Below are 57,671 nucleotides of genomic sequence, written 5' to 3' on the forward strand. Positions count from 1 at the left end.
GATCGTTCCGCCATTGACAATGCGGCATTTGATTTCAGTGCCTGATACTTCAATAACGGTGAGTCCGATCAGACCATCGTCGATCAGAATGGTGGAGCCGGGCTCCACGTCCGAGGGAAGATCCTTGTACGTAATGGAGATACGATCTTGCGTACCGAGAATTTCTTCCGTTGTCAGCGTAATGAACTCGTCCTGAACAAGCTCAATAGGTTCAACTTCGAGCTTTCCTGTCCGGATTTCCGGCCCCTTCGTATCGAGCAAAATAGCAACATTTTTGTTAAGCTCCTTACAAGCTTGACGGATGTTTTTAATCCGGTTGCCATGCTCCTCGAAATCACCGTGAGAGAAATTCAGGCGGGCTACGTTCATACCAGCCATAATCAGTTTCTTCACATTTTCCAATGATTCACTGGAAGGACCGATGGTACATACAATCTTAGTTTTGCGCATTTGGGTTTTTCCTCCGTTTTCAAAGGTGCTACTCTTTATATCTTTTTCCAACAATTAAATCTACTACACTTTTTCCTATTTGTATAGGAAGTTCGTCATATTTATTGTTACCCGTTTCCAGCGTATTACAACATAGGTTCAGATTCCGAAGGTTTTAAGAAAGTATATTGTCCTATTTTCCGGAATTTTTGATACCTGTCTTCTCTCAATTCATCGCAGCTCATATTCGTAAGGTCTGCCAAATGACGTTCTAATAACTCCTTGATTGCGGCAGCAGTCACTTCATAGTTACGATGTGCGCCCCCTTTCGGCTCTGGCACGATATCCTCGATAATCTCCATGCGCAGGAGGTCATTAGCGGTGATCTTCATCGCTTCAGCTGCCTGATCTGCCTTAGAAGCATCTTTCCATAGAATCGAGGCTGCGCCGTTCGGAGAAATGGCCGAATAAATGGCGTGTTCCAGCATCAGCACACGGTTACCCACTGCAAACGCAAGCGCACCGCCGCTTCCACCCTCGCCGATGACCACACAAATAACAGGCACCGAAAGCTTTGCCATCTCCCGCAAATTGCGGGCAATCGCTTCCGATTGACCTCTCTCCTCTGCTGTATTACCCGGATAAGCGCCCTTCGTATCAATAAATGTAATAATAGGACGCTTAAATTTTTCAGCCTGCTGCATCAGCCGCAAGCCTTTACGGAATCCTTCCGGATGAGCACTACCAAAAAAGCGTGCAATGTTATCTTTCGTATCCTTACCACGTTGCTGACCAATGACGGTCACCGGAATACCATTTAGCTTGGCAATCCCGCCCACAACCGCCAGATCGTCTCCGAACAAGCGGTCGCCATGCAATTCAATAAAATCTGTAAACACCTGCTCGATCAAATCAAGGGACGTTGGTCTTTGATGATGACGAGCCAGATGCATCTTTTGCGATGCTGTAATGTTCGTGTATATTTCTTCTTCCATCTGGAGATAACGTTCTTCCAGACGGTTAATTTCATCTGTAAAATCAATTTGCTTGTCCTGTCCGAATTGCTTAAGTTCTTCGATCTTCTGTCGCATCTCGACCAGGGGCTTTTCATAAGGCAATTCGCCAGCCATTTATTCCTCCCCTTTCACACTGTGCAGATCAAGCAATTGCCCAAGGGTATCACGCAGTTCCTTGCGATGTACAACCATATCCAATTGTCCGTGCTGCAAATTAAATTCGGAAGTTTGGAAATCATCCGGCAGCTTCTGTCTGATCGTTTGCTCAATTACAATACGACCTGCAAAACCAAATACAGCACCTGGCTCTGCAATAATAATATCTCCAAGCATAGCAAAGCTGGCGGAGACTCCACCTGTAGTCGGATCAGTGATCACAGAAATATAGAGCAATCCCTGCTCGTCCAGACGAGCGAGAGCAGCGCTTGTTTTGGCCATCTGCATCAGACTCAGAATACTTTCCTGCATACGTGCCCCACCGGATGTGGAGAAGATGATAAGCGGCAAGCGCTTGTCAATCGCCTGCTCAATGGCACGCGTAATTTTCTCTCCTACGACCGAGCCCATACTGCCTGTAAAAAAGTCAAAGCTCATCACCGCTACGACAACAGGATGCCCATGAATAAGGCCGTCGCCCGTAACGACAGCCTCGCGCAGGCCAGATTTCAGGGTCTGTTGCTCCAACTTACTTGCATATCCCGGAAAGTCCAGCGGATCAACCGAAATCATATCGGCATCATATTCCGTAAACGTGTCTTCGTCGAGCACCATGCGAATGCGATCCATTGCATTCAAACGCATATGGTATCCGCACACCGGACACACTTTCAAATTTTTCTCCAACTCTTTGCTGTATTGAATACTTCCACACTTGCCACATTTGGTCATAAGACCTTCGGGAATTTCCCGTTTGGGACGATCCGGCATGTCCGCTTGATCGCCGCTCAGCGCCCGTTCCGAAGGGATGGTCGCGTATTTACGCTTCTTTTGGAATAAATCTTTAAACACAACTACACCTCTCCAGCCGTTTATTTGTCAGCCGTAACCGATACAAGGTCCTCTGCCGTCGATGCGGCACCTCTAAGCATTATGTTCATACACACGTCAACGCCTGTTAATACAACATTACCGCCGATCGTGCATCCTTTGTTCCATTCATGCTGCTGTATCACTTCCGCCGTTCCGGACTCAAGGGCGCAAAATCGAATTAAGCACTTCCTGTATTTCTTCGACTTCACCCGAAGGCACAAGTATCTCAAACTGTTGCTTGGATGCACTGATGGCCCGGGTCTGCACCATAAAACCTTCTTCAGACAGTTTGAGCTTAATCATGTCAGCCAGTCTGGCCGTCGGTGCAATATATATCACCGTCCACATGCCTTGTTTCTACCCCCTAAGCCTCAAGTTTTGAGCCCATATAATAGACTCATGATAACATACCTTACTTTTTTCCCGCAACAAAAGCCCTCCTGATCATTCAAGTTCCGTCGGAGGGCCTAGATAATCATTAATTCTGTTTATTCAAGCCAATTAAACATCCAATGATGCAGGATAATGCTTGGCATGAAGGCTCCGATGGGCAATACGCGAAGAAGCGGCGGCAGCCAATCCGGCGACAAGATCGTCTAAAAACACATGAATACCACTGCCTTTTTGGTTCAGCTTATCGATAATTCCAATCTTTTCTTTATCCAGATAGCCAAAACTGGTCAAGCCAATCATGCCGTACACGCTCGTAATGCCAAGAGCCATTGTCTCGTCCACTCCATACAGCGGTTCGTCTGCCTCCATAATGGCTTGAAGTGGCTGGGGAAGAAGTTTTTTTTCGGCCAGCTCATCGAGTGCAATGCCTGTCAGCAGTGTATATTGTACCTCTCGCTTTTGCAAAACCGCTTTGACACTTTCTACACATTCTTCCATAGTCAAATGAGGATAATATTTTAGCTGAAGCTGAAAAACAATGTCCGCAATGGACTCGATCCGAATGCCTCTGCGATTTAACAAGGTTTCTGCATATTCATAGGACATAATTTCCCTCCCGCTTTCACCATGCAGTTCTAATTCTTCCACCGTGCGGGACCTAATGGTGCAGGACACGTGTTGAATCTCCTGTTCCGCCAGTTTTCCAAGTGTATGCGAAAGGGAAGGAAAATGTTCATTAAACCGTTACAATAAGGGCGGGTTGCTGTGTGTCTGTCATTTGACTTTCACGGTGCCTTCACCCAGCATCGACTCCATTCGATCAAAAAGCTGAGGAGAAGGCTTAATGCTGTAAGCATCACTCAACGCCAGCAGACGCTGGTTGCTCTCGTAAAAGAGTACGGTAGGCACAGCACCGGGATGCTCCTGTAGCAATGCCTTGAGGCTGACCAGCAAGCTGGCGTCCTCCTCGGCCTGGCGGGTGATTTTGACAAACACCCGCTGACGGGCGGACGCTTCCGAGCCGCGCGGGGAAGGCACCTGCTCACCGTGAGCCGCTTCGCCTCCGCGTTGTGAGGGGGCCGCTACGGGACGAGCCGCCTTCTGCTGCGGCGAAGCTGATGGAGCGGCTGCTGAAGGCAAGGGCGACATACGCGGCGCTCTCCCGGCCGGACTGCCAGCAGCTGGCACGGATGTTGCAGTTGCTGCGGACGAACGTGCGCCGGTACGCCGGCGCTGAAGAAGCCTTGCCAACGCATCTTCCGCCAGCGGGGCTGCCTCATCTGCAAGGAGCTTGAAGTGCTCGTCCTGCTGCTGCATCTTGGCACGTAGTGCAAGCAAGGCACCCTTTTCAATCCACTGCTGGCTTCGCTTCCATACCTCAGGAAACAGCACAACCTCACAGCGCTCAATCTGATCCTCCAGCTCAATGAAGGCCATGGCCTTTCCCTGCTTGGTCGTAATCGTCTTGAGTGACACCACCATGCCTGCGGTTACAATAACTGTTTCATCTGGCACTTCGCTCAGCTCCATCAGACGATCCGCTTGGCTGCTTTCCAGCAGCGACTCAAAATCATCTAGCGGATGCCCAGACAAATACAGTCCCAGCAGTTCGCGTTCCAGCTCTAATTGCTGGCTGGTACTAAATGGAGGTACATTGGGGTATTCAATATCCCAATTAGGCATTTCCACAAAGCCAAACATATCAATTTGCAAATCGTCACGTTCCTTGCGCCATTTGGCAGCTGCATCCACCGTTTCATCCAGCATGGCAAGCAACTGTGCCCGATGGCCTGTCAATGAATCAAATGCCCCTGCCTGAATGAGCGATTCAATCACTCTCTTATTACACACCCTCAAATCAACGCGTCGACAAAAATCGAGCAAGCTGTCGAAAGGGCGTTCCTTACGAACAGCAAGAATGCTTTCCATTGCTTGTGTGCCGACATTTTTAATGGCAGCCAGTCCAAAGCGGATATCACCCTGCTGTAATGGGGTAAACAGCACCCCACTCTCATTCACATCAGGCGGCAACACTGCGATATCCATACGACGGCATTCGACGACATATTCAGCCACTTTTCGATGACTTCCCATGACGGCCGTCAGCATGGAAGCCATGAATTGTACTGGATAATGGGCCTTAAGATAAGCCGTCTGGAATGCTAGCACACCATAAGCAGCTGCATGGGCACGCGGAAAACCGTAGTCAGCAAAACGGACAATCATATCGTAAACCCTGCCGGCTTCCTCCTCTGTGTACCCCTGTTTAATACTGCCTTCGACAAAATGACCACGCTCCAGATCCAGCACCTCGCGTTTTTTCTTAGACACCGCGCGGCGCAGCAGATCGGCCTCTCCCAAGGAAAAGCCAGCCATGCGCGATGCAATCTGCATGATTTGTTCCTGATACACAATAATACCGTACGTATCCTTTAAGATCGGTTCAAGATCAGGATGCGGATAAGAAACCTCAATCTGTCCGTGCTTAGCCTGTATGAAGTTGGGAATAAAACCCATCGGGCCCGGACGATACAAAGCCAGGACAGAAATGATATCCTCGAAAACACTCGGTTTCAAATCCTTGAGTACCCGGCGTATACCGGCCGACTCCAGCTGGAACACGCCTCCTGTATCCCCTTTGCCCAGCAAGTCATAGGTATGCGGGTCATCGTCGGGAACACGGCTAAAGTCAGGTGTTTCTCCATGCTGCTCCGCAACCCAGCGCATGCACCGTTCAATAATGGAGAGCGTACGTAGTCCAAGAAAATCCATTTTCAACAAACCGATGCGCTCCAGATTTTCCATTGAGTACTGCGTTAAAGGAACCCCTTCGCTCCCCTCTTGCAGCGGAACCGCATCGGTCAATGGAGTCCGCGAGATGACAACACCCGCCGCATGTGTCGAAGCATGGCGAGGCATTCCTTCTACTTTGATCGCCATATCCAGCAGTTCACGTGTCTTGGGCTTCGTTTCATACAGAGCCTTCAGCTCGGGAGTGATCTCCAGCGCATGCCGGATATTAATGCCGAGCTGCGCCGGGATCAACTTGGCCGCCTTGTCCACCTCGCCATACGGCACGTTCAATACACGTCCGACGTCACGGACTGCGGCTCTTGCCGCTAATGTCCCAAAGGTAATAATTTGCGCAACATGCTCATTTCCGTACTTCTGTACTACATAGTCGATAACCTCGTCACGGCGTTCATCGCTAAAATCAATATCTATATCTGGCATGCTGATCCGTTCAGGGTTCAGAAACCGTTCAAAGAGCAGATTGTATTTGATCGGATCGACATTCGTGATACTAAGCACATAGGCGACCAAACTACCGGCGGAGGAACCCCGTCCCGGACCGGTTGCAATCTTATGCTTATGAGCAAAAGCAATAAAATCCCATACAATCAAGAAATAATCGCTGAAACCCATACTGTCGATCGTATTTAATTCGTAGTTTAGCCGCTGGTCCAGTCTTTCCCGCTCCTCCGGCTGCTCCCATACAGGATCGCCTCCGTAGCGACGCTCTAGCCCTTGCATACACAGACTACGCAAATAGGACGAAGATGTCATGTCCTCTGGCAGCGGGCGATATTCAGGCAAAATCGATTGGCCGAATTCCAGCTCCAGCTCGCATTTTTCAGCAATACGCACCGTATTAGCAATGGCTTCTGCTACATGTGGAAATAAACGAGCCATGTCCTCTTGACTTTTCAGATACAACTGACGTGTTGGTATACGCAAGCGCTCCTCATCGTCAACTGTCTTCCCTGTTCCGATACAAATCAGAACGTCCTGGACATCAGCATCCGGCTCGGTTAAGTAATGCACGTCATTCGTCGCCACTAGCGGAATATCCAGTTCCTTCGCCAATGCGATCAATTGAGGATTTACGCGTTTTTGCTCCGACAGACCATGATCCTGAAGCTCCAGATAAAAATCTTCGCCAAAAATGCTACGGTATCGTTCGGCCGCACGTCGTGCTTCGGCTTCCCGACCATGCAGCAAATGCTGCGGCACTTCACCGCCCAAGCAAGCGCTCAAGCATATGATGCCTTCATGATGGGCAGCCAAAGCATCCATATCGATGCGCGGCTTATAGTGAAAACCCTCCAAATGGCCAATGGAGCACAACTTCATCAAATTTTGATAGCCTGTTTTATTTTTGGCGAGCAAAATTAAATGATATATGGGCTGATCCTTCCGGCTGCCACGCTCCTTGCGCGAGCCTGCCGTCATATAAGCCTCACACCCGATAATCGGCTTAATGCCGTTCTCTACACATGCTCTATAAAAAGGAATGGCACCGTACATGACCCCATGATCTGTAAGAGCCAGCGCCTTCATTCCATAAGCTGATGCCTGTTTGACCAATTCCGCGGTACGAGCCGCGCCGTCCAGCAGGCTGTACTCGCTGTGAACATGCAAATGCACAAATGAACTCATGCGCTTCTCTTCCCTTCACCGCTTGATTTTCTTCAAACTATTTTATCATATCCACGTTAGTAGCGCCCATAGAATAAAAGTACAGACCCGGGCGGACAAGCGCGGTCCTGATTCGTATACCCAAGGAGGAAAAGAGCATGAGCACTTTTATATCCAAAGCGATTCTCGACTTCTTCATTGCCTTCGGCATCGTGCTCGGAGGAGCCATGCTCGGCGGAATGGGAGCTGTAGTATCGCTTCAGCCGCCTACCCAGACGATGCTGGAGGTTGCAGGAAGGATTAAAATATGGGCGCTTGCCGCCGCTGTGGGAGGAACGATGGACCCGATCCGGGTCATTGAGAGCAATATGTTGGATGGTAATTTGTCACCTGCCATTAAGCAGATATTGTATTTGATTTTCGCCTTTTTAGGCGCTCATATGGGTGCAGAGCTGGTCAAGTGGGTATGCGGCAACGGACGGCCGTGAGGTGAAACGACTATGAGAGTCCCCCCCTTTGAGCGCCTGCGCCCTTTTATGCAATTATCCTCCGTTTTTGTACTCGGTATGATTACGGGAGGATTGATCTACAATGCCATCTGGCATGCGAGTTTCAATCAGCTGTGGATGAACAACCAGGACCTTCAATTCCAGCTCCAGCAAGCTGAAGAGGACAACAAAACATTACGTAAATACAGCAAGCGCCAAACCGTCATCAAAGAAATCAAGCTGATTGCGGAGGAAGCCACGGCTGAAAAAATTGACTCTATTAATCTGAAAGAGCTCCTTCGCCGCGTCAGTCGTGACCTGGAGGTGCTGCGCGGCAGAGATATGTTCGAGATTGACTCTGACAGCAAGCTGGTACGTATGTTGCTGCACCAAAAAAAATACACCGTTCGTGACAAGGAGTATACAATCCAGGTCAAAACGATGCTTGTAATGGAAGGTGTGCTGCAAATCTGGCTGGAGGCCAAAGAAAGACTGCCTCAAAGCCACTAAGTCGATCTATTTAACTCCATCTTCTGTTCCAATCCAAAGGTGGATTAACCATGTTCAATGGATTGAAGCGTCATCACTGCCTTGCACACCAAATGATTTTCCCGAGAAATCGCAATTTCTAGCTTGCAGGTGCGGCGACTCATCTCAAGCAGTAAAGGACGAAGAACGACAGCATCCTCAATCTGTACTGGTCGAATAAAATAAGTTGTCAAATTATCCAGCACATAATCCTTGCCGCTCATATCTCTAGCTGCCCGGTAGCCCGCTTGTGTCATCACGTTGACCAGTACGCCTTCCGAGATCGTCCCTAAATTGGTAGCCATCTGTGGAATGATAAAGCCGCGAAAAAATAATGATCCGTCCTCATTACGCTCCTCAGCAAAACCGTTCCAGATCAGCTGGTCGAACGTCTCGCCAAGTTGTGGCTGCTTTTGGGCGTTACGCAGCGCCTCCAGCACCTCACGCCGTGTAACGGACCCGAGCAGCTTACGGTTGCGGTCCACGACCGGCAAGTAATCTACACCTTCCCATGCCATCATTTGAGCAGCAGAAGCCAGCGAGGTCTGGTAAGTGACCGTAATTGGGTTACGGATCATACATTTATCCATCGTATGCTCAGGTTGAAGTCCTTCCACATCTTTACGGCTGACGATACCAATTAAACGATTCCATTCATCCACTATGGCAAAATGATGATATCCCGTGGTCGCTGATAGCTCTTCAAATTCGATCAGCGTGCTGTTGATTTTCAAGGTCAGCGTCTTCGGTTTGCTGGCCGCAATGTCTTCAATCAACATAATTTTCTTTTTGATCAAGCGGTCAAATATCGCTCTATTAATCATAGAAGCCACGGTAAATGTATCATGACGCGAGGAAATAATCGGCAAGCTGATCTGGTCTGCAAGCTGCTTAACCTCCCGACTCGTACCGAACCCCCCTGTAATCAGCACACCTGCTCCTTGCTCTAATGCAAGCGAATGCGCATCCTCTCGGTTACCTACGATCAGCAAACTGCCTGCGTCAATATAACGAGCCATGGCTTCCTCACGCATCGCCCCGATCACATACTTGTGCAGCGGCTTCTCGAGCCCCTCGCTTCCGCCCAGCACATGTCCCTCTACAATATTCACAACATCCGCAAAGGTCAGCTGCTCAGACAAGCCGCGTGGACGCTTCTCCACTCGTACTGTTCCGATCCGTTCCTTGGTAATGACAATTCCCAAATTCTCTGCTTCTTTCACAGCCCGATAAGCCGTGCCTTCGCTAACGCTCATTTCTTTAGCCAACCTGCGTACAGAAATTTTGGAGCCTATTTTTAACTGCTCGATATGACGCAATAGCTGCTCATGCTTCGTAACTGTTTCATCTAGCCCGTCCAACTCTGTTACACCCCCAACGTTCAATCTGTATCATTCTGTATCTATTATACCACAAACCCCCTTTGTTTTAGACCCTTGTTATTAGGATATCTTTGCTTTGAAAATAACAAAAAAGCGGTCCCTTGTTACAAGAGACCGCTTCGTACTAGGAGAAACACTTACAGCATTTTACCTTTGTCAGCTTTGTTATCCCATTTCATCTGCCACTGCTGCATTTTGGCCCGTCGCACACGCTCCAGCGTTTTACGCTTTTCCTCATCTACACCCAGCAAAAAATGCAGGTTCGCTCCGATGACAAGCAACGCAAAAAGTACCCATACCATCCCAAAGCCGTTGACCCAATTCAAACCACCTGCCAACGAGATGCGTGGTAATGCGACCAATACCATAGCCAATGCAATCAGTGTGTACAAACCGTGTTTCCATTTTTTAAATGAACCCAATCGTATCCCTTCCTCTCCCTGTGACTCTATGTATCTAGTCTATGAGAGGACAGGAAGGAATATGAGACAAACTTACAGAGACGAACCGTACAAATGTTGAAGACTGTCCGCAATAATCTTATTTACGTCCTCAATAATCACGCTCAAGCGACGTTCAGCGTCGAACAGACGACGGATGTTGAGGTTCAAGCTGAGTACCTCGAACATTTTTTCCATTTTTTCCATCTCTTCCTGTGCTGGCATATCGCCGCTCATCATCCGCTGTTGCACTTCCATTTGGCGTTCACGGAAATCGTCGAGCATTTTCTTGGCTTCTGGATCCGTTTCAATCAGCTTCATCGCTGACGTAATTTCCTCTACCTCTTTGCTTTCTTTCAATGCTTTTGCTAAATCATGGGCTTTGTCATAGATATTCATGATTGTTCATTCCTCCATTACAAGTTTTGTGTCAACATTTCACATTGTCCGTCAATCACCAAGGTATATATGTCCTCATATGATGAATCAGTGCTATTACAGCCCATTCACGTTTCCCGTTACTTTCAAGACATCAAGTTGCTGCCCGGAAGGAGATCCACGATGTCCATCAAAAAAACAACGATTCAAATCATCGGATCGGGCATCTTGCAGGATGACGTACTCATGGTCGGCGAGTCCCTGCTTCGCAAATGGAAAATATCCGCAGGCCACCCCGTTCAGCTCGCCTTCGGTTCGTTCCGCCAAGAGGTTACCGTCATATCGGTACCCCGATACAGCGGTCTACGCGTGGGAAGCGTACTGGCCCGAAAAATGGGGCTTCATGCCAGTCATGACAGTTGTAATCTGCGAGTAACCTACAGCCGAGGCCGCCGGACACTTCGAGTGGGCCCACTTATTAGCGTGCTGGTTAGTCGGGACTATCCCGAACAACCCGACAAGCCTTTCGGGTCGATCACCCTGTTCTGCCGTGAACTAGTCGGGGAATGCCGCAGACAAGGAGCATATGTGTATTTCTTCACCCCGGAGCATATCGGAAGTCAGCCCGGGCGAGTTCAGGGATGGGTGTATGACGGAGGCTGGAAAAAGACGGTCATGCCTGCCGGCGATGTCGTCAATAACCGGCTTACCTCCCGTAAACTCGAGAACAGAACTAGCGTACAGCATTTCATGAAAGAAGTAAAATCGCAGTACGGCACGGCCTTTTTTAATGAAAAGTTTTTGGATAAGAATGAAGTGTTTGATGCACTCAAATCGAATTCTTCCCTACGCAAGTATTTACCCGAGTCCCACTTGCTGCAAACCTTTGCCGTTTTCAAAAAAATGTGCACCCAGTATCCCTCTGTTTTTCTCAAACCCGTGCGCGGAAGCCTTGGTAAAGGCATTATGCGCATTAACAAGCAAACCGATGGTACCTTTTCTGTGCTATCCACAACAGCGGGCACACCCCGAAAGCAAACGTACGCCAACGTCGATAAACTGTACAAAAGCTTAGCGGGAAAAATGAAATCGACACGCTTTCAGCTGCAACAGGGCCTTACCTTGATTGATCACGGTAAACGTCCGGTCGATTTTCGCGCGCTTGTACAAAAAAATGCGTCTGGAACCTGGACCGTAACATCCATTGTCGCTCGGATCGCCGGAGGCAGCCACTTTGTATCCAATCTGGCAAGAGGCGGTACGCTCAGTACAGTCAAGGAAGCACTGGCCAAAACCACGCTGCCCGCAACTGTTAAATCGAATGGTCTTACCTCTCTCAAAACAGCAGCACTGGATATCGCAAGCGGAGTAGAAAAGGCAATTCCCGCCCATTTCGCGGAATTTGGTATTGATTTGGCGATTGACAGCACGGGGCGTATCTGGTTGCTGGAGGTCAATTCCAAACCATCAAAAAATGACAATACGCCGTTAAATGATCAGAAAACCCGCCCGTCCGTAAAAAAAATGATTGAATACTGCTGTTATTCAGCCGGATTCAAATGAATCCATCTCTTCCAGAGTCCGGCTGCCAAAGGAGCTGTTGTCGGTGTCTCTTGTTATGCCAGGCATGCTGGGCGTGCTTGTTAGCCGAAAGCAGGACGCTACTCCCCCTATTACCGAAGCCGATTTCTGTCGCAGGCTAAGCTTGTTGGGCAAGCGCTCTGGTATTAGCGTAATGGCGTTTACCGCCGAAGGAGTTTCACCTGAAGATCATTCCATACGGGGTTATGTTTATCGTGCTGGAGTATGGACATTTGGCCGCTTTCCCTTGCCGGATATTGTTTATAACCGCTGTCTCCATATCCATGAGAGCCAGAATGTCAAGCGCACACTGGGAGACATAGCGGAGCAAAAGTCGCGCAAGCTTATCTACTGGTCGCGTAACTTACCTGGCAAATGGCAGGTGTATCGCGCTCTGCATACGGTAGATAAAGTACGGCCCTTTGTACCGCCTACGGCCCCATACCGGGATACGACCCAGCTTGTGGAGTGGCTGCAACGCCATTCGGAGCTATTTATGAAACCACAGTCCGGAACACATGGCAAGGGCACGCTGTATCTCCGGCTGGCGGAAGGAGGTCAGGGACTGTACGTACAAGGCAGGAACTCCCAAAACCGCCCGTTCCGTCGCTTGTTTACTGAATTGGATGCAGGATTGTCATGGATTGACGGTATTGCACACAAACGCGCCTATATCGTGCAGCCTTATTTGAAATTAACAAGCCAAAGCAATCATCCCTTTGATGTTCGCGCACTCATGCAAAAGGACGGCAACGGCTGTTGGCGCCTGACGGGCTTTGCCGTGAGGGAAGGCAGAAAAGGAACTCTAACTTCCAATCTACACGGTGGGGGCGAAGCCCATCCGGCAGAGCCTTACCTTCGTGAACAATTTGGTGTGGACAGCACACGTCTCATCATCGGACAGATGATAGAGCTGTCCTTGACCATTGCCGGGGCGTTGGAGGAACGCTATGGCCGCCTTGGCGAGTTGGGAATTGATTATGGTATTGACCGGAGCGGGAATATCTGGCTGTTGGAGGTTAATTCCCGCCCTGGCCGGGCCTCCTTTTTTCAGACTCGTCAGCCAGAGTGCGCTTTTCGGTCGGTCAACCGCCCGCTCGAATATGCTCGATATTTAATGACCCATTCCAAAGCGACAGGGCCAAAGGGCGCGGGCGCCTCCCTTGAACATACGGTATAGGAGGATAAACAGATGAGTTTAACGCATTGCAATGTGCATTTCTCACAGCAGCCCGACAAGGTGGCGTATATATCCACTGCCTTGTTGAAAAGCCTTAAGTTATCTGGAGCCAAGTCCATTCGTCTGCGACTTGGCAAGGATCAGATTCCCGCAACAGTAAAACCCATTCAGAAGGCGGGACGTCATCTATACTTGACCTCCGGCTTGCGCAACGCAATCCGTGTTCCCAAAAGCGGGTCTATTTATTTGCGGAATCTGGACGGAGATGTTCAGCTTGGACCGTTGATTGGAGTATTGTCTGATGCTACTAACTCCACCACCCGCCCTTTCGGATCACGCACAGGCTTTATTAAGCAACTTTTGAAGGAAGGCAGCAAAAAATCTTATATTTTTGCCTTCACCCCACGGGATATCAACTGGCAAAATGATACGATTAACGGCTATTTTCTGTCATCCAGCGGGGAGTTTACACGTAAACTCGTACCTCTGCCGGACGTAATTTATAATCGTTTGCCGAGCCGCCGCTCAGATTTTTCCCCAGCGATTAATCAACTACGCGAACGCTTTTCCCGCAAACGAATTCCTTTCTTTAACTGGAGCTTTTTCAATAAATCCGATATCTATCATCTGCTGGAAAATAATCCAGAGGTTAACCGTTATGTCCCTGAATCCTATATGAATCCCAGCTCTGAACGTATCCGAGGTATGCTGGAGCGGCATCAATTTGCTTATTATAAGCCAAGTAGCGGCAGTCTGGGCAAAGGAATCTATCGTCTGTCCTATGTCCCCAAACAAGGATACTATGTGAGGTATCGGAAGAAAAATAGCAATGTACTGCTGCGGTTTACCACTTTTAACTCCATGCTGCGGATGCTTCACTCCAATAAGGGACAGACGCTAAAAGGCTACGTCATTCAGCAGGGCATTCAACTAATCGAAATTGATAATTGCCCGATTGATTTCCGGTTTCATATGCACAAAGACGGCAATAACCAATGGGTCGTCGTTGGCATTGGAGCCAAAAAAGCCGGACGTGGCAGTGTCACGACTCATATCAAAAACGGCGGTTCCCTGATGACACCCGAGCAAGCGCTCGGTCGGGTATTCGGAGACCGAGCGGGTGAAGTGCTTCAACGTGCCAAGAATGTAGCAGTTACGCTAGCAGAAGCCATTGAATATCACCACCAGCATCTACTGGGTGAAATCGGATTCGACCTGGGCATTGATCAGGATGAAAAGGTATGGATGTTTGAAGCCAATTCTAAGCCAGGTCGATCCATTTTTCAGCATCCATCGTTGCGTGCGGAGGGTAAAGCATCCGTGGAGCATATTTTGGACCACTGTCTTTACCTCAGTAAATTCCGCAGAAAAGAGGAACTATGAATACCCGGGCGGAGCAAAAACCAGTTGTTGCTGTATTGACAGTGCACGACGATGAACAATTTTTCAAGGGAAATCAGCGAAACTTCAGGGATATTCTAGAAACGGGAACGCGCATGGGGTATCAGGTGTACATTGTTACTGTCAGGGACTTGAAGCTGGCAGATGAAACAGTGAAGGGCTACATCTACAACAAAAACTCACAGATATGGGAGGAACAAGATTTCCCATCTCCACAGGTCATTTATAATCGTATCCCCAACCGTAATTATGAACTTAAAACTTCTGTGCGCGCAAAGCTGGATGAAATTTCACATGCCTCAGGTGTTGAGCTGTACAATCCGGGCTTTTTTAACAAATGGGAACTGTTCAAATGGCTCCGTACCTCGGAATCCACTCGTCAGCTTGTTCCAATTACCAAACGGTTGAGCAACCTGTCTTCCTTAGGAAAAATGCTGTCTGCATATCCATACCTGTATCTCAAACCGGAAAACGGTAAAGCCGGAAAGGGAATTATGATTCTCAGATTCAACCCTGAGCATCTGATGGCATACAGGTTGACCATTCAACATGACAAAAAAAGCATAACCTACCGATCTGTATCCTTGTCTCGGTTATGGGGACGTATTCGCCGAGAAACAGGCAACTCGCCTTATATCATTCAGCAGGGTATCGATCTGGCAACCTATCAGAAAAAGCCCTTCGATTTGCGGCTTCTGGTGCAAAAAAATGCCCGTGGCGCATGGAGCATTACCGGAGTAGGCGCCAGACTAGCGGGTAAGGGAAGTATTACAACACATGTTCCGCGTGGGGGAAGTGTGGAGGATCCGTTCAAGCTGCTATCCTCAATCTTTGGACCTGAGGACAGCACAGATTTGCTGGATAAGGTTAAAAGTACGGCCATTCAGATTGCACGTCAAATTGAACGCGCATCCGGTCTTTCTCACGGTGAAATGTCTATGGATTTGGGCGTAGACACACTCGGGACCCTCTGGTTTTTTGAAGCCAATGCTAAACCGATGAAATTCGACGAGCCCGAAATCCGTCAAAAATCACTTAGACGTATATTTCAATACAGCTCCTTTTTGGCCGAACGAATGAAATAATCTCAAGGAAGTGGAATCATGCCGCAAATTAGCGATGTTCAACATTTGCCTGCCCGGAGTTGGGTACTAAGACGACGACAGTTGCTGTTTCTGGCTCGCAGTTCGGGCGGCATGCGCATTACTCGCAATGCTCTGCGGCAGTTGGCTGTTTTAACGCCGGAGCAATTGAACACCCCTGGCTCCTCCCTCCTGTGCGCATATGTGCGCACGGAGAAGGGGCTACGGATTGCGGGATTTTCCCTCGCTCTGAATTATGGGAAGGATGCTTGCATCGTGATTGTTCGTCCGCTTTACCGGGGCCGCAGACTGGGCGCTAGACTGCTGTCCGCCCAGCTCCAACAGCTGCGCCGTCTGACGTGCAGCGTAGCCACCGACAATATGGCCAGTCTCAAAACCTGTTTCGGCGCTGGACTTATTGCGCATGAAATGACGACTGGACCGACGGGAAAGCCCACGCTGATATTTTGTGGGGAGTTGTCCGAAGATGAGCAGACGGCAGAGGAAGGTGGAATGCTGTGCCAAAACCTGTCCTAGGCATCATGACTTTGTATTTGAACAGTAAGAAGCAACTGGAGGAACGTGACATATATGAACGCATGATCGCAGAAGGCAAAAGGCTGGGGCTGGATATGTATGTATTCACTCCTGCGGATGTCCATAAGGATCGCAGACTGCTCCTTGCCCAAATTTATGATCCACATAGCGGTAAATGGACTCGAAAATGGCGGGAATTTCCGGATATGATTTTCGACCGCTGCCGAGTGCAGCGCAGTGAGCGGTATCGTCAATTAAAGAAATTCCGATTGCAGTATACAGACCTTGTTTATTTAAACCGACCGCTGAGCAATAAATGGGCCATTCATCAGCAGCTTGCGAGAAAGGCTGCCTTTCGCCCCCATCTGCCTGCAACAGAGCCGTTCGATGGATTTCATAGTGTAAAGCGAATGCTCAAACAGAATTCACTAGTATACCTCAAGCCAATTAACGGCACAGGAGGCCGCGGCATTTTACGCATTGAGCCTGTTAACAAGCAGAGTGGCCTGTATCTGATTGAGGGACGCAATCGCAAGCGCCATATTATTCCCCAGCAACGGGTACGTCTGGATCGTCTGGAGCCGCGTCTGAGCAGCTGGAACATGGATAACTATATTGTTCAGGAAGGCATTCCTGTGCAGTTGCCGAATGGCAGGGTCCATGATTACCGTATGCTGGTACAGAAAAATAGCCAGGGAGTATGGGAGCTAACGGGATGTGCCGGGCGCATCGGGGCACATCGGAGTGTCACTTCCAACCTGCATGGCGGAGGCAAGGCAGTACCGATGAAGCAATTGCTGACGCAATGGATTCGTGATGAAGGCCACAGAGAGAAAATCATCAAGCAAGGGGAAAAGCTCGGACTGGACATTGCTGCATATCTGGAAGAAAGCTATGGGGCATTATGTGAGCTTGCGCTCGATTTGGCAATTAATAAGGACGGTCATATCTACGTGCTTGAGGTCAACCCGAAGCCGGCTCGCGAGGTATTTTCACGCATTGGCGAAAAAGAAACCTATCGTCGTGCCATCACCAAACCTATGGAATATGCCCTATGGGTCTACCACACTCAGATTAATCCGAAGCCGCAGACGGAACAAAAAGCAGAAGAACAAACAGAAGATAAGACAGAAAGTAAAGCAAAGGAAGGCTCCGCCTAAGTGGCTGCCTTCCTTTGTTTTGTTATCTGCTTAACATCGTTTGCATGTATTATTTATATGGTACGCCACAGCGATTTATAACACTTATCTGCGTTTTCACCGTTACTCTGCGTTTTTATAAAGCGTAAGCAACTGCGTAAAGTCTGTAATAATCGCATCGGACCCTTCCAACTCATCATTCACACCAAATCCAGCATAAGCACAGCCGATCACTGTCTGTCCGTTCTTTTTGCCAGCTTCCACATCTGAGGAACGATCTCCTACCATCCATACATTCGAAATATCGTGCTTGCTCAACAGAATTTCTAGCAAATTCACTTTGGAAAGCGTACTGTATTCCCCAGCGCTGTACAGTCCTTCAAAAATAGGAACCATTTCATACGCTGCAGCGATCCCCTTTACATAATCCTCCAGCCCGTTACTGGCTACGAATAATCGGACACCTTGCTCATGAAGTGCCTGAAGTGTTTCTTTTACATGTGGATACAGAGCATGACTTCCATTCTTCAATCCCTCCAGCTCCAGCTGAAGCAACAACTCGTCCGCTCTTCTGTGAGCCGCTTCACTGGCTTCTGGCATCACTCTTCTCCAGATTTCATCCAGCAGCATACCCAAACTATTCAAAATAAGCTCCTCGGGAGGAGTCTCTCCTTCATAAAGCCCTTCGGCGCGCAGCGTATCAAACAGCTTGTGGTACGCAGGAAGCAGCAGCGTCTCCGTCTGGAAAAGTGTACCATCCATATCAAATACCATAGCCTCAGGTTTCTTCAACACAGGTGCATTGTTCATGTAGTTATCAGTCATTCCTTTCCTATGTAAGTTTACACTCCAACCCCTCTCATGATAAGCAATAAGAGAGGTCTGTGTAAACCTCATTGCGCATACCGTTAACTCTTATATTTTTTTAGAATAGTCCTAAAACAATGTAAACCGCCCCACATATCTGTGTGTAGAGCCCCCCGTGGAAGCTTAAGATCCACACCACTCCAATATGAAAACCCCGCTTCTTCTATCCATTGTTCCATCGTTGAAAGATCCACTGTAGGATAATCAAATGTCAACAGAAGCATGCCGTCATCCCGTAAAGTTCGGTGAAATTCACGCAAGGCTGCCAAAGATTCATCGGGGGTTAAGTGCTCCAACACTGATATACATACAATTTTGTCAAAACTGGAATCTTCATAGGGCAATGCGGTCAGATTGGCATGTGCGGAGTGGAGCCGAACCGGTAAAATCTCCTGAATGCGCTCAGCAGCCTCCTCCCCAATATCCCGCCGCACCTCAGCCAAGATGGCATCTACAGAAACGATGCGTATATCCAAATCGCAGGCATAAACCTGAGCGCAACGGCGGGCAAGCTCGAATTTGAACGGGTGCGGTATTCCACAAGCCGCGTCCAATACTGTATCTTGCCCGGACATAAATTGGAGACACCACTCATACTCATAGGGACGACTCCACCAGCTTTGAGGGAGTCTGTAAATCATATTGGACGAATTGGGATCAGAATATACAAAAAAGCGAGACAGATACGGGTCAGCCATATTCATGAATGTAGCCTCCTTTGGAGATGTTTAGATTACTCTTGCTACACAGCATAATTCATGACCCCGTTTCTCACCTTGAAGCTTAGCCAACAATCCCATTTGCTCTGTAAAGGCAAGCTCACCGTACAAAGGATGTGCTTGCAGCAAGGCATCCAAACCAGCAGGAAGCTGGCGGGTGAACAAAGCCACCGGGCGCAAGCCGGACTTTTCCAGCAAGAGCGTCAGTGTATGATCCGAATAATGGTACAAATGATCTTCCTCCGTAAATAAAGGTGAGTGAACGCCATAAGCCTCGTTGGTAAACGAATTTTTATTGGGCACCGTAATATATAACGTTCCGTCAGGTTGAAGTTGTTCACACAAATCCGTCAAAAATGCGACCGGGTCCGCGATATGCTCCAGCACATGCCAGCATGCGATGGCTTCGTATTGGTGCTCCAGAGGTAAGTCCGCTTCTTCCTCTAAACTTTCAGTCTCAATCGCTTCCTGATCTTTATAATCTTGGTTAATTTCTAGAGATTGTTGAATTTGAGCATCTAGCTCTGTTTCACCGTTCCAATAACCTGGTAATAATTCCACCTCATATTTGCATTTGGCATAGGCACGCGATTCACTGGACGGCTCAATGCCCACTGCATTCCAGCCAGCTTGAAGGGCAGCATGGATAAATTCTCCAGTCCCTGAACCAATCTCAAGCAGCTTTCCTTTTTTGGGACTGAACATATCGAGCAGCATAAGTCCAAAAAGCGCATGATCCCCATAGGTAGACGCCGCTGCACTATCCCGCATAGCAACCCAATTGGCATTATAAATCTCTGCTATCATTTTCTCAGACTGAATATGATCCACATCCTTACGAAAAACCAATCCACAGAAGCCGCATCCCATCAAGGTAAAGTGTTCATAATTGTGAAATACTATCGTGTCGGCTGAGCCACACAATTTGCATTTTACGCTCTGTTCTGCTCCTCTCCCCTTCTCCTTACCATAAGAAATAACCTTGGCTTCACCTTTAATTTGGAGATCGGGTTTGTTCATGACCTGCACACTGGCCACCTTGGCGACATCCAAGTCGTTCGCCTGCTGCGCAGGTTCATATTCTGGTGTAGGTTCTTTTTCTGTGTTTTTGTTGTCCTGATCGACCCAGAGTGTAAGTCGTGGATTCGGGTCCAAAATGGATTCATATTGCTCTTTCCATCCATAACGAGCACTTGGGTCAAGCAGCTGGTACCGCTCAAATTTAGCCATGCGAATAGCAGGTGTATACCAACCCCAATGTTGAATACGGTAGTTGCTGATCTCTGTGGGAAGGTCAAGTACATTTTCGGGTAATCTCCCACAGTGCAAGGACTGCTCCTTCCATTTATAAGGGAACCCCTCTTTATAGCGAATTAAAAAAGGACGGTAATACCGATGAGCCTGCCAATACTCATCATCACGGTAATGCGTCGAAGACCACATATCAAACAACCTGAAACAAATCGTATCCGCTTTCGTTCCCGCTAACAAAGAATGTACCCCTTGGGCAAAGCGGGATTCGAACATTTCGTCAGCATCCATGCTTAATATCCATTCGGGAGAAGAAGCCAATGTCTCTCTCCACTGCTGCTTTCGAAGTTCGACTTCATTGATAAAAGAGGGTGTTTCATTGCGGATCAGACGCAGAGGGATTCCTTGTAAGATTTCCCGGCACAACGCTCCGCTATCGTCATGACTACCATCATCAATAATGACTGCTTCATCAATGTATTCCCGGTGACTCAGCAGCACGTCTGTAAGCTTGCGATCTGCCTCATTGCATACCGTCATGGTCAGCGTCAATTTAGGATTAGAGACAGGCGGTGTATAAAGCTCACTTTGTCGTGGACCAGTGAACGCCGGGGGTACAACAAACGAATCTGCCGTGTACTTGGCAAAGACAGCAGTTTCGCGGAGATCATCGGGTATAACTGGAGGTTCGTTGAATTTAGGGGTTCTTGACGATGCTGGACGATTGAAGGCTGGAGAGCTTGGAGAAATATCGGAGTGTTCCGCATGTGTTACATGCTCTGGGCGGTTCGATGTAAAGTACTTTAGAGTGAATAATAGCTGTTCTGCCTTCATTCGATCGGCTTCCCGATATAGATGCATTGCCGGATAGTGTGTGTCTACAAAAAGTGGAAATCCAAATGCAGCCGCTCGAATACAAAAATGTCGATCTTCTCCCCAATAAGAAACGTTTTTGATTTTACCAAAATGAATCCCTGCTTCCAGCGCCCGTCTGCGGATTAAGGTACACGCCCCTAGACCACCCACCTCATACAAACCTGGAACATGCAACTGGTGTATAAAATGCAACTCACGTTGCGCTCGCTCCTCTGCGGACAACACTTCGCCATCTTCACGATGGAACAAGTTATATTCATCACTAACCCACACTTGAGGCAATAGCGGTCCTTCCGGTTGCCAGCGTGTCCAGAAAATCTCTGATACAATATCCTTCTCCGTCTCCACCAGCCTGCACAAGGTACGGGAATGGAGAACCAGGTCTGAATCGACCAGAAACAACGCGTCATAATTGTGCTGAAGTGCATAATCAATAAGACGATTTTTAAAGCCAGCCACTTTCCAGACAAGAGCAGGCGGCCAATAATGAGTGTGCTCATCACTTCGGTTCTCCACTTGCTGCGAGCCTGTTAACAAGGGTAAAACCCGTCCCGGAAGTCGATTGGAAAAGTCAACTAGCCACTGGCTTGAAATCGGATTGTCATTATCATCGACAAACAAATAATCCGGTAGTACGTCAGGTGCCTCCAGACGCTCCAATGCTTGAAGGAACAAAGACAAAATTTCCGGCTTCTGGTGCACCGGGCTGCCGATTAGTATACGCATGTGTCAACGCCTCCATCAGGCGGAAGCCTCATAACCATTCCCCCTCCATGTCCTAACGCATACCATAATTGCGACCAAGCGATATGGGAGTGAGCGTGGTATGAATGGACTTACACCTGGAAATATCAATGAAAACGACATCAATACAAAATACAATCTCCCCACTCAACGATAAAACCCATCCTGTCGCACATCCTAACCCGGAACGTCACCCACATCTTCAATCCATACCCTTCCCCCAAACATCCAGCTTTGATTTTCTAATTTATTAGAGCAGAACTGAATTTATGATCATCATATCCCCTTTACATGTTCAAGCCGAATTACTACATAATGAGCAAGCTATCCTAATAAAATGGAAATTATACCAAGTTTTTTGGGAGGGACAGAGAGCATGGTGACTGTCAGCTTATGTATGATTGTCAAAAACGAAGAAGAAGCCCTTCATACCTGTCTGAAATCAGTCCATGACCTGGTGGATGAAATCATTATCGTTGATACTGGATCTACCGATAGAACCCAAGAGGTCGCTGCATCATTCAACGCTCGGATATACAACTTTGAGTGGTGCGATGATTTCTCCGCTGCCCGTAATTATGCGTTTGATCAGGCCACGCAAGAATATCAATTTTGGCTGGATGCCGATGACATACTGGAAGAAAAAGATCGACTATCCTTTCTCAACTGGAAAAAACAAGCCACCCTCTCTTATGACAGCATTACAATGGATTATGTGCTATCCGTAGATGAACAAGGACAGCCGTTGTATAAGCTCAAAAGAAACCGAATTGTACGGCGTGATCGCAGATTCAGATGGACCGGATTTGTTCACGAGTTCCTGAATGTAACAGGCAGCATCTTTCACAGTAATATGGCGGTGACTCATAACAAAACACGAGCTTATACTGCTCGTAATTTGCACATATATCTCAAGCATCGGGAGCAGGGCACCGTATTTTCTGAACGAGATCACTACTACTTCGCCAATGAATTATATGATAACGGACGCACACTAGAAGCCATTCAGCAGTACGAACATTATCTAGGGCTAAATCAAGGATGGATAGAAGATCGGATTGCTGCTTGCTTTAAGCTTGCGGATTGCTACGGTCGTCAAGCACAAAAACAGGAGCAACGGATGGTACTGCTCCGCACACTTACCCTCGATGTACCACGCGCCCAATTCTGCTGTGCTTTCGGCAATTTGTTCATTGAAGATGAGCAGTATGCTCAAGCCATTTATTGGTTTCGTCAGGCGACGCTGATTGAGCCCCCGCAAAATGTGATGGCCTTAACCAATTCGTCGTACTATACCTGGTTTCCACACTTGCAATTATGTCTCTGTTATGACCGAATCGGTGACATCGAAAAAGCAAAATCGCATCATCGCATAGCCCAGTTGCACCATCCTACTCATCCAAGTGTTTTATATAACGAGCAGTATTTTGCACAGCTAGACCAAAAATAATATTCTGTTGAGCGCCATTGAAAAAGTCGATTTCTTTTGTAGAAAATCGACTTTATTAGCTACAATCTGCTTTGTTTACAAGTTACTAGTTTTATAGATAGGAAAGGCCACCTGCACGTGATGCTTGCAGATGGCCTTTCCTATTCGTCATACAAGACTCCTTCAGAACACCTTTTTCCGGTCTCTTTCTCCCTTCAAAATTTCTACTGACTCACGGAAACGCAACGAATGAATCACCTCACGTTCACGCAGAAACTTCAAACTATCCTGCAAATCCACATCGTCTGTCAAATCAATCAGCCACTGATATGTAGCTCGCGCCTTTTCCTCTGCCGCAATATCCTCATACAGATCAGCAATCGGGTCACCTTTAGCTTGGATATAGGCCGCTGTAAAAGGCACTCCGGAAGCGTTTTGGTAAAATAACGCATGGTCGTGTGCCGCATAATATTCGCCTAGACCGGCTGCCTCCATTTGCTCCACACTCGCATCCTTGGTTAGCTTGTAAATCATAGTCGCAATCATCTCGAGGTGCGCAAATTCCTCAGTGCCGATGTCATTGAGTACACCGATCACTTTATCGGGAATCGTATACCGCTGATTCAGATAGCGCAATGCCGCTGCCAGCTCGCCATCCGCTCCGCCATACTGCTCCATCAGCAGTTTAGCCATATGAGGATCACATTTGCTGACACGTACGGGATATTGCAGTTTTTTCTCATATACCCACATTTATGTTCCTCCTTTATACAAAAGGTTGACGATTCCCTACCTATACCTGCCACGGCCAAGGTGATTGGCTCCACTCCCAAGGATACTTGGAATAGGCACGACCAAAATTCTGTAAGGGTCCATATAGGAGTTGATACTCGTTAGCAATCGCCGTTCTTTCCTGTGTCAGCTTGTTGAACTGTTCGATGGCCTGCAAATCATCCGGGTGTGTATCCAGATACAAATTCAGTTCCACCAGCACAAAATCCACCGCTTGGAGCTTCTCCAATAGCGCATAAAACTGGGCATCACCCGGCTTGGTTTGAGGCGCATAGGCTTGGGGCGTATAACCTTGGATCGGTTCTCTGGGTTGACTATAGTCCTGGGCTTGATTTTGATACTGGTTCTGATATTGATATTGGTTCTGGTATTGATATGAATTTGAATAAGGGCTTTGAGACTGATTCGGCTGTTGATGTCCACCCTCAGGCTGATTTGGCTGTTGGAATTGATTTGGGGACTGACCCTGATTTGGATTCTCCATTTTATTCGCCTCCCCCCTGGTTTCTCCTAGGCTCATAAGGACTGTAAAGCAATGGCCATAGCGTTCCTTTCGTCAGTGCTTCCTCTGGACTGAATTGTGGCAGACCAGGGGGCTGAAATTGTATAAACAAGTTTGGCGGGAGCACATAAGTCTTGCACAGAACGGGCGGACACGGATCGAACGGGCCGACAAACGGGGCATACTGACCTTGCTGTGGAAATTTCACGGGCCGGGACCTCCTTTAATTGATCCATCTGCTTTACTATTCAACATATGCCGCATCGCCCAAGTCTCGAACAAAAAAATAACGGATACAAATTTTTGTTCAAAGAAATAAACTATCGAACTGCTGCTCAAGCTGATTATGGCATCCTCCCCGCTATCTATATTTCGATTGAATTGCAGTAGTAACTAACTCAAAAAGAGCCTTTAAAACCACGATAACGTGGATTTAAAGGCTCTTTCTTTCAGCACTCTATATAACTACATATCTGAACTAATCATGGCTATCTCTGTGGATTAGGATTCCTCATCGTTAGAAAGCTCATCTTCAATGACAGGCTCAGTTTTACGGTGAATTTTCACTCTCATAATGCGAAGCCTTGTTGCTTCCTCCACTTCAAAGGTCAGATTATAAAACTCTATTTTCTTCCCTTTCACCGGACTGCCTTCCAATTCCTTGAACAGCCAGCCTCCGATGGAATCCACTTCGTCGTCTTCAATGTTCACTCCAGTTAAATCATTCACATCCTCAATGAGCATACGACCGTCCACAGAGATAAAGTCTTCCTTCATTTCCACGCTTGGACGTTCATCCTCAAACTCATCATAGAGATCCCCGACGATTTCCTCCAGAATTTCCTCCGCTGTCAGCAGACCGGCGGTTCCACCGTATTCATCCACCACGAGAGTCATTTGGGAATGCTTTTTCTGCATAAGGCGTAGCACATGACTTACTTCCATGGACTCAGGCACGTTCAGAATAGGACGCACCACCGAGGCCAGATCCAGTTGCTCACCCTGCTCGGCTAACAGAAGATCTGTAATATGGACAAAACCGATAATCTGATCTTTATCCTCGACTGCTACCGGGTAACGGGAATGCTTGGTCTCACTGATAATCTTCAAATTTTCCTTAAACGACAAATTCGTGTACAAGCAATCCATATCAGTACGCGGCAACATGATTTCACGAGCAAGCAAGTCGGAAAAATCAAAGATATTATCCATCAGCTTGATTTCATCCTTATCGATTACACCACTCTTGGCGCTCTGATTCATCAATATACGGATCTCTTCCTCAGAATGTGCCGCTTCGGCTTCACTCGCCGGCTGAATGCCGAATGCCCGTAACAACATGTTTGCGGCAGCATTTAACACCCAGATTACAGGTAGAAAAACCTTATAAAAAAGCAGCAAGGGCGCCGATAAAAACAACGCCACACCTTCAGTCTTTTGAATCGCCAAAGACTTGGGAGCCAGTTCGCCCAATACAATATGCAAAAAAGTAATGACGCAAAATCCGACGACAACGGATACCGTTGTAATCAGTGTACCGTCAGTTACACCGAGTTTGTGCATGAGTGGCTCTATCAGGTAGCCGGATATTGCTGGCTCACCAATCCAGCCTAGCCCCAATGAGGCCAGCGTAATGCCCAATTGGGTGGCAGACAGATAAGCATCCAACTTTTGGTTCACCTTCAGCGCATAGCCTGCCAGGCGATGACCCTCACTTTGGAGCTGCGTCAATCGGGATTGGCGCATTTTGACCAGCGAAAACTCTGCGGCCACAAAAACACCGTTTAGAAAGACAAGCAGCAGTACCAAGAAGAGATTCACCCCTAGCAATCCCCAATGAAACTCGGTATGACCATCCAATACGAACTCCCCATTTCTTTAGTTAGCATTTTGCACCATTCGACTTGTAAGTTATTCAATTCAGTATTTATGATTGAAAACTGTAATTGTAATCATGTAAAAATGCTTATAATTGCAAAGCTTTTCTTGATTTAAAGTCTACACCCTTGTAATACATATCTGCTACGAGTAGATTCGGTCCGCAACACGCAGCCGCATCACAATGACAGTTCACGGTCTGATTTAGCGGATGCTCATTCAGCCATTCACCGAAAATATTATCTAGACTGTTTTCCTGAATGTTTCCGAAAGCTGGAATGTCTGCAAAATCCGTCACATATACGCTACCCGTGAACATATTCACATTTACACGGTTTCTTCCGTCTGGATCATTACGTACCGTAATATTCGGTTCTTGTCGCAAACGGCGAAGCAATTTACGGTCTTCCTCATGCTCTGAACAAGCAAAGAACGGTAGGGTACCAAATAACATCCACATGTCCTGATTTCGTACATCCAGCAGTTTATCAATCGAGTTTCGCATATCGTCAAGGGACAGTACAGGCAAGGCAGAAGCAAAATTCGACGCGTACATCGGGTGAACCTCATGCCGGCGGCATCCCATTTCGTTGATCAACTGATGAATGCCTCCTAGCTTCGTGTGTGTCCGATAATTAATCATGGACTCAGCTGAAATGAACATTCCCATTTCGCTCAATTTGCGTGCATTCTCTATCATTTTTTCATACAGGCGCACAGCACCCGCGCGTGGAGTCGGACGTCCGGTATTTGCAAATCCCACTTCATAAAAATCGTCAGCATTTAAATAATTAAACGATATATGCATGACATCCAGATACGGAAGCATCTTCTCATATCTTCGGATATCCAATGTCAAGTTGGAGTTGATTTGCGAACGAATACCGCGCTCTTTAGCATACTTCAACAGCGGAACGATCACATCGTCCACTGTTTTATCAAGCAAAGCAGGTTCTCCGCCTGTAATACTTATTGTCTCCAGATGCTCAACTTCATCCAGGCGCTTCAGCATCAGATCTAAAGGAAGGAAAGGGGCCTCCTTCATAACCAGCATGTCACCGACAGCGCAATGCTCACAGCGCATATTACATAAATGTGTTACGGTCATTTCCACACTTGTAAGCAAATGACGACCATGCGTACGCAGTGATACAATCGGGTCCCACGGATCATACGTTGGCGATATTTGGGGTAGCGTGTTATCTTGTAGAACTGTCATTATGTTTTCACCTTATTTCTGTTATTAACCTCAAAAGACGTATAATTATCATATCATGATGTGTAAAGTGTCTGCATGCTTTCTTCCACATCCTCTGCTAATCTACGTGAACTCCTCCGAAAGGACCGGTAGCTGCACCCAATGTGTTTGTAATCATAACCGAAAGGGATACGGACAAATCCACATCATAAGGCGCCTTCAGTTCCTGTCCATCCTGGTCTCTTACAATACGAATGACAGGCCTTTGCGGGATTTTGGGGTGTATACGCACTACGACTCCCTCTTCCCCTGTGTTGAGCACCACAGAGAGCCCCAGAGGATAAATAGCTACACAGTCACGAAAGGCTTCCAGCATCCGCTGCTCATACAGCGTTCCTGCCCCGGCGTATAGCACCTCCATCGCTTCATAAGGCAGCAAAGCCTGCTTGTATATTCGACTTGCCGTCATCGCGTCATACGAGTCCGCCAGACCGATCCATTTCGCATATTCGTGGATTTGGTCCTTTTTCCAACCATGTGGGTATCCACTGCCGTCAATACGCTCATGATGCTGTAATGCACAATGAGCTGATAGCAAGGGAATCCCGGGTTCGTCTTTAAGTAGCTTATAGCCGATCACTGTATGTGTTTTCATATGCTCATATTCCTCGTCCGTCAATTTACCCGGCTTATAGAGCACTTGAGGTGAAATCTTCATTTTACCGATATCATGCAGTAATGAACCTATCCCTAGCTCCATGAGCTGGTTATTATCGTAGCCATTGGATATCCCCAGGACTAGTGAATACAAGCATACATTCAAAGAATGATGATACAAATCCTGATCCGCAGCTCCAATATCCATCAACATTATGATGGCATCCTGGCGGCCTCCAATATCGTCCAGAATGGATTCCATTACCTTATAAAAAGACTTGCCAAAATATTTGTGCTTATGATCTACGGAGTAGGATGACAAACCCTGAAACTGCTTTTTGATTTCCTGTAGCGCCGCCGCCCTTGTCTGTTCATGGATCATCTCGGGTATGACGATATCTTCTGTCACTGCATCCTCAATGTATACATATCCAATTCCGACTTGGCCTAGACGTTCAATCAATCGCGAAGTAAGCTCAACACCTTCCGAGAGCAGCACCATTCCATTTTCATTGTATATTTTTTTGCCCAGCTTCATGCCGGCTCTCAATAATGTAACAGGTACCAGTCGCAGCTTAATCCTCTCCCGATTGTTTTGATACCTGAAGCCACCTAGCTGCAAAACATTCTTCCATCGCGCCCGGACGCTTCAACTCCATTTCAATCAAATCCCGTAAAAATTCTGGAAGCATAAATTGGAGATCTGTTCCGTTCGCAAGCACCTTATAGCCTGCTTTGAAAGTGAACATATCCAACGTGCCCACTCTGTATTCCTCATCTTCTTCCAAGGGTTGACCCGCTACATGAATGTCCGTCACTTTTTCATAAGGAGCACGGTCCGGATCATACTGAATGGTCAACCCTTCCACACACATGGTGCCAAGTACTTTGCCTCTAAAGCCAAAGCCGGTCATGGGCTTGTCTGTAAATTCAGGCAGCAGGGACTGCTCCAGTGTCAACCGAATGTCTCTTCCCCGCAACTTCATAACACAGGGATTAATCGGCGATGGGCATAAGGAATGTAGTATTCCTTTGCTAATATCTCCTTGAGGCAACGGACCAAGCAGTTGACCTGCATTGACGAGGGCAATTTCGGTTCCTGTAAAATGGGATACCGATTGTGCCAGCAAATTCCCGAAAGGGGACTCCTCATTATAGGCGATCTCCAATTCCCGATCCGTTACTGCCACCGTGCTCTCCATGGCGCGTTCTGCTTGTCTGCGATGCAACACAATGGCCGATGCCACTTTTTCGTCCAGCAGCGTCTGATTCACAGGAACTACGCCGCCTGAGGTAACTCGAAACGGTTCAAGACTATGGTTACGGGTTAGTGTCACTTCACCGAGCAACGTTCCGAACTTCCCGGCCCCACATAGAACGGTGTTCCCAATCTGAAGCGGTTCCTCCAGCACATGGTGGGTGTGACCACCAAGAATAACGTCAATCTCAGGAAACTGGGACGCTAATGTCTCATCAGAGGGTAAACCCAGATGAGACATCACGACCACCACATCCACCTGCTTTCTGAGTGCCGCTATCTGCTTCCCCAGCACCTCAAACGGATCAAGCACATCCCAGCCCAACAATTGATAAAACTCTGTAAAAGGAGCCGTCACACCTAGTAAACCGATCTTGATTCCTGCTTTGTTCAAAATAACGGATTCCTTCATCCACGAAGGATTCCTCCCCGTAGCACGCTCTGTCAGATTGCCACATACAACTGGACAATGAATGCCTGCATATGCCTGTTCAATCATATCCGAGGTAAAAGTCAGTCCCTCATTATTACCGATCGTAATTGCATCGTATCCTGTCAGATTAATCACATCCACATTTGCCCCACCGAGCGTTCCTTCCGTTTCGGGGGCCATCCGATCCATGTGGTCTCCTATGTCCAGCACAAGAAGCGCATCCCCTGATGCAGCTCTTCGTTCATTGATCATCGCGGCTATCGAAGGCATACTGCCAAAATGACTATGGATATCATTGGTATGCAAAATGGTCAACGTTTGCCGAGTCGTCATCTCCATAACCGCCCTCCTCTATATTTTATATATCGACTTTGGAGCTTCTAATGTTTAAGCATACCATGTTATTTAGCAATATGGTACATATGAGGTGGACATAGATAGTGAAAATCATTGACATTACCTTCTATATGTAACTCAGAGGTGACGGGTCCTTGGGACCTATTTTACAGCTTGGAATAATAGTAAATTAGTCGTTGTCATCCCATATAATTCTTGATATATTAAGTTTGTTTCGTATTTTCGACAAATTTACGACAATAAGGAGGTTAGCGCATGAGAGTTCACGTTACCGATGCCAAGCCGGGCGATCGCCTCAAATCCGATACATACAATGGGCATGGTGTGCCTGTCATGATACAGGGCACCGAGCTTCAGCATGACGATATTTCCAAGCTCATTATGCACGGTGTCGATTATATTGACATTGATGCTGGTTCTGCGAGCATTCCGGCTGGCTTTGCCCCCGATGTTCCAGCTTCCCCCGAGTCCCTCAAACGCGCCGTTCCCCTCATAGAGCAGACGATCAGCGGCTTTGAAAGCATGTTCCTCGAAGCTTCCTCAACTGGAAAATTTGATGAATATCGAGTTGATGAGCTGTTCGGTCCTCTCGTTTCAGAACTGGCTCGTCAAAAAGATGTCGTATCTCTGCTGTTAATTATGGAACGGGGAGATCACTATACTTATAATCATTCTCTCCAAGTAGGTATACTGTCATATTACATTGCCACTTGGCTAGGATATACAGAGGAAGAGGCATATGCCGCTGGTAAAGCTGGATATTTACACGATATAGGCAAGTCCATGATACCGGATGAGATTTTGAACAAACCGGGTAAACTGACACCTGAAGAATTTCATGAGATGAAAAAGCATTCTCTGTATGGCTATGATATTATTCGCAATTCAACCAGCGATGAGATTTCAGCAATCGTCGCCTTGCAGCATCACGAGCGCGAAGACGGAAGTGGGTACCCCCATGGACTGTTCAAGGAAGAAATTCATCCTTTTGCCAGCATAACAGCTGTTGCCGACGTATACAGCGCGATGATTTCCAATCGTGTGTATCAGACGAAGCAGGAGTTGCTCACTGTATTACGCGAGCTGCACAGTATGAGTTTTGGACATCTAAATCCAGAAACTACCCAAGTGTTTATCAGACATATGCTACCGAATTTTATTAATAAGCAAGTTCTATTGACTACAGGCCAGACAGGAACCATTATTCTGAACAATCCTGTGGATTACTTCAGACCGTTAGTAAGAATTAACGACGATGAATATATAGATTTATCCAGGGAACGCCATGTATCCATTGATGAGATTTATCTGGAATCCTGATCTGCCACTGCCACCCGGCGTTACTTTGTTTGTATGGAATGATTGTTCGAAGCACAGGTTACACGAATGAAAAGAGACTGTCCTTAATCCGTAGGTTTTTCCTACAAGGGACAGCCTCTTTTTGTATTACGGATATAAGCCTAATTACTATCTGTATTTATATATTTAATCCTAGGAGTTAAGATCTTGTAGACCTGGGCTATGTTCATTAGGCAATTCAGGCATATACGGAAGAGGAAAGCCTTCTGGAGGGTCAATGACATTCAAATCCCCACCGTTTCTGCTTGGAGTTTGCCCATTGAATATTTCTCCAATACGGGTAGAATCCAATCGAAAATTAAACTGTGCATTGTGAAAGCCCATTTCAACATACTTCCGGCATTCTGGATACTTGTTAATATCGTAGTTTGGAACCGGGAACAATTTTCCCCAATCCACTCCAAGTGTCTCTAATGCTTTGGCAAATGCATTTTGATGAGCATTATCCCGTACAATCAAAAAAGCCAATGTTTCCCGGAATGTTTTGTTCGAGCTCATTTCGTAAATTCGAGATTTTTGCAGAACCCCTGTAGATTCGAGTACGAGATTATCAAGCAAATCACTAATCAGATTGCCGTGGGAATAGACATAACTGCCTAACCAAGGATTACCACTTGCATCAACGGGTAAGGAACTTTGAGCTCCCATAATAAAATGATGAGGATTGGCATATTTTATCGCTTCATCCAAAGGAGCATGATCAACTCCAGCATCGCCGGCTTGGTCTTCACCTGAGCCAGTCAGAAGTTGATTTATAGTATGTTGGACCAGTTCAACATGACTAAGCTCCTCTAGAAAAACTCCTCGAATCAAATCCCTATATTGAACAGCATTACCACGAAAATTATTACTTTGAAAGAAAAACTGCATCATGGTACGCATTTCTCCAAATCGACCACCCAATACCTCCTGAATCACTTTTGCAGCAGTTGGGTCGGGTTTATCAGGTACTATTATGTTAATTAAATCTTCTTTATAAAAATACAATACCAAAACCCCCTTAGAGTTTTATTTTGAAGTGAAACATATGCTACCCTTTTTTATCATTTTTATACAAGTCAAAGAACCAGAAAAGTTATTTTCATGAAGGATTCTATCATTCTAGCAGTATTAGGGGATTTTATGGTTAGGCAGATCCTCGTTTTGTTGCGCATTAAATGGGTTAATATAGCATGGATTCACTAAACTGCTTTTAACCTATAGGAGGACTAATTATGTTTAGACATCAAAAAGAGTTGCAGTTCGAAGTGAAAGTAGAGCGACCTGACCCTCTATTTGCCCGACAGGTACAAGAAGTTTTGGGAGGCCAATTTGGAGAAATGACCGTGATGATGCAATATTTGTTTCAGGGGTTTAACTGTCGCGGTGATGAAAAATATAAAGATATGTTAATGGATATTGGAACAGAAGAAATAGGACATGTGGAGATGCTGTGTGCTTTAATTAGTCAATTACTTGATGGGGCTAAACCAGAAGATCAGGAGCAAGCTGCCAAAGACCCTGTTACAGCTGCCATTATGGGAGGAATTAACCCGCAGCACCTGCTGGTCAGCGGTCTTGGCGGATTGCCTACTAATTCCAATGGAGTTCCATGGAACGGTTCTTACATTGTGGCTAGTGGCAATCTTTTGGCAGATATGCGGTCCAACCTGCATGCAGAGAGCCAAGGTCGATTGCAGGTAGCCAGACTATATCATATGACGCAAGACGAAAGCGTTAGGGCTACATTACGGAAAATGCTAGCACGCGACCGCTATCATCAATATCAATGGATGGCGGCAATTCAAGAATTAGAAGAAAAAAATGGTGTTGTGGTACCGGCTTCCTTCCCTCCTGAAGCAGAGCAAGAATCTCAGCCTGAAGCATATGAGTTTTGGAACTTGTCAGAAGGCGAAGAATCTAGTGAAGGTCTGTGGGCAACAGGAAGTGCGCCGGATGGAACCGGGAGCTATGTATACATCTCTAACCCCATTGCCAAAGGACAGATCTATAATGCCAAAATACCAGCAACCGAGTTGCATCATGACTTAGACCATAAAACTTCAGATAAATAAATATGTAGAAGCGAGCTGTCCCAACTTTTGGGGCGGCTTTGGCTTTTTGTCGACCTATTAAGGATCTGTAAACCCACTTCAAACGTAAACACGTATTTACACGTAACCAAAAAAAATAGAAGAAGACGAACTTAAAAAGTTCGCCTCCTATACTAGCAAGAGATCCGAGTCGGTACACAATCGGCCTCTGCTTCAGTCAAACCATCGTTCATTAAACAAGAGGTTCCTCAATCAATGTTGCGAAATTAAACTGGTGTACATGACCATCATTTAATGTAGTTTGGCCCGTAACGAAATGTACGTGTTTTCCATTTCCGACTGGAATAGCTGGTCCTGTTCTAATCCTTCTCAGATTATGAAAATGGTTCACAAAATCAGTTTTCGTAAGATCAATTTCGTGGACATGACTTCTTCCAACTCGAATCGCTTGCCCAGTAACACCTGCAAAGCGGTGGTTATGTCGGTCTGCGCCTGCTTCAGCCAGTTTGGTACTACCTTCAAATTCATGTACATGCCTCTGTGTCTGTTTAGCTGAGATTGTTTTCTTCTTGACTACAAGTTTATTCTTCTGCATCCGTTGCCTGCCTCCTTATGTTTTGCAGTTTTTACAATATCCTATTAAGCAAACATAGTTACGTGCTAGGCGATTATCTGCAGTCCTAACAATAAATTTTTGGTTTCACATGGCATTAGAAAAAAGAAGAAGACGAACTTAAAAAGTTCGCCTTCTACATTTAAAAGGAAATTCGAGTCGGCACAAAATCGGCACGACTCGGATTAAACAGCTTTAATTACCTCAAGTACCTTGTCTCACCAAGGGTTACCGCGTTTTAACCGATACTACCTTCCATTTCGAACTTGATCAAGCGGTTCATTTCTACCGCATATTCCATCGGTAGTTCTTTGGTGAACGGCTCAATGAAGCCCATAACGATCATTTGTGTTGCCTCAGCTTCGGTCAGACCACGGCTCATCAGATAGAAGAGTTGATCTTCCGATACTTTGGACACCGTTGCTTCGTGCTCAAGTGTAATATCGTCATTCATGATCTCATTATAAGGAATAGTATCTGAAGTTGACTGATTATCCAAAATCAACGTATCACACTTAATATTCGATTTTGCACCTTGAGCCTGACGACCAAAGGAAGCTAATCCGCGATACGTTACTTTACCACCGTGCTTACTGATCGATTTGGATACAATGGTGGATGTAGTATCTGGTGCCAAGTGGATCATTTTCGCACCTGCATCCTGATGCTGGCCTTTGCCTGCAACAGCGATGGACAAGACCATCCCTTTCGCTCCACGACCTTTCAGTACAACGGCAGGATACTTCATTGTCAGCTTGGAACCGATGTTGCCATCAACCCATTCCATCGTTGCATTTTCTTCAGCAACCGCACGTTTAGTTACCAGGTTGTAAATGTTTGGTGCCCAGTTCTGAATCGTTGTGTAACGAACGCGTGCGTTTTTCTTACAAATAATTTCAACCACAGCACTATGCAGCGAGTTCGTGCTGTAAATTGGAGCTGTACAGCCTTCTACATAATGCACAAAGCTGTCTTCGTCAGCAATAATGAGCGTACGCTCAAATTGACCCATGTTTTCCGAGTTGATACGGAAGTAAGCCTGCAATGGAACTTCACATTTCACACCTTTAGGCACGTAGATAAAGCTACCGCCTGACCATACCGCACTGTTCAGGGCCGCAAACTTATTGTCCGCAGGAGGTACGACTGTGGCAAAATACTCTTTCAGAATCTCAGGATGCTCACGCAACGCTGTATCGGTATCCATGAAAATGACACCCTGCTCTTCCAGGTCCTTTTGCATGCTGTGGTAGACAACCTCGGATTCATACTGCGCAGATACACCAGCCAAAAACTTTTGCTCCGCTTCAGGAATCCCCAGTTTATCAAAGGTTTCCTTAATTTCTGTAGGAACCTCTTCCCACGTTTTCCCTTGCTTCTCGGAAGGTCTTACATAGTACTGGATATCATCGAAATCCAGTTCATCCATGTCTCCGCCCCATTTTGGCATTGGCATTTTTTCAAATTGCTTCAATGCTTTCAGACGGAACTCCAACATCCAATCCGGTTCACCCTTAATTTTGGAGATTTCCTTTACAATTTCCGGAGTGAGACCCTTACCTGTTTGGAAAATGGACTTGTGCTCGTCACGAAAGCCATACTTATACTCTTCCATTTCCGGTGCTTTCTTGGCCATGTTTCTCAAACCTCCTCTGTTCTATTTAAATTATTTATCTTCGTCAATCCCTTTGCGCAGCGCGTTCCAAGCCAATGTCGCACATTTAATGCGAGCCGGGAACTTATTGACCCCTGACAAAGCTTCCAATTCTTCATAATCATCAAATTCGACCGCTTCGCCCTTCATCAGAGAGGAGAAGCGACTCGCCATATCCAAGGCCTGATCAATCGTTTTTCCTTTGACCGCTTCTGTCATCATCGAAGCCGAGGACATACTAATCGAGCAGCCTTCGCCTGTAAAACGGGCATCCTCGACTACGCCATCTTTCGTTTTGAGTTGAAGGGATATCCGGTCACCACACGTAGGATTATTCAAATCCACCGTAACAGCATCGTCCTCAAAACGTCCGCGATTGCGCGGATTTTTATAATGATCCATAATCACGCGTCGGTACAAGTCATCAAGTTGCATCGCCAAAATACTCCTTCGTTTGGATTAAGGCGCTGACCAGAGCGTCGATATCCTCTTCCGTGTTATAGAGGTAAAAGCTGGCACGTGCAGTTGCACTGGCTTTCAACCAGCGCATCAATGGCTGGCAGCAATGATGGCCCGCACGTATGGCCACCCCTTTGCTATCCAGTACAGTAGCTACATCATGCGGATGCACATCATCCAAGTTGAATGTTACAAGCCCGACATGACGTTCAGCAGGTCCGTAGATCGTCAAACCCTCCACTTCACGGAGACGTCTGAGTGCATAATTCGATAGACGGCTCTCATGCTGTGCAATGGCGTCTAGTCCGATGCTTTCCAGAAAATCAATGGCAGCTCCCAAGCCAACTGCCCCAGCAATAATCGGGGTGCCACCTTCGAATTTCCAAGGTAGCTCCTTCCATGTGGATTCATACAATCCCACATCGTCGATCATTTCACCGCCAAACTCAACGGGCTCCATGTTTTCCAGCAACGCCTTCTTGCCGTAGAGTGCACCAATTCCTGTAGGAGCACACATTTTGTGACCAGAGAAAGCATAAAAATCAGCATCTATGTCTTGCACGTCTACTTTCATATGTGGCGTACTTTGTGCACCGTCAACAACGATAACTGCACCTTTGCGATGTGCAATAGCAGCAATCTCTTTGACCGGATTCACAACGCCAAGCACATTGGAGACATGCGCAATCGCAACAATTTTTGTGTGTTCTGTGACGGTTTTCTCCACGTCTGCAAGATCAACGCTACCGTCCTCTTGAAGCGGAATATATTTTAAAGTCGCACCCGTGGCTTTGGCTACCTGTTGCCACGGAATCAGATTACTGTGATGTTCCATCGGAGTGATGACAATTTCATCACCCTCCTTACAGTTAGCTCTACCGTAAGAAGAAGCCACCAGATTCAGCGCGGTTGTTGTCCCGCGTGTAAAAATGATTTCCTGACTGCGCTTGGCATTCAGAAAACGGGCTACCTTCTCCCTCGCACCTTCATAAGCATCCGTAGCACGGCTACCCAAGGTATGCACACCACGGTGTACATTCGAATTATCAAACTCGTAATAGTGCTTGATCGCCTCGATGACCGCTAGCGGCTTTTGCGAAGTGGCCGCATTATCCAAATAAACCAGCGGATGACCGTTAATCTCCTGATGTAAAATCGGGAATTGTTCACGGATCAATGCAGTGTTCATTGGCCTAACTTCCTTTCAACAAGGCTTTGCAGCTGATGTTGAAGTCCTTCGAGCGGAATTTCAGATACGACAGGTGCCAGGAAGCCATAAATAATCAATCGTTCAGCTTCTGCACGGCTAATTCCGCGGGACATCAAGTAATACACTTGCTCACGGTTAACCTGACCAACCGAGGCTGCGTGTCCAGCCGTTACATCATCTTCATCAATCAACAGGATCGGGTTAGCGTCACCACGTGCTTTCGGGCTGAGCATCAGTACACGCTCCGTTTGCTGACCGTCTGCTTTGGTAGCGCCTTTTTCAATTTTCGTAATTCCGTTAATGATGGAAGATGCTTCTTCACGCATAACTGCGCGTGTAATCATCTGACTAGCGGAATTTTTACCAAAATGCTGTGCTTGTGTCGTATAGTTCAGCTTTTGTGAACCAGAACCTACAGCAATAACCTTGGCATCCGAGTTGGAGCCATTGCCTTTGAGCACAGACATGGTATTGCTCGCTGTATTGCCGTTGTTCATTTCGCCTACAATCCATTCGATAGCAGCGTCATTTCCGAGCGTGGCACGACGAATGGAAATATCCGTTACTTGCTCTCCAAACTGATGCACTGTCGCGTAGCGTACTTTAGCGCCTGCATTCGCAACCACTTCTACCGCACCGTTATGAAGAACAGGTGCCGCCAAATCTGCAGATACATAGTTGTCTACGTACGTCACGGAACTATGGTTTTCAGCTATGAGCAGCACATGCGGCGCAAAAGTTGCAGTCGCATCATCCGTGAGGAACACAGCTTGAAGCGGTACGTTCAGTTCTACATTTTTAGGCACATAAGCAAATACTCCACCGTTCCAGAGTGCTGCATGCAATGCCGACAATGAATTTTCTTCAGCCTTAATAACAGTGTTCAGATGAGCTTTGACCAAATCAGCATGCTCTTTGACCGCCGTTTGCAAATCCGTGAAAATAACACCTTGCGCTGCCAGTTCCTCGCTCAGCTTCACGTATACCGCACCGGAGTTGCGCTGGATGATCAGACCGCCCTCCTGTTGTTCTTTGACCAGATCAGCAATGGCTGCAGGAACCTGACCTACAGATGCAATGACCTCGCTCAATTTATGTTGACCGTAATCGTTTAAATTCCAACGTTCGATTTTTGTTTTTTCAAATACCGGAAGCTCCAGTTGGCCTGCAAGCTCAAGTGCTTTTTGTCTGTCTTCGACCAGCCAAGATGGCTCGCCATTACGTTCGGACAGAACACGCAGTTGCTCGGAATCTACCGGAAGGATTGTTTGTGTTGTCATCAGTTTTCCTCCTCGCTTCCGGCTTACGCCTCTTGTCCTACAGTTTCATCAACGATACCCAGCTCTTCCTTGATCCAGTCGTAACCGTCCGCTTCCAGACGCTCAGCAAGCTCAGGACCACCGGATTTAACGATACGTCCTTGCATCATTACGTGTACATAATCTGGTTTGATGTAGTTCAACAGACGTTGGTAGTGAGTAATCACAAGGAAGCCACGGTCTTCAGAACGCATAGCATTTACACCGTTAGCTACGATTCTCAAAGCATCGATATCCAGACCGGAGTCAATTTCGTCCAGAACGACAATTTTGGGATCAAGCATCATCATTTGCAGAATTTCATTCCGTTTTTTCTCACCACCGGAAAAACCTTCGTTCAGGTAACGGTGAGCAAACTCAGGATTCATTTCAAGCTCTTTCATTTTGCCTTCCATTTGGCGGATAAACTTAATCAGGGAAATCTCTTGTCCTTCTTCACGGCGCGCGTTGATTGCACTACGCAAAAAGTCGGAGTTTGTTACTCCTGCAATTTCACTTGGATACTGCATCGCCAGGAACAATCCTGCACGTGCACGCTCATCCACTTCCATATCCAGTACGTCTTCTCCATCCAAAGTTACTTTGCCATCTGTGACTTCATATTTAGGATGACCCATCAAAGCAGATGCGAGTGTACTTTTACCCGTTCCGTTAGGACCCATGATAGCGTGGATTTCTCCACCCTTCATTTCGAGGTTAATCCCCTTCAAAATTTCTTTACCTTCAATGGTCGCTTTGAGACCTTCAATCTTAAAGTTTGTAGCCATATTCGCAATACCCTCCAAAAAATGTAGTGTGGTGTCGAAATCAGAAAGATATTTAAACAGGGGAGCCCCCTGATTTCAAGCAAATGTAATAATTAAAAATTTATTTATAATCATTCTAAACTGATTCTCAATGATTCTCAAGTTATTTTATAATAAATATCTTTAAGGGTGCAACCAACAGACGCACGTTATCCACCTTTCTTCATAAAATGTTCATCCTACCAATCACACAAATGGCAAAATACATCCTTCGAATGATTACATAGTTATAGTGTAGTACAAAAACCATGGGATACATAATCTCTTTTTTAGCCATAAAAACGCTACTGACAGCTTGACGTCAGTAGCGTTTTACATGTAAAGGGGTTATTTTAGTACGAAAGCCTGATGAGTTAGCCCAAATAAGAGCGAAGCATCCACATGTGTTTCTCCAAATCTGCTTTGTAGCCGATCAACAAATCTGCAGTAGGCTGGTCGGAATTACTTTCCGCCAATTCGATACCTTCCTGAAACTCCTCACATACCGTCGCAAAATCCTCAATCAGGGTTTGCACCATTTTTGGAGCATCTTCATTACCGGTAGCCTCTTGAATTGAGGACAACTCCAGGTATTCCTTCAATGTTGCGGAAGGAGAACCTTTCAAGGCAAGCAAGCGCTCGGCAATCTCATCCATTTTCAATGTCACTTCATTGTATAATTCTTCGAATTTAACATGGAGTGTATAAAAGCTGGAGCCTTTCACGTTCCAGTGATAGTTATGAATTTTTACATATAACACATTGAGGTTAGCGACTTGACGGTTTAAAAGTTCCTCCACCGATTTGGTTTGCGTATTTTTCGAGTTACTTGTTGTTTTAGCCATCATAAATCCCTTCCTTTTTCATCAAATTGACTTTCAGAAGCGTTTACGTATTCATCACCGTCCCTGCTGACGGTAAGACGCCAGCGGGCATTTGAATATCACCTGCCGGACGTCTGTTTCATATTTACCCTTTCTATACAGAGACGAAACAAAAAGAAGAAGCCCACCTCTTCCAATCCATCATAAAAAAAATGTACAAAAATTCAGTGATTTTCGTTATACTTTCTCTATCCTATCAAAATACTTGGTTTAATATTGTGATGTTTTTTCTTACCATTTACATGTGCGCAATTTACGGAGGTGACCTCATTGTCCAAATATCATCCCTTAACGACCGAAGAAGCAATCGAATTCGTGAAGAACATTCCCGGATTTTTTAGCCAGGAAGCTCATCTGGAATGCCGAGAAATCGGCGATGGCAACTTAAATCTGGTTTTTCATATTACAGATTCCAAATCTAACAAGAGTATCATTGCCAAGCAGGCACTTCCCTATGTAAAAATTGTGGGTGAATCCTGGCCGTTGTCGCTGGATCGCGCCCGTATTGAACGCGAGGCACTTCAGCAGGAGCACCGGCTTTGCCCCGAATTGGTTCCTGCGGTACTAGGCTATGACGATGAGCTTGCGTTAACCGTGATGGAGGATCTTAGCTCACACACAATCATGCGTAAGGGACTAATTGAAGGCAACACATACCCTCTTTTTGCTAATCATATTGGCGAATTTCTGGCACGCACGCTCTTTTTCACCTCAGATTTGGGCATGAATCAGCAGGCTAAAAAAGAGCTGGTTAAACGCTTTATTAACCCTGAACTCTGCAAAATAACTGAGGATCTGATTTTGGATGAACCCTACCGATTTTCAGATAATAACAACTATGGTATGTACATTGAAGACGAAGCAGAGGCACTCCGTACAGATCAGTTGCTTCATCTGGAAGTAGCTTTGCTGCGAGAAAAGTTTATGACACGAACAGAAGCACTGCTACACGGCGACCTTCATACAGGCAGTATTTTTGTAACAGCCGAATCGACTAAAGTCATTGATCCTGAATTTGCCTATTACGGCCCCATGGGGTTTGATATCGGAGCGGTCATCGCCAATCTGCTGTTGAACTACGCAGCACAGCCCGGATGGACTTCTAGCGAGACGGCGCTAAAGGAACGACGTGACTGGCTCCTGGAGACTGTCATTCAAGTATGGGAGCAGTTTGAGAGCAGGTTTCGTACACTGTGGAACGAACACGTCACCGATCATTTGGCACGTACACCCGGATATCAGGACTTATACCTCCAGAAAGTACTGCAAGATACGATTGGCTTTGCAGGGTGCAAAGTGATCCGCCGGATCATCAGCCTGTCGCATGTGGCGGATATCGATACCATTGCCGATCCTGATATCAAGGAAGCTGCGGAACGTCTCGCGTTATCGATCGGAAAAGCCTTGGTTCTGCGCAATCGCGAGCTTCATTCGATCCGGGAACTAGAAGACATTGTTCGGACAGCAACAGCGACCCAAACTAAAGGAGCATCACGCATATGAGTGAAAATAAAGAATCTCTCCCCGCATCCTCCCTTGAAGCAACTGTGTCTGGACAGGCTCTAACTTCACTGGTGTGGAAGGGGAACCACTTGTCCATGCTGGATCAGCGTCTACTGCCCGAAAAGATAGTCATGCTGGATTTATTCACGACCGAGGAAGTGTGGGAAGGCATCCATGCCATGAAGGTACGGGGTGCCCCCGCCATCGGGATGGCCGCAGCCTATGGTGTTGTACTGGGTGCTACCTCCTATTGCGGCAATGACGCTGCTGGGTGGCTGGAGCATGTACACGCGGTGTGCGGACATTTGGCTACCTCACGGCCGACTGCCGTAAATCTGTTCTGGGCTCTGGACCGCATGAAGAAGCGAGCCGGCGAACTCGTCACAGAGGCTGAGGTGGGCCAGATCGAAGACTGGAATGCAGGGCTGGAGCGTGAAGCTATAGCCATTCAGGCAGAGGATGAAGAAGTTTGCCGCCTAATCGGCATCCATGCTTTACCTCTGTTCGAGGATGGGATGGGCGTACTCACTCATTGCAACGCAGGCGGCTTGGCAACAGCGAAATACGGAACAGCGCTCGCGCCTATGTATTTGGCTCAGGAAAACGGAATCCACCTGAAAGTATTTGCTGACGAAACCCGCCCCGTATTGCAGGGTGCGCGTCTGACCGCCTTTGAGCTTCAGCAGGCAGGCATAGATGTCACCCTGCTCTGTGACAATATGGCAGGCATGGTGATGTCTAAAGGATGGGTGCAAGCTGTCATTGTCGGCACAGACAGAGTCGCCGCTAATGGGGATGTGGCCAACAAAATCGGCACCTATAGCCTGGCAGTGTTGGCGAAAGCGCATGGTATAGCCTTTTACGTTGCTTCGCCGTTATCAACCATTGATTTGCAGACCGCAACAGGCGCAGATATTCCGATTGAGGAGCGTTCTGCAGGAGAAGTTACCGAGAGCTTTGGTAAAAGAACTGCCCCAGAAGGCATCAAAGTTTACAATCCGGCTTTCGACGTTACACCTCATGAATACATTACCGCCATCATTACCGAAAAAGGAATTGTCCAAGCCCCTTTTAGCGAGAATCTCGCCGCTTTGTTTGCAGATTAATCATTTTTGCAGGTCATACACTTCGTATATAATTCAAATGGTTCTACTCGTTAAAATGAAACTTTTCACAGAAAAAACCGGAGCCGTAGCGCCCGGTTTTTTAATTTTTTTGCTTTTATCCAACAACTATTACTAGGCTTTCTACACCAATTTTAATAGTGCTTCATAGCCTGGCATCCCTGGCTTAATTCCAAGTTGCTTGGCTTCCGTTGTCACAGACTCCATTGGTGCTTCTAACAGTTCCTTTAATGTTTTTACCCCCACAGCTCGTGCGGCAAGAATTTTCCGATCCGCCAACCGTTCATTGAGCAATCCGACATCCAGCGCACCACACATGATGTAACCACGGGAGTTGGAGATCGTCAACAGCGTTGTTTTAGGCAGTTTGACCTCGACTCCGGTAAATGTATGCTCACCCACTTGAATGGGTTCCATGTGTATCATGGTTATTACATGCACCTCCTCTTTGTTCATCCGGGATATTTTATGCGGCATTTGCAGGTGGGTGTGGACACCCGTGGATACATTCAAAATTTTAGGACGGATCATGTATGTACAGCAAAACAGGCGATATTAAAAAGACTAGACGAATCGTTCCATCTAGTCTCTATGATCATCGTTAATGTTCTGGAGTTATGCTTTATTCAAGCTTCTTTAAATACTGTGGTGGCACCAAATCGGCAAGCCAAACACCATGGTTGGCTTTATAAAACTTCACTTGATTAGCCAATGCCTTTGCCGTGTCTACTTCGAGGATCACGAGTTCCCCGCGTCTTTTACCTGCTAAAATCGCAAACTCAAGAGCTTCAGACAGATGTACATACGTTCTGCCCATTGGCTTAATTCCTTCAGTAAAAATGTTATGAATTACCTTTGTGTTTGTACCGTGATAGAGAACTGCTGGTGGAGTAGCTTCCTCATAAGTTAATCTGCCTGCACTGTGCCCATAATTAGCTCTTATGTACCCATTAACCATCTCATATCTTTGTTTTGGACAATGGCTTACTACTTGCTCGATATCCGACTCACTGACCTCAGACCATCTATTCTCTGATCTTATTCCTTGAATCAGATCTTGAATGTCACAATAACCCTCATGGTCCAGCTCAAGACCATACTGTTCTGGTGTATGCCTAAGAATCTTACTCATAAATTTACTGAGGCTCTCTTCTTGTTTTGGCGTTAACATAATGTACTCCTTCTAATAAAATGTTTTTCTATTTATAGTAACCAATCTGATGATTCATAGCGTCTTGTGAAGTAAAGCACCAATGCCCCGATAAGGAAGATTGTAGCTCCAATAAAAAAACTTCTTAGACTATTTATGCTAAAAGCCATCGCTATTATTGCAACTCCTAATCCACAAGGAAAATACCCGAAAATACCTCTTACCAAAGCCATAATAAAGAATTTCCGATTCATAAATCCCCCTCCTTTCTAATATGTAATTTATTATATTAAAATAGTTAGATTCTCACATGAATTTTCCCCATACCAGTCTTCATCAAAGTAATATTCGCTTATTTTATTTTACAAAAATCGTACTACTTGTGTTCCCTTTTTTATATCTTCAATGTTTTCTGAATCCTTTACACTAATTCCAATTAGCGGATGGTTAGCAATGGAGAAAGAAATGCTAATATCCAATACGTCCAGTTCGCTTTTCGTTCCATCTATCTTATCTACTTGTATTTTTGAACCTATCAAACCTTTCAAATTGGTATGATCCTGCTTATCTAAACCAAAATTCGTTCCAATTAAAATGATTCCTTTATTGGGTGTTTTAATAATATCGTCTAACTTCATAATCCCCAATAGAGAACCTCTCCATTCTAGCGTTCATGTATGAACACTATATCTTTAACTTCCCTAATTTTGATACCTACGTTTTTTAATCTAGTAATTCCATCTCTTAATAGCACTCAGGTTAAGGATGATGAATTTAACGTTATAACTAGGAACTTTACACTTGACGAAGCTCAAGCAAGCATTCGAACTGCACGATTTGCTCCTGATTTCACCCAATTAGAAAGAATCATCCCACACTCTTATTCCAATTTAATCACTATGAAAAAAGCTTACTCTCTATGTTTAGGGAGCAAGCTTCACGGATTAATTGTCTTCTGAATCTTCATTCCATAATCTATTAAATTCTTCGTCCGTTAGTCCATCCTTTTTTGTATGAGGAGCATAATAATGTCCATTAGGATCAATTAGATATTTGACCTGTTCCTCTGCATCTGAGATCACAATTGTATACTCATCATCTGCTTGGAATACAGTTGGAATTATACTTACCATTACAAGCCAAACTGGGAGATTGGAATCGTCAAACTGAGTATAAAATTTTACAGTACGTTCCTTTGTACCGTCTATTGTTCCAGAAAGGTTATACTTCTCCTTGTAGTTCTCAGCTATTTGCATAGCTCGTTCTGCCGTGAGATGCTTGTTTATCTTTTCATTCATTATTCTCATAACCTTTCCAGCCCGGTGGAGGCCATTCCCCGTTTCTTAATTTATAGATATATTTTTGCGAAAAGAGAATTTCACCGTCATTGAATAGCTCTTTTTTATAGTTGTAACGACAACCATATCCTGCAATTCAGGATCAAGAGTGAGAAGTTTTTAGTAGTTATGTAACTGCTGCTTCGTGATGCCAAGTTCCTGAGCAATATCGGTTTGTTTTTTAGCATAGGGATTAAAATTAGTTGACTCCCTGTCAGTATGCTGATTTTTTCATTTTGGACACCATAAATTCTCTCCAACTCAACAATACATTTAGCGATCTTTTTCATACAAATCAAAAAGGCTAAACGGACAATCCCGTCTAACCCTTAATTGTGACTTAATATTCTTCTTTCAAAAACAAAAGTTTCGAACTATCTAAACAAATGTACTAACTACCTATGTGCCAGCCAAACACTGAGAAACCACCGTTAGAAAATGCCTGTGGCATACCAAAATCTTGAAGGTTTATTGTTTGTGTGCTTGCTATAAAAACTAATAAGAAAGTAGTCGCGAATAACCCTTTAATCAAACGTTTCATAACATTACCCCATTTCCACTAAATTTCGATACTCCACTTTAGCTTCATCTGTGACAAATTGGCGACAACGTTCAAACATTCTCACGCAACGAAGTATAGAGCGCTCATTATTGATTATAGTGGATATTCTCATACAGTCTAATAAGTAACTAATTCCCTTCTTGTATTGACCATTGGTCAAATAATAGTCAGCCAATTCACTTAAAAAGCCAACAAGCTGATCATTAATATTCTGCTTGTCATTCGTTTGTCTTCCTTCTTGATCATGTATGTTGGATATTTCCCACTCAAATTGGCTCAAAATACTGTCTACATTTAATTTATAACGATTGGCTACTATCATTATATTCCACAGACCCGGTAGTAATTCCTCTCTGTTTGTTGAAATAAGATCAATATATAAAGGAAGTACCTCTGTATCTCCAGCCATGAGTTTAGTTAAACATATGTTAGCCTCGCCCCATTCTTGAAACAAGCTTTTCCAGCGCAATGCTTCTTCGTCGGTCTCTTTCACCCAATCCAAATCACAAGACTCATACGCAATTTGTAACGCCAACTCATATTTTCCTTGTTCATAATAAACGCCACCAATAAGTGATTTACTGAATGCTATATAAAAAAATAACGGTCGCTGAGGCTTGCACTCTCCCCTCTTCTGGGAATATTCTAAGGAGTATTGTGCTTTGGCTAAAGTTCTTAAATCCTTAGCAATTTCCTTAACGCGTTCCCATTTTCGCAATGATCGGTATACATTAGCCAAATCTATAAGGGCATCTAATTGGTCTATAGCATCGAGACGTTTAACAAATGGCTCAAATTGAAGTGCTGATTGGAAATTCTTTTCTTGGTCATTTCCAATCTGAATCTTAAATAGGCGATATTGACAGATGGCTAGGCGTTCAGAGTGTTGATATTTCTCCGCTTCAGCTACCCCCTCATAGAGTATCAATGCCGCTTCTAGTCGTCCCTGCGCCAACAATCCTTCTGCAATTTCAAATAGTTTGGGCGAATAGAGTAGATTGTCCATGATGGCTCCCACCACTCGACGGATCGCATCCAACTTTTCCAACTCCGCACAGCGATATAAAAACGGTTCAATTCGCCTCATATTAGGAGGATGGTCAATGATGTAGTTTTCTATAAATAGATCATAAAAGTGACCCTCTGGTAAGCCCATAGCTTCAGTAATTCGATCAAGCTGATTAATAGACATAGATTTGTTACCTGTTACAATGCTACTTATTATTCCCCTATTCATCCCTGTAATTTGCCCAAATTGCGATAATGTTAAGCCTTCTTGTTTAAGATATTGCTCCAATTCTGCTCTAATCGTGGGTGTAATTTTCATCGATTAAACCACCCTTTCAACGTGAACTCATAATACGATGCATAGTTAAAATTATTATGTAGTTGTGAAACAAGTAGTAAAATGCTCTAATGATCATGATTGTACCATCTTTTGGAATAAAATCATATACCTTTCATATATGAACTTAAGATACCTTTTAGGATAGTTTGCGATGATTTTATGACTAAGGGTATCATCTTTATGTTGATCTATAGTTTATTGGGTAAATCATAATACAACTCATCCAATACAAAGTTACTCCATTAAATAGTCATGTACGTACTCCCTTGTAATTAATCTATGAATTGAGCTTAAATTGGGTGTATGACATACAAGCAACCTTAATGATATTAGAGATGGTATAAAATTTAGGCTATGTCGGGGAGTGGAAGTGCTAGGCACATATTTATATAAATTGAATGGTTATTTGATTTCACCCCTCCGTTCCAGAAAATTTTCCGTATCGGTACCAATTAATTCAGGAAGAGATATCATTTCGAATATTTTGCCTACTGGAAATGCGCAGGCATTCTGCATATTTACCAAATTGTTCGAAAGTCTGAATCGATCGCTTATAAAATGATGTGCTGCTGCATTATTTGGAAATTTAATAGAAGTTTTGGGTGTAAACTATCCCCCTTAAAATTAAAACTGAGGGAAGTTATGAAGGAAAAGGGGGTCACTCAGATGTAATTATCAGAAAAAGCAAATGTACGACAAGCAGCAATATCCGAATTGTGCAGGAATGAACGTGAAGAAGTTAATTTAGCGATGTTGACAAGAATTGCTGACGCATTAAACATTAAAAATGTATCTGTATTGATGCAGTTCGAGGAAAATGAGGAATAGCACACAGTATAATAAATTTATTACCTACATAGACACAGCAAAGAGCCTAGACAAGATATCTAGGGTTGTTTTTGTACCCCGATTGAACGCAATTTTACGTTGAATGAATCAAGCGTCCGAAGAGAATAAAGTCCGAAACTACTGCCGTTTTATTAAACTAACTTATCCCGTTAATTCAATGACTACACGAAACATTTCAAATCCATTAGGCAGACTTTCTGACATTCCTACACCCTCGAAGTTATTGACATTGTATGTTTGAGCAGGAGTGGGTCTGTGTGGACTTCTGAACGACTTTGATAGGGTTGTGATAGACCTTAATGTAGGATTGAAACATGCCTGTGAAGGCTGTTTAGTCGTTCTCATGAAGTGGTTAGGGATAGTTGGAGTACACCTTTTCCATGTTGGTCGTTATCACATATACCGTAGGCACTTCCATAGAGCGACTATAAGCAGAATATGAAGCGATAACGGTTATAGCAGGGAGTTCCAACATATGGTAGTATAGAAGATAGTATACAAAGCATAGATTTCATGTGATTTCTAATAGAAAAGTTCATCATTGGAAGGAGCAACTAAATGGAACCTAATTTTAAACTTAAGAATCTAAATGGTGAGGAAGTAACCATTTTTGAATTGCAAGAAGCAATGGGAAAAGGGGAGGTTACTTCTAGGGAACTTGTTATGTACTACATGTATCGTATTGCAACACACGACCAGAGTGGTCAAAATATAAATTCTATAATGGAAATCAATCCAGATGCGATTTTTATTGCAGAAGCCCTAGACAAAGAAAGAAAAACAAGAGGAATTAGAGGGTATTTACATGGTATACCTGTTTTGTTGAAAGAAAATATTGAAACAAAGGACAAAATGCGGACGAGTGCAGGAGCGTTGGCACTGGAAAACAACATTAGCGAAACGGATGCCTTTCTTGTAAAAAAACTTAGAGAAGCTGGAGCCATTATCCTTGGAAAAACAAACATGACTGAATTGGCAAACGGCGTATCCTCAAAAATGTGGGCAGGTTACAGTTCTAAAGGCGGACAAGTATTAAATCCATACGGTGACTTTTTCGTGGGTGGGTCAAGTTCTGGTTCTGCTGTAGCTGTGGCGTCAAATTTTACAAGTGTTGCAGTTGGAACGGAAACTTCAGCATCAATTTTAAGTCCAGCTATTCAAAACTCGATTGTTGGTATAAAGCCTACAGTTGGGCTTATAAGTCGTACAGGTATAATACCTTATTCCTATTCTCAAGATACCGCTGGAGCAATTGCAAGGACCGTATCAGATGCGTCAATCTTACTTAGTGTACTTGCAGGTAAAGACGATAATGACCCTGCTACATGGAAAAATGATGATACGATTGACTATTCAACTTACTTAGACAAGAACGGCTTAGAAGGGGCGAAAATTGGGGTTTATAGAGATGTACCATTAGAGCAATTTCGTGACCCTGACGAATATGATAAAATATTATTTAATAATACTGTAGAGGAACTAACAAATGCGGGAGCAATCGTCATTGAAGACATTGAAATGCCAGCCTTCGATAGGAAATGGAATTGGAACAAGCTGAATAACGAATTTAAGCATGGTCTTGATAATTATCTCCGAAACCTTCCACAAAGTATGCCTGTACATACATTTAGTGAATTGGTTGAGTGGAACGAAAAAAACTCCGAGAAGGCTTTGAAATATGGACAAGATTTACTGGAGAACCGTCAACATTTAGTGAATCCATTGAAGAATCCGAACTATATATTAGAGTCTTTAACTGATTTATATTATTCCCAGAATGAAGGCATAGATTATGCCATAGAGAAATACGGATTGGATGCAATTATGTTTCCATCATATGTGGGAGCAGAAATTTGTGCAAGGGCAGGGTATCCATCAGTAGCTGTTCCCGCTGGCTTCAAAGACAACGGCAGACCATTTGGAGTTACGTTTGCAGGAAAGGCATTTAGTGAACCTATGCTAATTCGTATAGCATTTGCATATGAACAACGAACAAAACATAGAAAAAAGCCGTTACTCAGTTATAAGTAAAAGAGAAGTTCCATGCAAAGAAACCACTCCATTGTAAGGAGTGGCTTTGTCTTTATATAGAGGTATATTTTGTGGTCAAATTGTACTTTGTGTTTAAATACACTACGGTACGGTGAACCGTATCATATATTCAAATATCATGGCTACGCCATACTGCCCGTTAGCTTAATACCAGCAGCCAGTCTACAACTTTGTTTTCTTGGTCAAAAACTTTATTGTCACCGGACATTAATTTGTAACGACATCGTTACATTGGACAATTCTGTCCAGCGAAGAATAAAAGGGAGACAGCACAATTTTACTCCCTCACTCATGAACGAATTTTCCGCGTTTCGCGGAGTAGGAATCGTGTCACCTTGGTGACATGGAATAGTAACGACATTACAAAGTGATATTTCCTTGGGGGGGACACTTGATGACACCCATTTTGTTTGATATTCACATACACAGAAATATAGGAAATCCCACCATTTAAACGTACTAGGCTTAAACAACAGGATTGGTGACTGCATACCGTTTGGCCTGAAGGACATTACGGTATCCCTCACGATCCGTAAATACCAAATCTGCTCCAAAATCTCTACTGTCCTGTGTTTTATACGTATCACTATAACCCAAGCAATTGAACAGCTATAAATTAGAAACAATAAAATCTAAATTAAAAAAGGCAACAGGTAATGCCTGCCGCCTTACTCCCTATTATTCAGCTTCCGTTAACGTTTTTAAAGCTCCAGTAAATGAATTGTCGATCGACATAATTTCTCCATTAACTTGCTTGCTAAATTGAGACTCCGTAAGTTTATCTTTTCCTGCCGTGTGATTCTTAATGAATTTTATAAGATTTGCTTTCTGTTTTGCAACATCCTTTAAAATTTGGTCACTTTCTCGCTTGTAATTTTTAATACTTTTACTTAGTTCCACCTTTGCCACACTGAGTTGCTTCTTTAATTTATCGCAATCAGCCTTGGCTTGAGCTATTACCGCTTTACTAGACTTATTTTTCACTTCGTTTTTGTAACGTGCAGATGCCTGGTTTAATCTCTGAGTTAGTTCACGAACCTCTGCCCCCAGAACAGCATTAAGTTTTTTTTGTGCAGCTTTAATTTCTTTTACACGATCTTTGTAATTCTCAAAGTATAATTTTTCGATTTCACTTGTTGACATAGCTTTTGTAGATGTTGCTGCCAATACTTGTGATGGAATTAAAACAACAAACATTAATAATAGTAGAATAGCTTTCTTCATATGTATCCCCTTGTCTGGTAATAGTATAATTATCATAAGGGAAATTCAGGAAATAGGCAATATGTCTTATTTTAGTATCATGATATTTCTAAGGAAGCTTATCCGTTAGAATGATTATAGTAGAATCTTTTTAATCTACAAAAAGGAGATAGTTATGAAGAAACATCGAATAGCAATCTTTATAATAATATACAAACACTGAAATTTATTCAGTTGAAACTAAAAGATAGCTAAAGCTCCCATGAAAGGAGTAGATGATGGAACTTATAATTATAAACATCATGAAAAAAAGTGAAAGATTAGCCTCAATTCAGTGAAAAAATCTCAATTAAGGATAATCTAAGCTATTCATTTTTCCAAATAATAGACCCATCAGAAGAGGTGACCATGCTAGGGGGTCATCATGCAGGGAAATTTCAATAAAGGAGCTTTTTCCTTTTTGCAACCATTTATATATACTTCCTTCATCGGTAATCGGCTTAGATATTATTTTTTTAACTTCAACAACCGCAGCATCATATTCAATGAACCCATTATCATCTACATCTAAGCCATTGTTTGTTTCATAGATGGTGTCCCTAGTACCAATAATCTTTAATCACTTTTCCAATGAATAGTTAATTCTTCTTTTGGTACTGAAATAATGGCTTTAATTAAAGAATCATATCCCATATATTCCTCCTTGGTTTAAGGCTCTTCTCGTCTTTGAATTCAATGGTAACGCTAGTGTTTCGATATAAATTAACCATTTTTCAATTCCTTATTTCCCTATCCAGGCACAAACATCTTATCATGGATGATATTGTTGTTTGCTGTATTCAAAAACTCGTGTCCTTTATTTTATTGACCAATTATGCAAAAAAAGCCTACTATTTTATTATTAAAGGAGCAAGCTCAAAAATAAATTATTTTGTAACATTAATTATCTTTTCAGCGATTAACCGACATTCTTCAATACTTTTATCGAATTCCTTTTTAAAAGATTGAGCGAATACAAGATGAATCTGCTCTGCTAATTCTTCAACAGAGTTTGTTTCCTTACTTTTTTCATGGATTCTACGTATTTCTGAATAATATTCATCTTCTAATAGAGGATATATTTCGACTGGGTTCCATTCATTAATCATTTGTACAATATCATCGTTCATTTCTATACACCCCTACTCTCCAAATAACGATTTAGATAGTGCTTTATATGCATCATCATACTTATTCTTAGGAATAACTGTAACAAGTGTCCCATCGTTAGCAACTACAGCAGCACCTTCTTTTGAAAAAACAAATGCTTACTACCATTATTCTGGGAAAGAGCTTTCCCATTCTCCACCCAAGAATCTGCCATTCCTTTGGTTACGCCTCGCTCTTGTTCTTTCTAAAGTATGATTAGAGGAATTATGTAGTATATAACTGGAAGAAAAAATATTTCACAAATATCAAAAAAGATGTAGGCATTAAGTTGACTACACCTAATTAAATATCATTTATCATTGTAAGTTAGAGAAACATGAAGATAACTATCTCTTATACCAGGGAAACCATCCGTTTCTTTTATATCTAAAAAATCAAGTTTTTCTCTCCAAGCTTCTCTTTCTTTATCTTTGTAGCTGTCACCGTATCTATCAAAAACATAAGCGATAACTGATGCTTTTACTTCAACACTCCCCTTTGAAATACGTGTCCATTCTGTTGGTGCAACTATCTGGTTGCTTAAAGGTATTATTTCTTTCCCCGAGACATTCAATACAAACACTTTACCTTGATTCTCTACAAGCGCTACCTTCTTCTTAGCATCCCATGAAACTGAATCGACATAACCACTAAACAAATCTTTTATAGGTATATATTGGGACTTATAATTAAATTGTTTCCCTTCTTTCTTATATGAGATTGTTAAAGCGGTGTTTTTAAGGTTTGAGTTGTACGCATGATCTGCTTTTTTGGCTATTGAATCACTAACACCTGCTGCTCGTATACTTGCTCCAAAAACAAAAAACAAAGAAAAAGACAACAAAAGAATTCCTATTTTTCTCATAAATATTCCTCCAAACCTTTTCACAGAGTAGTTGATAACTTTAGTTAGGTCAGTACCTATTTTTAAACATATGTAGGCACTGACCTAACACTACAATATACTTAGAAACCTACCGTATTAACTGTTACTGTTTGGTTAGGCACACTACCAGATTTACTTACAGCTCCACTGGGTGTATCACACGTACCAAACGTTTTTCCATTATACGTATGACTACTTAAAATGCTTTGTGTCAAATCAGTTGTTGATCCATCTATTCTCGTAACCTCAGTACCGGTATAATTAACCGTTACTTTACCAATGTTACCACCAGAATAATTCTCTTTAGCTAAAGCTGTAACTCTTTTAACAACTAAATTAGAAACCTCAGAGCTACTCAGTGGTTTTGCATAAGTAATCTGTCGTTATTCAAAAACCTGGTACTTATTTGGTCAATATTCTAAGTCCAGATGTATTCGTGGGAGGTAGTTCACCATACGGCTCTGTCAAATGGGCTGAGATAGCAGTCGAAGTAATGCATAAAACCACGAAAAAACCATAATTCTTCTCTTCCAAATCTAACACCAGCTAAATATGGACCAGTATAATAAAGGAGCAACGGCGGACACAAGACTTGATAAATAAAATCTTGTGTCCGCCGCTGTTGTCATTGAACTAATGTTTTCCGTTAGCGTAATGAGACTGTCACTTTTTCAAAAGTGGTTTCCAGTTCTCATTACGCTCATCGTTAATCGTTGGCTTACGATTAACACGTCCTTGTAAATAAGCTTCTTGATATTGCCTTAGCGATTCAATATTTGCTCCCCCTTCATAATCGGGATCGTGGTATTGAATAACATCATCCTCCCAAAAACAAATATCACAAATGTCATAGGTACCTGGTGGTTCATAATCCAGTGTCTTATAACCACAGCATGGACATGCATATTTCATATATAATGACCTCCACGTAAACAGCAGCACTTTGATGTGTTCGCTATATGATTAACCTAGCCTGCCGTTAGCTTAATGAGATAAAGTAACTTATTAAATGTATATCTAATCGTCGATCGGTACAAGTTCTTGTCCCTCGACAACTCGACTTTTAATAGAAACAAAATCTGTCTCTTCAATATGGTGCTTTTGACTGTGTAAGAAGAACTTGTCCTTTTGGTAGACCTGTCCCACCGTAAATAGTCACTGTATAAGCGCCTGAAGGAACAAGTGGCATACTATCATTATTTACAAGTTCTACTGTTGCGTCTGCTGCAACACTTGCATTAAAAATAACTGTATTCTTGCTGTTGTGCTTTACTTCGATCCTAAAAGAGTGTGCTCCAGTATTTTTTGCATTAAGTTTAATATGTGGATATCCAACTGTCACAGAATAATCTTTTTCAGGGTCCACTTTATCACCCGCTAAATCCCAAGTTAGTGTATCTTCGAGTGTCTCAGGACTGCTTTCAAAGGTTTCATTTTCTTCTTTGGATTTTAAATCAACATTATTTTTCAAGGCACTTGAAACGCCAATAATAAGTAAAATAGATGCAGTAGTAACAATAATCTTCATAACTTTGTTTTTATCCATGTAACATTCCTCTCAATGAACAGATTTATAACATAGTACACAAATTCTCCTTTTTCCATAAACATTATTGGAGGCTAGAAAAAGTAAATTTGAAAAAAATCTAATTAAGTATTTGTCTTACGGTTTTGTGTAGGAATTTATTATTCCTTTATTAAGGGGCCAACAACAACGAATTCTTCAATCAACGTATGTTTGAATTTTATACAGTACCCACTTCTACTTTTATTTTCAGAACTTTATCCATCTCGTTTATACTAAGTCTCATTGCTGGAGTGGTGTATACAATCGTTTTTTTATGTATAAAAGGAAATCAGTGGATTTCCCAGAGTAATCTTAAAACAAAAGGAGCCGACCAATCGCAATAGCTCCTTTTCTTTATCGACGGTTCAAAGCAAATATTGCGTCACAGGTAGCGCCACTTTAAGCTTGCTCCCACAAAGGAGATAATTATAAAGAAATATGGAATGCCAATCTTTATTGTAATTATATTGGCAAGCATTTGGATACTTAGTAGCTACACTAAAAGTCATACCCAAATCGAAGTATTCAATTATTTATTCAGTTGAAACTCAAATAGCTAAAGCTCCCTTAATTAGTACATAAGTTATATTTAAGGACGAAATCAATACAAGGTATTTTTATAAAAAAGATCAAGCCCAAAATATACTTTTTCAAATCTCTATGTTATCCCACAATTCTAAAATAGTCTTATCGTCAATCTTTCCATTAACAAACAACTCTCTTGCTGACTGAAATGACTGCGAAAAACTGTCTCTTTCCCGAGTAAGAAAATACTCTTCTTCATTATGGCTAATCCAGTAACTATCTTAATAGAATTGAAATTCTTCTCCCATCTCAAAACGTTCTACTAATTCAGTGTATTCCAAAACAATCCCTCCTACTTCTTGTTAACTCTTTTAAATGTTCCGTCTTCTTTCCACTCAAAAATATGTTCATGAGGCCACTCTGGATGCTGTTTTGAATTCCCATGATTTGTATAGTCAACATCTCGTACAGCTCTTCCATTCTCATCATAATATCTTCTCGTTTTTATCTCACCTGTATTTTTATCTAGAATATCAACAGATGAGTTAGGCTCCCCTTTAGCTGGATGTGGATTTGTTGTCGTACTGGTATGATTAGATGAGGAGTAACATCTATCGACGTTCCCTTATTGGAAGTGAGTGTTTGTTTAGATGAACCTCCACCTTCTCCCTTTACCATCTGCCACAATTCCACTGAGCTTTTCCCTATTCCGCTTGCACCTTTATATGCGGTGGTACTTCCATGCGCTGCCAAAGCTGCTGATCCAATTAATCCTGGTACTCCAACGATACTTCCAACTCCTGTAGATGAAACTGCAACTGATAATCCTTCTCCACCTAATCCAGCTACTACCTCACCGGCGCCCTGCAATGTCGTAGCTACGTGACCGAGAATTTCGCCTACTTTAGCTGCCATAGGATGATCATAATCCCGTTCTTTATCAGGCAGTATCCCTAAGGTTAAATCTTCTTGAATAGCACCTTTTGCTCCCTGTGCAGTATCCCAGAAAATTTCTCCTTGTAGCTTGCTAGCTTCCAGTTGGGCTTCGGCCTTGGTGATCCCCGCTTTTCCAATCTGTTCAAAAATTTTATGTAACAAACCTTCGCCGTTGGATGCTGTTTTGATAGGTACACCATTCCCTGGCACATCTAATACGACTTTTTCCCCGTCTACCTGTGTGAAGTTATTTGAAATAAAGATGAGTTCTTGTGCAACCGTAGAAAGTCGTTCAAGCGTTACACTCATGGATTGTCGAGAAACCTGAAATTCCTGAAAAAATCTTTCTCGGGTAGCTCCAGACCAGCCTTGTTGGACAAAATCAATTCGTCCACTCAGAAAATTCAGCATACGATCCATTTCATACTTTCCGTGTAAGAACTGATCAGCCACTTCCATCAATTTGTCAGGTGGAACTAAAATTCTCCCCATTCTACCACGCCCACTTTAATTTTGATGGAAATAATCTTATCAGAAGGGGTGATTTAGGAAAATCCATCTACTATCCTGTTATTTCCTTTTAATCCATATGACGTTCGAACTGAAATAAACAATTCTATTATGTCTTAAGTATCACACTCCCTTGTTATAAGTTATTTGAATCAATGAGCAGCACTGTTAGCTTTCAAATCTCGAACAACCATACCCTGTAACTCAGGAATCAATGTCAGGTGTAGTTTTG

General features: G+C 44.3%; 53 protein-coding genes and 3 pseudogenes (1 of these 56 only partly in view). 14 read left to right on the plus strand and 42 right to left on the minus strand.

The genetic code is table 11. The features are described from left to right. The 6 genes from pyk to G7035_RS26670 all read right to left on the minus strand — a co-directional run. Positions 1 to 450 carry the beginning of a pyruvate kinase gene (gene pyk, locus G7035_RS26645; protein WP_016819620.1) on the minus strand. The gene continues 981 nt to the left of window position 1, outside the view, so the window shows 450 of its 1,431 coding nt (coding positions 1-450); it begins with the start codon at positions 448 to 450; the stop codon falls past the left edge of the window. 125 nt (positions 451 to 575) lie between these two features. After that, entirely contained in the window at positions 576 to 1,559 is a 984-nt protein-coding gene (locus tag G7035_RS26650) for an acetyl-CoA carboxylase carboxyltransferase subunit alpha (protein WP_016819619.1), read from the minus strand. After that, complete coding sequence (gene accD, locus G7035_RS26655; RefSeq protein ID WP_016819618.1) at positions 1,560 to 2,453, minus strand: acetyl-CoA carboxylase, carboxyltransferase subunit beta; 894 nt, start codon at positions 2,451 to 2,453, stop codon at positions 1,560 to 1,562. It lies immediately after the preceding gene. A gap of 180 nt (positions 2,454 to 2,633) precedes the next feature. Then, positions 2,634 to 2,822 carry a hypothetical protein gene (locus G7035_RS26660; protein WP_007429680.1) on the minus strand — a complete coding sequence of 63 codons (189 nt, stop codon included), beginning with the start codon at positions 2,820 to 2,822 and terminating at the stop codon, positions 2,634 to 2,636. A 153-nt stretch (positions 2,823 to 2,975) separates the two neighbouring features. Further along, positions 2,976 to 3,473: a phosphatidylglycerophosphatase A family protein gene (locus tag G7035_RS26665; protein ID WP_025364511.1), complete on the minus strand. Its 498-nt coding sequence runs from the start codon at positions 3,471 to 3,473 to the stop codon at positions 2,976 to 2,978. Between the two features lie 168 nt (positions 3,474 to 3,641). Further along, complete coding sequence (locus G7035_RS26670) at positions 3,642 to 7,307, minus strand: DNA polymerase III subunit alpha (RefSeq protein WP_019686839.1); 3,666 nt, start codon at positions 7,305 to 7,307, stop codon at positions 3,642 to 3,644. A 137-nt stretch (positions 7,308 to 7,444) separates the two neighbouring features. Between G7035_RS26670 and G7035_RS26675 the strand changes: the two genes are divergently transcribed. Both G7035_RS26675 and G7035_RS26680 read left to right on the plus strand, forming a co-directional pair. Continuing rightward, positions 7,445 to 7,774: a YtrH family sporulation protein gene (locus tag G7035_RS26675; RefSeq protein WP_013309582.1), complete on the plus strand. Its 330-nt coding sequence runs from the start codon at positions 7,445 to 7,447 to the stop codon at positions 7,772 to 7,774. Between the two features lie 12 nt (positions 7,775 to 7,786). Beyond that, positions 7,787 to 8,284: a sporulation membrane protein YtrI gene (locus G7035_RS26680; protein WP_016819615.1), complete on the plus strand. Its 498-nt coding sequence runs from the start codon at positions 7,787 to 7,789 to the stop codon at positions 8,282 to 8,284. Between the two features lie 44 nt (positions 8,285 to 8,328). Here G7035_RS26680 and G7035_RS26685 read toward each other — a convergent pair whose 3' ends face one another. From G7035_RS26685 to G7035_RS26695, 3 genes are all read right to left on the minus strand, one after another. Beyond that, positions 8,329 to 9,663: a DRTGG domain-containing protein gene (locus G7035_RS26685; RefSeq protein WP_029514974.1), complete on the minus strand. Its 1,335-nt coding sequence runs from the start codon at positions 9,661 to 9,663 to the stop codon at positions 8,329 to 8,331. Positions 9,664 to 9,821: 158 nt separating this feature from the next. Next, positions 9,822 to 10,106 carry a hypothetical protein gene (locus G7035_RS26690; protein WP_017425916.1) on the minus strand — a complete coding sequence of 95 codons (285 nt, stop codon included), beginning with the start codon at positions 10,104 to 10,106 and terminating at the stop codon, positions 9,822 to 9,824. Between the two features lie 72 nt (positions 10,107 to 10,178). Continuing rightward, positions 10,179 to 10,523 (minus strand): YlbF/YmcA family competence regulator, encoded by a 345-nt coding sequence (locus G7035_RS26695; protein WP_016819612.1) that lies wholly within the window; start codon positions 10,521 to 10,523, stop codon positions 10,179 to 10,181. Between the two features lie 162 nt (positions 10,524 to 10,685). Here G7035_RS26695 and G7035_RS26700 point away from each other — a divergent pair, with 162 nt between their 5' ends. Genes G7035_RS26700 through G7035_RS26725 form a run of 6 tightly spaced genes read left to right on the plus strand, consistent with a single transcriptional unit; the run spans position 10,686 to position 17,443 of the window. Next, positions 10,686 to 12,065, plus strand: coding sequence for a YheC/YheD family endospore coat-associated protein (locus G7035_RS26700; RefSeq protein ID WP_016819611.1), 1,380 nt, complete (start codon positions 10,686 to 10,688; stop codon positions 12,063 to 12,065). 43 nt (positions 12,066 to 12,108) lie between these two features. Continuing rightward, a complete protein-coding gene (locus G7035_RS26705; RefSeq protein ID WP_016819610.1) occupies positions 12,109 to 13,263 on the plus strand; it encodes a YheC/YheD family endospore coat-associated protein in 1,155 nt (384 codons plus the stop codon). 12 nt (positions 13,264 to 13,275) lie between these two features. Then, positions 13,276 to 14,646 carry a YheC/YheD family endospore coat-associated protein gene (locus tag G7035_RS26710; RefSeq protein WP_016819609.1) on the plus strand — a complete coding sequence of 457 codons (1,371 nt, stop codon included), beginning with the start codon at positions 13,276 to 13,278 and terminating at the stop codon, positions 14,644 to 14,646. Next, positions 14,643 to 15,749: a YheC/YheD family endospore coat-associated protein gene (locus tag G7035_RS26715; RefSeq protein ID WP_017425918.1), complete on the plus strand. Its 1,107-nt coding sequence runs from the start codon at positions 14,643 to 14,645 to the stop codon at positions 15,747 to 15,749. The genes G7035_RS26710 and G7035_RS26715 overlap by 4 nt, the downstream gene beginning before the upstream one ends. Before the next feature lie 18 nt (positions 15,750 to 15,767). After that, a complete protein-coding gene (locus G7035_RS26720; RefSeq protein ID WP_016819607.1) occupies positions 15,768 to 16,283 on the plus strand; it encodes a GNAT family protein in 516 nt (171 codons plus the stop codon). Further along, a complete protein-coding gene (locus G7035_RS26725) occupies positions 16,265 to 17,443 on the plus strand; it encodes a YheC/YheD family endospore coat-associated protein (protein ID WP_019686837.1) in 1,179 nt (392 codons plus the stop codon). The genes G7035_RS26720 and G7035_RS26725 overlap by 19 nt, the downstream gene beginning before the upstream one ends. A 102-nt stretch (positions 17,444 to 17,545) precedes the next feature. On the opposite strand, the gene G7035_RS26730 is transcribed toward G7035_RS26725, so the two are convergent. From G7035_RS26730 to G7035_RS26740, 3 genes are all read right to left on the minus strand, one after another. Continuing rightward, on the minus strand, positions 17,546 to 18,247 hold the full coding sequence (locus G7035_RS26730; protein WP_016819605.1) for an HAD family hydrolase: 702 nt from the start codon (positions 18,245 to 18,247) through the stop codon (positions 17,546 to 17,548). A gap of 83 nt (positions 18,248 to 18,330) precedes the next feature. Continuing rightward, entirely contained in the window at positions 18,331 to 18,993 is a 663-nt protein-coding gene (locus G7035_RS26735; RefSeq protein ID WP_019686836.1) for a class I SAM-dependent methyltransferase, read from the minus strand. Between the two features lie 24 nt (positions 18,994 to 19,017). Next, a complete protein-coding gene (locus G7035_RS26740; protein ID WP_019686835.1) occupies positions 19,018 to 21,861 on the minus strand; it encodes a bifunctional glycosyltransferase/class I SAM-dependent methyltransferase in 2,844 nt (947 codons plus the stop codon). Positions 21,862 to 22,255: 394 nt separating this feature from the next. Here G7035_RS26740 and G7035_RS26745 point away from each other — a divergent pair, with 394 nt between their 5' ends. Then, the gene (locus G7035_RS26745; protein WP_019686834.1) at positions 22,256 to 23,329 is read left to right on the plus strand and encodes a glycosyltransferase family 2 protein; all 1,074 of its coding nucleotides are present in this window, start codon (positions 22,256 to 22,258) and stop codon (positions 23,327 to 23,329) included. A 162-nt stretch (positions 23,330 to 23,491) separates the two neighbouring features. Here the strand turns inward: G7035_RS26745 and G7035_RS26750 are convergent, their stop codons facing one another. From G7035_RS26750 to G7035_RS26780, 7 genes are all read right to left on the minus strand, one after another. Beyond that, on the minus strand, positions 23,492 to 24,061 hold the full coding sequence (locus G7035_RS26750; protein ID WP_016819601.1) for a manganese catalase family protein: 570 nt from the start codon (positions 24,059 to 24,061) through the stop codon (positions 23,492 to 23,494). A gap of 40 nt (positions 24,062 to 24,101) precedes the next feature. Further along, a complete protein-coding gene (locus tag G7035_RS27870; protein WP_016819600.1) occupies positions 24,102 to 24,584 on the minus strand; it encodes a spore coat protein CotJB in 483 nt (160 codons plus the stop codon). Between the two features lies 1 nt (position 24,585). Further along, positions 24,586 to 24,810: a spore coat associated protein CotJA gene (locus G7035_RS26760; RefSeq protein ID WP_016819599.1), complete on the minus strand. Its 225-nt coding sequence runs from the start codon at positions 24,808 to 24,810 to the stop codon at positions 24,586 to 24,588. Between the two features lie 293 nt (positions 24,811 to 25,103). Further along, the gene (locus G7035_RS26765) at positions 25,104 to 26,462 is read right to left on the minus strand and encodes a hemolysin family protein (protein ID WP_016819598.1); all 1,359 of its coding nucleotides are present in this window, start codon (positions 26,460 to 26,462) and stop codon (positions 25,104 to 25,106) included. 106 nt (positions 26,463 to 26,568) lie between these two features. After that, the gene (gene yfkAB / locus G7035_RS26770; RefSeq protein WP_019686833.1) at positions 26,569 to 27,699 is read right to left on the minus strand and encodes a radical SAM/CxCxxxxC motif protein YfkAB; all 1,131 of its coding nucleotides are present in this window, start codon (positions 27,697 to 27,699) and stop codon (positions 26,569 to 26,571) included. A 97-nt stretch (positions 27,700 to 27,796) separates the two neighbouring features. After that, entirely contained in the window at positions 27,797 to 28,957 is a 1,161-nt protein-coding gene (locus G7035_RS26775; RefSeq protein ID WP_019686832.1) for an HD-GYP domain-containing protein, read from the minus strand. Continuing rightward, positions 28,911 to 30,365, minus strand: a complete 1,455-nt coding sequence (locus G7035_RS26780) for a bifunctional metallophosphatase/5'-nucleotidase (protein ID WP_019686831.1) — start codon at positions 30,363 to 30,365, stop codon at positions 28,911 to 28,913. Before G7035_RS26780 ends, G7035_RS26775 begins: the two co-directional genes overlap by 47 nt. 273 nt (positions 30,366 to 30,638) lie before the next feature. Here G7035_RS26780 and G7035_RS26785 point away from each other — a divergent pair, with 273 nt between their 5' ends. Continuing rightward, positions 30,639 to 31,703, plus strand: coding sequence for an HD-GYP domain-containing protein (locus tag G7035_RS26785; RefSeq protein ID WP_019686830.1), 1,065 nt, complete (start codon positions 30,639 to 30,641; stop codon positions 31,701 to 31,703). A 171-nt stretch (positions 31,704 to 31,874) separates the two neighbouring features. On the opposite strand, the gene G7035_RS26790 is transcribed toward G7035_RS26785, so the two are convergent. Beyond that, complete coding sequence (locus G7035_RS26790; protein ID WP_019686829.1) at positions 31,875 to 32,729, minus strand: manganese catalase family protein; 855 nt, start codon at positions 32,727 to 32,729, stop codon at positions 31,875 to 31,877. Positions 32,730 to 32,956: 227 nt separating this feature from the next. Between G7035_RS26790 and G7035_RS26795 the strand changes: the two genes are divergently transcribed. Further along, positions 32,957 to 33,796 (plus strand): manganese catalase, encoded by an 840-nt coding sequence (locus G7035_RS26795; RefSeq protein WP_016819592.1) that lies wholly within the window; start codon positions 32,957 to 32,959, stop codon positions 33,794 to 33,796. Between the two features lie 211 nt (positions 33,797 to 34,007). On the opposite strand, the gene G7035_RS26800 is transcribed toward G7035_RS26795, so the two are convergent. From G7035_RS26800 to G7035_RS26830, 7 genes are all read right to left on the minus strand, one after another. Then, the gene (locus G7035_RS26800) at positions 34,008 to 34,370 is read right to left on the minus strand and encodes a YmaF family protein (protein WP_019686828.1); all 363 of its coding nucleotides are present in this window, start codon (positions 34,368 to 34,370) and stop codon (positions 34,008 to 34,010) included. 256 nt (positions 34,371 to 34,626) lie between these two features. After that, positions 34,627 to 36,024 (minus strand): Fe-S cluster assembly protein SufB, encoded by a 1,398-nt coding sequence (gene sufB, locus G7035_RS26805; protein WP_016819590.1) that lies wholly within the window; start codon positions 36,022 to 36,024, stop codon positions 34,627 to 34,629. Between the two features lie 30 nt (positions 36,025 to 36,054). Then, complete coding sequence (gene sufU / locus G7035_RS26810; protein WP_013309555.1) at positions 36,055 to 36,477, minus strand: Fe-S cluster assembly sulfur transfer protein SufU; 423 nt, start codon at positions 36,475 to 36,477, stop codon at positions 36,055 to 36,057. After that, complete coding sequence (locus G7035_RS26815) at positions 36,467 to 37,690, minus strand: cysteine desulfurase (RefSeq protein WP_019686827.1); 1,224 nt, start codon at positions 37,688 to 37,690, stop codon at positions 36,467 to 36,469. Before G7035_RS26815 ends, sufU begins: the two co-directional genes overlap by 11 nt. Next, a complete protein-coding gene (gene sufD / locus G7035_RS26820; RefSeq protein ID WP_019686826.1) occupies positions 37,687 to 38,991 on the minus strand; it encodes a Fe-S cluster assembly protein SufD in 1,305 nt (434 codons plus the stop codon). The genes G7035_RS26815 and sufD overlap by 4 nt, the downstream gene beginning before the upstream one ends. Before the next feature lie 23 nt (positions 38,992 to 39,014). Next, entirely contained in the window at positions 39,015 to 39,797 is a 783-nt protein-coding gene (gene sufC / locus G7035_RS26825) for a Fe-S cluster assembly ATPase SufC (protein WP_017425928.1), read from the minus strand. Positions 39,798 to 40,189: 392 nt separating this feature from the next. Next, positions 40,190 to 40,660 carry a Dps family protein gene (locus G7035_RS26830; protein WP_019686825.1) on the minus strand — a complete coding sequence of 157 codons (471 nt, stop codon included), beginning with the start codon at positions 40,658 to 40,660 and terminating at the stop codon, positions 40,190 to 40,192. A gap of 309 nt (positions 40,661 to 40,969) precedes the next feature. On the opposite strand from G7035_RS26830, the gene mtnK reads away from it, so the two are divergent. Together mtnK and mtnA are read left to right on the plus strand one after the other, a co-directional pair. Next, entirely contained in the window at positions 40,970 to 42,202 is a 1,233-nt protein-coding gene (mtnK, locus tag G7035_RS26835) for an S-methyl-5-thioribose kinase (RefSeq protein ID WP_019686824.1), read from the plus strand. Beyond that, positions 42,199 to 43,308 carry an S-methyl-5-thioribose-1-phosphate isomerase gene (gene mtnA / locus G7035_RS26840; RefSeq protein ID WP_019686823.1) on the plus strand — a complete coding sequence of 370 codons (1,110 nt, stop codon included), beginning with the start codon at positions 42,199 to 42,201 and terminating at the stop codon, positions 43,306 to 43,308. Before mtnK ends, mtnA begins: the two co-directional genes overlap by 4 nt. A 141-nt stretch (positions 43,309 to 43,449) precedes the next feature. On the opposite strand, the gene G7035_RS26845 is transcribed toward mtnA, so the two are convergent. The 7 genes from G7035_RS26845 to G7035_RS26875 form a co-directional block, all read right to left on the minus strand. Continuing rightward, entirely contained in the window at positions 43,450 to 43,752 is a 303-nt protein-coding gene (locus G7035_RS26845; protein ID WP_019686822.1) for a YunC family protein, read from the minus strand. Between the two features lie 196 nt (positions 43,753 to 43,948). After that, positions 43,949 to 44,497 (minus strand): RNA 2'-phosphotransferase, encoded by a 549-nt coding sequence (locus tag G7035_RS26850; protein ID WP_019686821.1) that lies wholly within the window; start codon positions 44,495 to 44,497, stop codon positions 43,949 to 43,951. A 32-nt stretch (positions 44,498 to 44,529) separates the two neighbouring features. Continuing rightward, complete coding sequence (locus tag G7035_RS26855) at positions 44,530 to 44,730, minus strand: hypothetical protein (RefSeq protein WP_019686820.1); 201 nt, start codon at positions 44,728 to 44,730, stop codon at positions 44,530 to 44,532. A 108-nt stretch (positions 44,731 to 44,838) separates the two neighbouring features. After that, positions 44,839 to 45,114: a hypothetical protein gene (locus G7035_RS26860; protein ID WP_228552683.1), complete on the minus strand. Its 276-nt coding sequence runs from the start codon at positions 45,112 to 45,114 to the stop codon at positions 44,839 to 44,841. A 306-nt stretch (positions 45,115 to 45,420) separates the two neighbouring features. Beyond that, positions 45,421 to 45,774, minus strand: coding sequence for a hypothetical protein (locus tag G7035_RS26865; protein WP_019686818.1), 354 nt, complete (start codon positions 45,772 to 45,774; stop codon positions 45,421 to 45,423). Between the two features lie 430 nt (positions 45,775 to 46,204). Beyond that, the gene (locus tag G7035_RS26870) at positions 46,205 to 46,354 is read right to left on the minus strand and encodes a hypothetical protein (RefSeq protein ID WP_153794997.1); all 150 of its coding nucleotides are present in this window, start codon (positions 46,352 to 46,354) and stop codon (positions 46,205 to 46,207) included. A gap of 4 nt (positions 46,355 to 46,358) precedes the next feature. After that, positions 46,359 to 47,702, minus strand: a complete 1,344-nt coding sequence (locus G7035_RS26875; protein WP_019686817.1) for a helix-turn-helix domain-containing protein — start codon at positions 47,700 to 47,702, stop codon at positions 46,359 to 46,361. 1,428 nt (positions 47,703 to 49,130) lie between these two features. On the opposite strand from G7035_RS26875, the gene G7035_RS26880 reads away from it, so the two are divergent. Further along, on the plus strand, positions 49,131 to 50,603 hold the full coding sequence (locus tag G7035_RS26880; protein ID WP_019686816.1) for an amidase family protein: 1,473 nt from the start codon (positions 49,131 to 49,133) through the stop codon (positions 50,601 to 50,603). Positions 50,604 to 51,095: 492 nt separating this feature from the next. Here the strand turns inward: G7035_RS26880 and G7035_RS26885 are convergent. The 8 genes and pseudogenes from G7035_RS26885 to G7035_RS26915 form a co-directional block, all read right to left on the minus strand. Then, positions 51,096 to 51,233: pseudogene (locus tag G7035_RS26885) on the minus strand (restriction endonuclease); the annotation flags it as partial. Between the two features lie 69 nt (positions 51,234 to 51,302). Continuing rightward, entirely contained in the window at positions 51,303 to 51,848 is a 546-nt protein-coding gene (locus G7035_RS26890) for a hypothetical protein (protein WP_019686815.1), read from the minus strand. Between the two features lie 344 nt (positions 51,849 to 52,192). Next, positions 52,193 to 52,520: pseudogene (locus tag G7035_RS27610) on the minus strand (hypothetical protein). 233 nt (positions 52,521 to 52,753) lie between these two features. Continuing rightward, positions 52,754 to 52,996 (minus strand): DUF1871 family protein, encoded by a 243-nt coding sequence (locus tag G7035_RS26895; RefSeq protein WP_019686813.1) that lies wholly within the window; start codon positions 52,994 to 52,996, stop codon positions 52,754 to 52,756. A gap of 329 nt (positions 52,997 to 53,325) precedes the next feature. Then, positions 53,326 to 53,880, minus strand: coding sequence for a hypothetical protein (locus tag G7035_RS26900; RefSeq protein WP_019686812.1), 555 nt, complete (start codon positions 53,878 to 53,880; stop codon positions 53,326 to 53,328). Between the two features lie 684 nt (positions 53,881 to 54,564). After that, on the minus strand, positions 54,565 to 54,813 hold the full coding sequence (locus tag G7035_RS26905) for a CPCC family cysteine-rich protein (protein ID WP_017426703.1): 249 nt from the start codon (positions 54,811 to 54,813) through the stop codon (positions 54,565 to 54,567). A gap of 175 nt (positions 54,814 to 54,988) precedes the next feature. Beyond that, on the minus strand, positions 54,989 to 55,447 hold the full coding sequence (locus tag G7035_RS26910; protein ID WP_019686811.1) for a hypothetical protein: 459 nt from the start codon (positions 55,445 to 55,447) through the stop codon (positions 54,989 to 54,991). A gap of 1,176 nt (positions 55,448 to 56,623) precedes the next feature. Beyond that, positions 56,624 to 57,421 (minus strand): annotated as a pseudogene (locus G7035_RS26915) (WXG100 family type VII secretion target); the annotation flags it as partial. Between the last annotated feature and the right edge of the window lie 250 nt (positions 57,422 to 57,671).

The sequence above is a fragment of the Paenibacillus polymyxa genome, from assembly GCF_015710975.1.
Lineage (GTDB): Bacteria > Bacillota > Bacilli > Paenibacillales > Paenibacillaceae > Paenibacillus > Paenibacillus polymyxa.

What these genes read in the sequence shown, in the direction of transcription:
- G7035_RS26650 (WP_016819619.1), bottom strand. Translation starts at nt 1,559, where the DNA reads ATGGCTGGCGAATTGCCTTATGAAAAGCCCCTGGTCGAGATGCGACAG.
- G7035_RS26660 (WP_007429680.1), bottom strand. Translation starts at nt 2,822, where the DNA reads ATGTGGACGGTGATATATATTGCACCGACGGCCAGACTGGCTGACATG.
- G7035_RS26665 (WP_025364511.1), bottom strand. Translation starts at nt 3,473, where the DNA reads ATGTCCTATGAATATGCAGAAACCTTGTTAAATCGCAGAGGCATTCGG.
- G7035_RS26670 (WP_019686839.1), bottom strand. Translation starts at nt 7,307, where the DNA reads ATGAGTTCATTTGTGCATTTGCATGTTCACAGCGAGTACAGCCTGCTG.
- G7035_RS26675 (WP_013309582.1), top strand. Translation starts at nt 7,445, where the DNA reads ATGAGCACTTTTATATCCAAAGCGATTCTCGACTTCTTCATTGCCTTC.
- G7035_RS26680 (WP_016819615.1), top strand. Translation starts at nt 7,787, where the DNA reads ATGAGAGTCCCCCCCTTTGAGCGCCTGCGCCCTTTTATGCAATTATCC.
- G7035_RS26695 (WP_016819612.1), bottom strand. Translation starts at nt 10,523, where the DNA reads ATGAATATCTATGACAAAGCCCATGATTTAGCAAAAGCATTGAAAGAA.
- G7035_RS26700 (WP_016819611.1), top strand. Translation starts at nt 10,686, where the DNA reads ATGTCCATCAAAAAAACAACGATTCAAATCATCGGATCGGGCATCTTG.
- G7035_RS26710 (WP_016819609.1), top strand. Translation starts at nt 13,276, where the DNA reads ATGAGTTTAACGCATTGCAATGTGCATTTCTCACAGCAGCCCGACAAG.
- G7035_RS26715 (WP_017425918.1), top strand. Translation starts at nt 14,643, where the DNA reads ATGAATACCCGGGCGGAGCAAAAACCAGTTGTTGCTGTATTGACAGTG.
- G7035_RS26720 (WP_016819607.1), top strand. Translation starts at nt 15,768, where the DNA reads ATGCCGCAAATTAGCGATGTTCAACATTTGCCTGCCCGGAGTTGGGTA.
- G7035_RS26730 (WP_016819605.1), bottom strand. Translation starts at nt 18,247, where the DNA reads ATGACTGATAACTACATGAACAATGCACCTGTGTTGAAGAAACCTGAG.
- G7035_RS26735 (WP_019686836.1), bottom strand. Translation starts at nt 18,993, where the DNA reads ATGAATATGGCTGACCCGTATCTGTCTCGCTTTTTTGTATATTCTGAT.
- G7035_RS26740 (WP_019686835.1), bottom strand. Translation starts at nt 21,861, where the DNA reads ATGCGTATACTAATCGGCAGCCCGGTGCACCAGAAGCCGGAAATTTTG.
- G7035_RS26745 (WP_019686834.1), top strand. Translation starts at nt 22,256, where the DNA reads ATGGTGACTGTCAGCTTATGTATGATTGTCAAAAACGAAGAAGAAGCC.
- G7035_RS26750 (WP_016819601.1), bottom strand. Translation starts at nt 24,061, where the DNA reads ATGTGGGTATATGAGAAAAAACTGCAATATCCCGTACGTGTCAGCAAA.
- G7035_RS27870 (WP_016819600.1), bottom strand. Translation starts at nt 24,584, where the DNA reads ATGGAGAATCCAAATCAGGGTCAGTCCCCAAATCAATTCCAACAGCCA.
- yfkAB (WP_019686833.1), bottom strand. Translation starts at nt 27,699, where the DNA reads ATGACAGTTCTACAAGATAACACGCTACCCCAAATATCGCCAACGTAT.
- G7035_RS26780 (WP_019686831.1), bottom strand. Translation starts at nt 30,365, where the DNA reads ATGGAGATGACGACTCGGCAAACGTTGACCATTTTGCATACCAATGAT.
- G7035_RS26785 (WP_019686830.1), top strand. Translation starts at nt 30,639, where the DNA reads ATGAGAGTTCACGTTACCGATGCCAAGCCGGGCGATCGCCTCAAATCC.
- G7035_RS26795 (WP_016819592.1), top strand. Translation starts at nt 32,957, where the DNA reads ATGTTTAGACATCAAAAAGAGTTGCAGTTCGAAGTGAAAGTAGAGCGA.
- G7035_RS26800 (WP_019686828.1), bottom strand. Translation starts at nt 34,370, where the DNA reads ATGCAGAAGAATAAACTTGTAGTCAAGAAGAAAACAATCTCAGCTAAA.
- sufB (WP_016819590.1), bottom strand. Translation starts at nt 36,024, where the DNA reads ATGGCCAAGAAAGCACCGGAAATGGAAGAGTATAAGTATGGCTTTCGT.
- sufU (WP_013309555.1), bottom strand. Translation starts at nt 36,477, where the DNA reads ATGCAACTTGATGACTTGTACCGACGCGTGATTATGGATCATTATAAA.
- G7035_RS26815 (WP_019686827.1), bottom strand. Translation starts at nt 37,690, where the DNA reads ATGAACACTGCATTGATCCGTGAACAATTCCCGATTTTACATCAGGAG.
- sufD (WP_019686826.1), bottom strand. Translation starts at nt 38,991, where the DNA reads ATGACAACACAAACAATCCTTCCGGTAGATTCCGAGCAACTGCGTGTT.
- sufC (WP_017425928.1), bottom strand. Translation starts at nt 39,797, where the DNA reads ATGGCTACAAACTTTAAGATTGAAGGTCTCAAAGCGACCATTGAAGGT.
- G7035_RS26830 (WP_019686825.1), bottom strand. Translation starts at nt 40,660, where the DNA reads ATGGCTAAAACAACAAGTAACTCGAAAAATACGCAAACCAAATCGGTG.
- mtnA (WP_019686823.1), top strand. Translation starts at nt 42,199, where the DNA reads ATGAGTGAAAATAAAGAATCTCTCCCCGCATCCTCCCTTGAAGCAACT.
- G7035_RS26845 (WP_019686822.1), bottom strand. Translation starts at nt 43,752, where the DNA reads ATGATACACATGGAACCCATTCAAGTGGGTGAGCATACATTTACCGGA.
- G7035_RS26850 (WP_019686821.1), bottom strand. Translation starts at nt 44,497, where the DNA reads ATGTTAACGCCAAAACAAGAAGAGAGCCTCAGTAAATTTATGAGTAAG.
- G7035_RS26855 (WP_019686820.1), bottom strand. Translation starts at nt 44,730, where the DNA reads ATGAATCGGAAATTCTTTATTATGGCTTTGGTAAGAGGTATTTTCGGG.
- G7035_RS26860 (WP_228552683.1), bottom strand. Translation starts at nt 45,114, where the DNA reads ATGAAGTTAGACGATATTATTAAAACACCCAATAAAGGAATCATTTTA.
- G7035_RS26865 (WP_019686818.1), bottom strand. Translation starts at nt 45,774, where the DNA reads ATGAATGAAAAGATAAACAAGCATCTCACGGCAGAACGAGCTATGCAA.
- G7035_RS26870 (WP_153794997.1), bottom strand. Translation starts at nt 46,354, where the DNA reads ATGAAACGTTTGATTAAAGGGTTATTCGCGACTACTTTCTTATTAGTT.
- G7035_RS26875 (WP_019686817.1), bottom strand. Translation starts at nt 47,702, where the DNA reads ATGAAAATTACACCCACGATTAGAGCAGAATTGGAGCAATATCTTAAA.
- G7035_RS26880 (WP_019686816.1), top strand. Translation starts at nt 49,131, where the DNA reads ATGGAACCTAATTTTAAACTTAAGAATCTAAATGGTGAGGAAGTAACC.
- G7035_RS26890 (WP_019686815.1), bottom strand. Translation starts at nt 51,848, where the DNA reads ATGAAGAAAGCTATTCTACTATTATTAATGTTTGTTGTTTTAATTCCA.
- G7035_RS26895 (WP_019686813.1), bottom strand. Translation starts at nt 52,996, where the DNA reads ATGAACGATGATATTGTACAAATGATTAATGAATGGAACCCAGTCGAA.
- G7035_RS26900 (WP_019686812.1), bottom strand. Translation starts at nt 53,880, where the DNA reads ATGAGAAAAATAGGAATTCTTTTGTTGTCTTTTTCTTTGTTTTTTGTT.
- G7035_RS26905 (WP_017426703.1), bottom strand. Translation starts at nt 54,813, where the DNA reads ATGAAATATGCATGTCCATGCTGTGGTTATAAGACACTGGATTATGAA.
- G7035_RS26910 (WP_019686811.1), bottom strand. Translation starts at nt 55,447, where the DNA reads ATGGATAAAAACAAAGTTATGAAGATTATTGTTACTACTGCATCTATT.